This window comes from Pseudomonas sp. LY-1 (assembly GCF_053502595.1).
In genome coordinates, this window is record NZ_CP094353.1 from 2,677,420 (window position 1) to 2,735,090 (window position 57,671).

At 56.2% G+C, this 57,671-nt stretch carries 47 protein-coding genes and 8 pseudogenes (1 of these 55 running past the window's edge); 30 read left to right on the forward strand and 25 right to left on the reverse strand.

The window, feature by feature from the left end; genetic code table 11:
* The 7 genes from MOQ67_RS12425 to MOQ67_RS12455 all read left to right on the forward strand — a co-directional run.
* Window positions 1-698: the 3' portion of a crotonase/enoyl-CoA hydratase family protein gene (locus MOQ67_RS12425; RefSeq protein WP_014338834.1), read on the forward strand. Its footprint begins 103 nt before the window's first position; the window shows 698 of its 801 coding nt (coding positions 104-801); its start codon lies off the left edge, out of view; it ends in the stop codon at window positions 696-698.
* Window positions 699-740: 42 nt separating this feature from the next.
* Window positions 741-1,865, forward strand: a complete 1,125-nt coding sequence (locus tag MOQ67_RS12430; protein ID WP_014338835.1) for an acyl-CoA dehydrogenase family protein — start codon at window positions 741-743, stop codon at window positions 1,863-1,865.
* Window positions 1,866-1,889: 24 nt separating this feature from the next.
* The gene (locus tag MOQ67_RS12435; RefSeq protein WP_014338836.1) at window positions 1,890-2,441 is read left to right on the forward strand and encodes a glutathione peroxidase; all 552 of its coding nucleotides are present in this window, start codon (window positions 1,890-1,892) and stop codon (window positions 2,439-2,441) included.
* A gap of 2 nt (window positions 2,442-2,443) precedes the next feature.
* Window positions 2,444-3,304 carry a pantoate--beta-alanine ligase gene (gene panC, locus MOQ67_RS12440; RefSeq protein ID WP_198718282.1) on the forward strand — a complete coding sequence of 287 codons (861 nt, stop codon included), beginning with the start codon at window positions 2,444-2,446 and terminating at the stop codon, window positions 3,302-3,304.
* Between the two features lie 88 nt (window positions 3,305-3,392).
* On the forward strand, window positions 3,393-4,250 hold the full coding sequence (locus tag MOQ67_RS12445) for a cache domain-containing protein (RefSeq protein WP_198718296.1): 858 nt from the start codon (window positions 3,393-3,395) through the stop codon (window positions 4,248-4,250).
* Window positions 4,251-4,256: 6 nt separating this feature from the next.
* Window positions 4,257-5,462: an MFS transporter gene (locus MOQ67_RS12450; protein WP_198718281.1), complete on the forward strand. Its 1,206-nt coding sequence runs from the start codon at window positions 4,257-4,259 to the stop codon at window positions 5,460-5,462.
* Between the two features lie 250 nt (window positions 5,463-5,712).
* On the forward strand, window positions 5,713-6,279 hold the full coding sequence (locus tag MOQ67_RS12455; protein WP_232925609.1) for a TetR/AcrR family transcriptional regulator: 567 nt from the start codon (window positions 5,713-5,715) through the stop codon (window positions 6,277-6,279).
* Between the two features lie 68 nt (window positions 6,280-6,347).
* Here MOQ67_RS12455 and MOQ67_RS12460 read toward each other — a convergent pair whose 3' ends face one another.
* The 4 genes from MOQ67_RS12460 to MOQ67_RS12475 are packed head-to-tail and all read right to left on the reverse strand — an operon-like array spanning window position 6,348 to window position 10,422.
* Window positions 6,348-6,860: an integrating conjugative element protein gene (locus MOQ67_RS12460; protein ID WP_041475991.1), complete on the reverse strand. Its 513-nt coding sequence runs from the start codon at window positions 6,858-6,860 to the stop codon at window positions 6,348-6,350.
* A gap of 46 nt (window positions 6,861-6,906) precedes the next feature.
* A complete protein-coding gene (locus MOQ67_RS12465) occupies window positions 6,907-8,295 on the reverse strand; it encodes an efflux transporter outer membrane subunit (RefSeq protein ID WP_198718280.1) in 1,389 nt (462 codons plus the stop codon).
* Window positions 8,292-9,461, reverse strand: a complete 1,170-nt coding sequence (locus MOQ67_RS12470; protein ID WP_052311121.1) for an HlyD family secretion protein — start codon at window positions 9,459-9,461, stop codon at window positions 8,292-8,294. Before MOQ67_RS12470 ends, MOQ67_RS12465 begins: the two co-directional genes overlap by 4 nt.
* Before the next feature lie 7 nt (window positions 9,462-9,468).
* Entirely contained in the window at window positions 9,469-10,422 is a 954-nt protein-coding gene (locus MOQ67_RS12475) for a hypothetical protein (RefSeq protein WP_177429286.1), read from the reverse strand.
* A 332-nt stretch (window positions 10,423-10,754) separates the two neighbouring features.
* On the opposite strand from MOQ67_RS12475, the gene MOQ67_RS12480 reads away from it, so the two are divergent.
* A complete protein-coding gene (locus tag MOQ67_RS12480; protein ID WP_013692858.1) occupies window positions 10,755-11,039 on the forward strand; it encodes a hypothetical protein in 285 nt (94 codons plus the stop codon).
* Between the two features lie 149 nt (window positions 11,040-11,188).
* Here MOQ67_RS12480 and MOQ67_RS12485 read toward each other — a convergent pair whose 3' ends face one another.
* Window positions 11,189-11,383, reverse strand: coding sequence for a hypothetical protein (locus MOQ67_RS12485; RefSeq protein ID WP_013692859.1), 195 nt, complete (start codon window positions 11,381-11,383; stop codon window positions 11,189-11,191).
* A gap of 521 nt (window positions 11,384-11,904) precedes the next feature.
* On the opposite strand from MOQ67_RS12485, the pseudogene MOQ67_RS12490 reads away from it, so the two are divergent.
* The 7 genes and pseudogenes from MOQ67_RS12490 to MOQ67_RS12520 form a co-directional block, all read left to right on the forward strand.
* Window positions 11,905-12,111 (forward strand): annotated as a pseudogene (locus MOQ67_RS12490) (IS3 family transposase); the annotation flags it as partial.
* Window positions 12,112-12,770: 659 nt separating this feature from the next.
* On the forward strand, window positions 12,771-14,897 hold the full coding sequence (gene nosR / locus MOQ67_RS12495; protein WP_371918414.1) for a transcriptional regulator NosR: 2,127 nt from the start codon (window positions 12,771-12,773) through the stop codon (window positions 14,895-14,897).
* Between the two features lie 65 nt (window positions 14,898-14,962).
* On the forward strand, window positions 14,963-16,900 hold the full coding sequence (gene nosZ, locus MOQ67_RS12500; RefSeq protein WP_013692874.1) for a TAT-dependent nitrous-oxide reductase: 1,938 nt from the start codon (window positions 14,963-14,965) through the stop codon (window positions 16,898-16,900).
* An 86-nt stretch (window positions 16,901-16,986) separates the two neighbouring features.
* Complete coding sequence (locus MOQ67_RS12505; protein WP_085982599.1) at window positions 16,987-18,228, forward strand: nitrous oxide reductase family maturation protein NosD; 1,242 nt, start codon at window positions 16,987-16,989, stop codon at window positions 18,226-18,228.
* Window positions 18,225-19,148, forward strand: a complete 924-nt coding sequence (locus MOQ67_RS12510) for an ABC transporter ATP-binding protein (protein ID WP_014338849.1) — start codon at window positions 18,225-18,227, stop codon at window positions 19,146-19,148. Before MOQ67_RS12505 ends, MOQ67_RS12510 begins: the two co-directional genes overlap by 4 nt.
* A complete protein-coding gene (locus tag MOQ67_RS12515) occupies window positions 19,145-19,975 on the forward strand; it encodes an ABC transporter permease (protein WP_014338850.1) in 831 nt (276 codons plus the stop codon). The genes MOQ67_RS12510 and MOQ67_RS12515 overlap by 4 nt, the downstream gene beginning before the upstream one ends.
* Window positions 19,976-19,999: 24 nt before the next feature.
* Complete coding sequence (locus MOQ67_RS12520; RefSeq protein WP_014338851.1) at window positions 20,000-20,509, forward strand: nitrous oxide reductase accessory protein NosL; 510 nt, start codon at window positions 20,000-20,002, stop codon at window positions 20,507-20,509.
* A gap of 122 nt (window positions 20,510-20,631) precedes the next feature.
* Here MOQ67_RS12520 and MOQ67_RS12525 read toward each other — a convergent pair whose 3' ends face one another.
* A complete protein-coding gene (locus MOQ67_RS12525; RefSeq protein WP_041475993.1) occupies window positions 20,632-20,946 on the reverse strand; it encodes a c-type cytochrome in 315 nt (104 codons plus the stop codon).
* A 741-nt stretch (window positions 20,947-21,687) separates the two neighbouring features.
* Between MOQ67_RS12525 and MOQ67_RS12530 the strand changes: the two are divergent.
* Both MOQ67_RS12530 and MOQ67_RS12535 read left to right on the forward strand, forming a co-directional pair.
* Window positions 21,688-21,999, forward strand: a pseudogene (locus tag MOQ67_RS12530) (nitric oxide reductase activation protein NorD); the annotation flags it as partial.
* Window positions 22,000-22,036: 37 nt separating this feature from the next.
* Window positions 22,037-22,393: a hypothetical protein gene (locus MOQ67_RS12535; protein ID WP_047296634.1), complete on the forward strand. Its 357-nt coding sequence runs from the start codon at window positions 22,037-22,039 to the stop codon at window positions 22,391-22,393.
* Between the two features lie 187 nt (window positions 22,394-22,580).
* Here MOQ67_RS12535 and MOQ67_RS12540 read toward each other — a convergent pair whose 3' ends face one another.
* From MOQ67_RS12540 to MOQ67_RS12555, 4 genes are read right to left on the reverse strand one after another with little or no spacing between them, the layout of a single operon-like run.
* Window positions 22,581-24,599, reverse strand: coding sequence for a nitric oxide reductase activation protein NorD (locus tag MOQ67_RS12540; RefSeq protein WP_094990000.1), 2,019 nt, complete (start codon window positions 24,597-24,599; stop codon window positions 22,581-22,583).
* Entirely contained in the window at window positions 24,600-25,415 is an 816-nt protein-coding gene (locus MOQ67_RS12545) for a CbbQ/NirQ/NorQ/GpvN family protein (RefSeq protein ID WP_094989999.1), read from the reverse strand.
* A 14-nt stretch (window positions 25,416-25,429) separates the two neighbouring features.
* On the reverse strand, window positions 25,430-26,797 hold the full coding sequence (locus MOQ67_RS12550) for a cbb3-type cytochrome c oxidase subunit I (RefSeq protein WP_013692871.1): 1,368 nt from the start codon (window positions 26,795-26,797) through the stop codon (window positions 25,430-25,432).
* A gap of 15 nt (window positions 26,798-26,812) precedes the next feature.
* Complete coding sequence (locus MOQ67_RS12555; protein WP_198718447.1) at window positions 26,813-27,670, reverse strand: c-type cytochrome; 858 nt, start codon at window positions 27,668-27,670, stop codon at window positions 26,813-26,815.
* On the opposite strand from MOQ67_RS12555, the gene MOQ67_RS12560 reads away from it, so the two are divergent.
* On the forward strand, window positions 27,663-28,073 hold the full coding sequence (locus MOQ67_RS12560) for a hypothetical protein (RefSeq protein ID WP_169836702.1): 411 nt from the start codon (window positions 27,663-27,665) through the stop codon (window positions 28,071-28,073). The genes MOQ67_RS12555 and MOQ67_RS12560 overlap by 8 nt on opposite strands.
* A gap of 266 nt (window positions 28,074-28,339) precedes the next feature.
* Here the strand turns inward: MOQ67_RS12560 and MOQ67_RS12565 are convergent, their stop codons facing one another.
* Both MOQ67_RS12565 and MOQ67_RS12570 read right to left on the reverse strand, forming a co-directional pair.
* Window positions 28,340-28,690 (reverse strand): hypothetical protein, encoded by a 351-nt coding sequence (locus MOQ67_RS12565; protein WP_034114485.1) that lies wholly within the window; start codon window positions 28,688-28,690, stop codon window positions 28,340-28,342.
* Window positions 28,691-29,054: 364 nt separating this feature from the next.
* Window positions 29,055-29,204, reverse strand: a pseudogene (locus tag MOQ67_RS12570) (DUF488 family protein); the annotation flags it as partial.
* A 495-nt stretch (window positions 29,205-29,699) separates the two neighbouring features.
* On the opposite strand from MOQ67_RS12570, the pseudogene MOQ67_RS12575 reads away from it, so the two are divergent.
* A pseudogene (locus MOQ67_RS12575) lies at window positions 29,700-30,127 on the forward strand (regulatory protein NosR); the annotation flags it as partial.
* A 377-nt stretch (window positions 30,128-30,504) separates the two neighbouring features.
* Here MOQ67_RS12575 and MOQ67_RS12580 read toward each other — a convergent pair.
* A complete protein-coding gene (locus MOQ67_RS12580) occupies window positions 30,505-30,852 on the reverse strand; it encodes a hypothetical protein (RefSeq protein ID WP_034114482.1) in 348 nt (115 codons plus the stop codon).
* A gap of 198 nt (window positions 30,853-31,050) precedes the next feature.
* On the opposite strand from MOQ67_RS12580, the gene MOQ67_RS12585 reads away from it, so the two are divergent.
* Window positions 31,051-32,253 (forward strand): cytochrome P450, encoded by a 1,203-nt coding sequence (locus MOQ67_RS12585; RefSeq protein WP_014338858.1) that lies wholly within the window; start codon window positions 31,051-31,053, stop codon window positions 32,251-32,253.
* A gap of 123 nt (window positions 32,254-32,376) precedes the next feature.
* Here the strand turns inward: MOQ67_RS12585 and norR are convergent, their stop codons facing one another.
* Window positions 32,377-33,900, reverse strand: a complete 1,524-nt coding sequence (gene norR, locus MOQ67_RS12590; protein WP_102617426.1) for a nitric oxide reductase transcriptional regulator NorR — start codon at window positions 33,898-33,900, stop codon at window positions 32,377-32,379.
* Between the two features lie 156 nt (window positions 33,901-34,056).
* On the opposite strand from norR, the gene norV reads away from it, so the two are divergent.
* From norV to MOQ67_RS12605, 3 genes and pseudogenes are all read left to right on the forward strand, one after another.
* Window positions 34,057-35,499, forward strand: coding sequence for an anaerobic nitric oxide reductase flavorubredoxin (gene norV, locus MOQ67_RS12595; RefSeq protein WP_198718612.1), 1,443 nt, complete (start codon window positions 34,057-34,059; stop codon window positions 35,497-35,499).
* Window positions 35,496-36,629, forward strand: a complete 1,134-nt coding sequence (gene norW / locus MOQ67_RS12600) for an NADH:flavorubredoxin reductase NorW (RefSeq protein ID WP_025214355.1) — start codon at window positions 35,496-35,498, stop codon at window positions 36,627-36,629. The genes norV and norW overlap by 4 nt, the downstream gene beginning before the upstream one ends.
* A gap of 1,138 nt (window positions 36,630-37,767) precedes the next feature.
* Window positions 37,768-38,037, forward strand: a pseudogene (locus MOQ67_RS12605) (C4-dicarboxylate transporter DctA); the annotation flags it as partial.
* A gap of 390 nt (window positions 38,038-38,427) precedes the next feature.
* On the opposite strand, the pseudogene MOQ67_RS12610 reads toward MOQ67_RS12605, so the two are convergent.
* Window positions 38,428-41,277 (reverse strand): annotated as a pseudogene (locus tag MOQ67_RS12610) (AAA domain-containing protein); the annotation flags it as partial.
* Window positions 41,278-41,347: 70 nt separating this feature from the next.
* Here MOQ67_RS12610 and MOQ67_RS12615 point away from each other — a divergent pair.
* Window positions 41,348-42,415 carry an IS630 family transposase gene (locus MOQ67_RS12615; RefSeq protein WP_448675798.1) on the forward strand — a complete coding sequence of 356 codons (1,068 nt, stop codon included), beginning with the start codon at window positions 41,348-41,350 and terminating at the stop codon, window positions 42,413-42,415.
* 6 nt (window positions 42,416-42,421) lie between these two features.
* On the opposite strand, the gene MOQ67_RS12620 is transcribed toward MOQ67_RS12615, so the two are convergent.
* Window positions 42,422-42,805 (reverse strand): hypothetical protein, encoded by a 384-nt coding sequence (locus tag MOQ67_RS12620; protein WP_232925576.1) that lies wholly within the window; start codon window positions 42,803-42,805, stop codon window positions 42,422-42,424.
* 612 nt (window positions 42,806-43,417) lie between these two features.
* Between MOQ67_RS12620 and MOQ67_RS12625 the strand changes: the two are divergent.
* A pseudogene (locus MOQ67_RS12625) lies at window positions 43,418-43,688 on the forward strand (transposase); the annotation flags it as partial.
* 21 nt (window positions 43,689-43,709) lie between these two features.
* On the opposite strand, the gene MOQ67_RS12630 reads toward MOQ67_RS12625, so the two are convergent.
* Window positions 43,710-44,504: an AraC family transcriptional regulator gene (locus tag MOQ67_RS12630; RefSeq protein ID WP_104903517.1), complete on the reverse strand. Its 795-nt coding sequence runs from the start codon at window positions 44,502-44,504 to the stop codon at window positions 43,710-43,712.
* Window positions 44,505-44,621: 117 nt separating this feature from the next.
* On the opposite strand from MOQ67_RS12630, the gene MOQ67_RS12635 reads away from it, so the two are divergent.
* Genes MOQ67_RS12635 through MOQ67_RS12650 form a run of 4 tightly spaced genes read left to right on the forward strand, consistent with a single transcriptional unit; the run spans window position 44,622 to window position 47,890 of the window.
* Complete coding sequence (locus tag MOQ67_RS12635) at window positions 44,622-44,810, forward strand: DUF1656 domain-containing protein (RefSeq protein ID WP_046488569.1); 189 nt, start codon at window positions 44,622-44,624, stop codon at window positions 44,808-44,810.
* A 10-nt stretch (window positions 44,811-44,820) separates the two neighbouring features.
* Window positions 44,821-45,729 (forward strand): efflux RND transporter periplasmic adaptor subunit, encoded by a 909-nt coding sequence (locus MOQ67_RS12640; protein ID WP_169884039.1) that lies wholly within the window; start codon window positions 44,821-44,823, stop codon window positions 45,727-45,729.
* The gene (locus tag MOQ67_RS12645) at window positions 45,729-47,696 is read left to right on the forward strand and encodes an FUSC family protein (RefSeq protein ID WP_198718775.1); all 1,968 of its coding nucleotides are present in this window, start codon (window positions 45,729-45,731) and stop codon (window positions 47,694-47,696) included. The genes MOQ67_RS12640 and MOQ67_RS12645 overlap by 1 nt, the downstream gene beginning before the upstream one ends.
* A complete protein-coding gene (locus MOQ67_RS12650) occupies window positions 47,693-47,890 on the forward strand; it encodes a hypothetical protein (RefSeq protein ID WP_104903513.1) in 198 nt (65 codons plus the stop codon). The genes MOQ67_RS12645 and MOQ67_RS12650 overlap by 4 nt, the downstream gene beginning before the upstream one ends.
* Before the next feature lie 233 nt (window positions 47,891-48,123).
* On the opposite strand, the gene alaE is transcribed toward MOQ67_RS12650, so the two are convergent.
* The 3 genes from alaE to MOQ67_RS12665 form a co-directional block, all read right to left on the reverse strand.
* Window positions 48,124-48,585 carry an L-alanine exporter AlaE gene (alaE, locus tag MOQ67_RS12655; protein WP_046488563.1) on the reverse strand — a complete coding sequence of 154 codons (462 nt, stop codon included), beginning with the start codon at window positions 48,583-48,585 and terminating at the stop codon, window positions 48,124-48,126.
* Window positions 48,586-48,670: 85 nt separating this feature from the next.
* On the reverse strand, window positions 48,671-49,105 hold the full coding sequence (locus tag MOQ67_RS12660; protein WP_126587296.1) for a VOC family protein: 435 nt from the start codon (window positions 49,103-49,105) through the stop codon (window positions 48,671-48,673).
* A gap of 20 nt (window positions 49,106-49,125) precedes the next feature.
* The gene (locus tag MOQ67_RS12665) at window positions 49,126-50,049 is read right to left on the reverse strand and encodes a LysR family transcriptional regulator (protein ID WP_104903512.1); all 924 of its coding nucleotides are present in this window, start codon (window positions 50,047-50,049) and stop codon (window positions 49,126-49,128) included.
* Window positions 50,050-50,227: 178 nt separating this feature from the next.
* Between MOQ67_RS12665 and MOQ67_RS12670 the strand changes: the two genes are divergently transcribed.
* A complete protein-coding gene (locus MOQ67_RS12670; protein WP_104903511.1) occupies window positions 50,228-50,875 on the forward strand; it encodes a hydrolase in 648 nt (215 codons plus the stop codon).
* Between the two features lie 569 nt (window positions 50,876-51,444).
* On the opposite strand, the pseudogene MOQ67_RS12675 reads toward MOQ67_RS12670, so the two are convergent.
* The 5 genes and pseudogenes from MOQ67_RS12675 to MOQ67_RS12695 all read right to left on the reverse strand — a co-directional run.
* Window positions 51,445-51,783: pseudogene (locus MOQ67_RS12675) on the reverse strand (contractile injection system protein, VgrG/Pvc8 family); the annotation flags it as partial.
* A 118-nt stretch (window positions 51,784-51,901) separates the two neighbouring features.
* Window positions 51,902-52,705, reverse strand: a complete 804-nt coding sequence (locus tag MOQ67_RS12680) for a DUF6708 domain-containing protein (protein ID WP_306345989.1) — start codon at window positions 52,703-52,705, stop codon at window positions 51,902-51,904.
* 85 nt (window positions 52,706-52,790) lie between these two features.
* Complete coding sequence (locus MOQ67_RS12685; RefSeq protein ID WP_232591543.1) at window positions 52,791-53,396, reverse strand: DUF6708 domain-containing protein; 606 nt, start codon at window positions 53,394-53,396, stop codon at window positions 52,791-52,793.
* A 359-nt stretch (window positions 53,397-53,755) separates the two neighbouring features.
* Window positions 53,756-57,082 (reverse strand): T6SS effector BTH_I2691 family protein, encoded by a 3,327-nt coding sequence (locus MOQ67_RS12690; RefSeq protein WP_448675931.1) that lies wholly within the window; start codon window positions 57,080-57,082, stop codon window positions 53,756-53,758.
* Window positions 57,079-57,660: a hypothetical protein gene (locus MOQ67_RS12695; protein WP_126587393.1), complete on the reverse strand. Its 582-nt coding sequence runs from the start codon at window positions 57,658-57,660 to the stop codon at window positions 57,079-57,081. Before MOQ67_RS12695 ends, MOQ67_RS12690 begins: the two co-directional genes overlap by 4 nt.
* Window positions 57,661-57,671 lie beyond the last annotated feature (11 nt).

Below are 57,671 nucleotides of genomic sequence, written 5' to 3' on the forward strand. Positions count from 1 at the left end.
AGTTTGTCGACCTGTGTGCGGAACTGCGGCGCGACAAGTCGGCGCGGGTGATGGTGCTCACGGGCAATGGCAGCGCGTTCTGTGCCGGCGGTAACGTCAAGGATATGCACGAGCGTGGCGGTATCTTCGCCGGTTCGCCCTATGAGTTGCGCAATACCTACCGCGATGGCATTCAACGCATTCCCCTGGCGATTTACGAGCTGGATATTCCAGTCATCGCGGCGGTAAACGGCCCGGCGATTGGCGCGGGTCTCGATCTGGCGTGCATGTGCGACATCCGCCTGGCGGCGCCCAAGGCGATCTTCGCCGAGAGTTTCGTGCGCCTGGGCATTGTTCCCGGGGACGGCGGTGCCTGGCTGTTGCCGCGCATCATCGGCATTCCCAAAGCCAGTCTCATGGCGTTTACCGGCGATGCCATCGATGCCGCAAAGGCGCTGGAATGGGGCCTGGTGGAGCAAGTCTGCACGCACGAAACGCTCCAGACGGAAGCTCAGGCGCTGGCGCGACGAATCGCCAGTAATCCGGGGCATGCGTTGCGCCTGTGCAAGCGCCTGCTGCGTGAAGGCCAACATATGCGCCTGGATTCGCTGCTGGAATTGTCCGCGGCGTATCAGGCGCTGGCGCATCACACCGAAGACCATCAAGAGGCGGTGGCGGCTTTTGTCGACAAGCGCGATCCCGATTATCAGGACCGCTGATCACCCATTGCCCACAACAAGAATCGATCTGGAGTAAGCAAAATGCGTGGCGTATTTCGAGAAGACCACAACATGTTCCGTGATCAGGCCCGCCGCTTCGTCGACCGCGAAATCGTGCCTTACCTGCATGAGTGGGAAAAGAACGGCATCGTTCCCAAGGAGGTTTGGCTCAAGGCCGGCGAGAACGGATTGCTGTGCTCCACGGTGCCAGAAGAATATGGCGGCCCCGGAGGTGACTTCGGTCATTCGGCGGTGATGATCGAAGAGCTGGCGCGAGCCAACGCCACTGCCGTGGGTTTCACCACCCACTCGGAAATCGTAACGCCTTACATCGTGGCCTACGGCAGCGAAGAGCAGAAGCAGCAATGGCTGCCGCGTATGGTCAGTGGTGAATTGATTGGCGTGATCGCCATGAGCGAACCGGGGATCGGCAGTGACCTGAGGGCCATGCGCACCTCGGCGCGGCGCGACGGTGACGACTACATTGTCAGTGGCCAGAAGACCTTTATCACCAACGGTGGGAATGCTGGCCTGGTGGTCACTGCCACCAAGATTGACCCCGCGGCCAAAGAGTTGACCTTGATCTGCGTCGAAGAAGACCGTGCCGGCTTCGCCAAGGGACGCCTGCTGGAAAAGATCGGCCTGAAAGGGCAAGACACCGCCGAACTGTTTTTTGATGAAGTCCGGGTGCCTGTCGGCAATCGTTTGGGCGAGGAGGGCATGGGGTTCAAATACCTGACCCATCAACTGGCCTGGGAGCGCCTGATTATCGCGATCCGTGCCGCGCAATCGATCGACACGCTGCTGGAGGAAACCATTGGTTATACCCGTGAGCGCAAGGTCTTCGGCAAACCGGTGCTCGACTTCCAGAACACCCGTTTCAAACTCGCTGAAGCCAAGGCCCAGGCCACCATGTTGCGGGTGTTCGTTGACGACTGCCTGACCAAGGTGATGCGCGGTGAGTTGACGCCTGAAATCGCCGCGATGGCCAAGCTACTGGGGTCGGAAATGCAGGGCAAGCTGCTCGACGAGTTCCTGCAATTGCACGGTGGTTATGGCTTCATGAGCGAATACAAGATCAGCCGTGCCTGGGTAGATGCTCGCGTTGCTCGGATCTACGGCGGCACCTCGGAAATCATGAAAGAAATTATCGGCCGTACCCTTTGAAGTACTGCCGCAGGAGGCAATCAGATGAATAACTCCCTTTATGACATTCCTTTGAAAAAAAACGATGGCAGTGCCAGCCGCCTGGGCGACTACCAGGGCAAAGTTCTGCTGGTGGTCAACGTCGCTTCAAAATGCGGCCTGACCCCGCAATACGAGGGGTTGGAAAAGCTGTACCAAAGTAAAAAAGACCAGGGGTTTGAGGTGTTGGGTTTCCCGGCCAATAACTTCAGGGAACAGGAGCCGGGGAGCGACGCGGAAATCGTCGAGTTCTGTTCGGTCAACTATGACGTCCACTTTCCGTTGTTCTCGAAAATCTCGGTGGTCGGCGCGGATCAGCACCCTCTCTACACTCAACTGACTGGCTCGCAACCTGAAGCCATCGGTGACGGTCCGTTCCGTGAGCGGTTGAAGGGATATGGCATCGAGTCGGCCAACACCACGGACGTGCTGTGGAATTTCGAGAAATTTTTGATCGACCGCCACGGCGCGGTGGTTGCGCGTTTCGCTCCGGACGTTACGGCGGATGACCCTCGGTTGCTTGACGCGATAAATACACAGTTGGCCAAAGAGGCTTAGGCGTGCAGACGGTCGACACAGTGAGTGCACTTCGCGCGTTGGTAACCCGCGCGCGCAGTGAAAACAAGAAAGTCGCTCTGGTGGCAACCATGGGCAATTTACATGAGGGTCATATAGCCCTGGTTCATTGGGCCAGGCAGCGGGCTGATTATGTGGTCGCGAGTATCTTCGTCAATCCACTCCAGTTCGGGGCGAGTGAGGATCTGGCCGACTATCCTCGGACGCCGGAGGCGGATCGAGAGAAACTGGTCGACGCTGGCTGTGATGCGCTATTTGTCCCGGCTGTCGAACAGATCTATCCCGAAGGAATGCTTAACCAGGCCATTGTTAGTGTGCCGAACGTCTCCGAAGGTTTGTGCGGTGCAGCGCGCCCAGGACACTTCGATGGCATGGCTACGGTCGTTGTCAAATTGCTGAATATCGTTCAGCCGAACGTCGCGGTTTTCGGGGAGAAGGACTATCAGCAGTTGGCGGTCATTCGTTCAATGGCCAGGGATCTCAATATGACAGTCGACATTGTCGCTGCTCCGACCATTCGAGCCCCGGATGGGTTGGCGTTATCTTCCCGCAACGGTTATCTGACCGATAGAGAGCGTGCCATTGCTCCAGTGCTTTATGCATGCCTGCAACAAATGGCGGCGTCTATCCAGGTTGAGGGTCGGGTGGCTGAGGGCCAGTTGATGGAATGTCGTCGACGTATAAGCGACGCCGGTTTTCAGCTGGAGTACTTTGAGGTCAGGAATGCCCAGAATTTAAATCCTGTGACAAGCACTGATACTCATTTTGTGATCCTGGTGGCGGCGCGCATCGGTAAAACGCGACTCATCGATAATTTGACGGTGGATCTTCGCCTGGGTGACTGAATTAACCATCACGGAATGCATCACCACACAGTCTAAAGGGGGGCCTCAGTCCATCGTGAAAACAGAAAGATCACCAAAGGAAACGACAGTGGGTCTTTATCGAGCATTCGCTGCGCTTTGCCTGTGTTTTGTCTCTCTAGTCGGCGTTGCTCAGCAAGCCCCAGCGGATGCCTATGGTGCCGACACCCAGCGTGCCAAAGCCTTGCTGGCAAAAGCTGTCGCCGAGTACAAAGCCAAGGGCGACACAGCGTTAGCCGAGTTCAGCCGGCAGGGGGTCTATGTCGATGGTGAGCTGTACATCTACGTGGTAGATACCTCCGGTGTAATGCTTGCGAGCGGCGGGCCTTCAGTTTCACTGGTCGGCAAACCGGTGGTCAGCTTCCTGGACGACGACCTCAAAGCTGTATTCCAGCAAGCCATTTCACAGCCAGATGACGGCGTTGTGCATAGCGCCGAATACCGCTGGTGGAACTGGCAACACGCCAAGGTCGAGCGCAAACGGGTGTTCTATCAGCGTGTGCAGGATCGGGTGATCTCCGTGGGTTACTACATGCCACGGTCGAGCCCGGAACAGGCACAACAACTGCTGCGCCAAATCTCGGGGCAAGTTGCCAACGACGCTAAAACCACCTTCGGCCTCATTAATCAGCACGATAAGCAGCTCACCCGGGATGATCTTTATGCCTTTGTGGTGGACCTGAAAACCCAGCGGTTTGTCGCTCACGGTTTTTCGCCCCGGTTGATCGGCACCGACTTCAAGTCATTGCGCTCAACCGACGGCAAGCCTATTGGCGAGGATATTCTCAAGCAGATGAGCGCCCATGAAACAGGGGAGATCGCCTATCTGTGGCGCAACCCTATGACCGGGCAGAACGAATACAAGAGGACTTTTCTGCAGCGGGTGAACGGGTACATCGTCGCCGTGGGCTGCTATGCAATCAAGTGATCAATGATGGGTGATATCGGTGTTTTGAGCCATGGCAGCGACAAGGCGACCCGTAGCCATTGGATGATTCTGTCCATTATCAGCTTCAACTTTATCTCGTACGTATGCAGTGGCTTGCCGCTTGCTGTGTTGCCGGGCTACGTCCTCAATGACCTGGGCCTGCCCTCGGTTTTCGCTGGTGTGGTGATCAGCTCGCAGTACCTGGCGACGCTCCTGACCCGCCCCTTGGCTGGTGGCGTGGCCGATCGCCTGGGTGCCAAATACGCAGTGGTGTGTGGGTTCAGTGGCTTGATGTTGAGCGGCACCCTGACTGCGCTCGCCATTATCCTGCACACCCAACCCTGGTTGACCCTGACACTATTACTGCTGGGGAGGTTGGTGTTGGGGGCGTCCACAGCCATGATTTCCACGCCCTGCTGCACCTGGGCCATCGGGTTATGCGGTGCCCCTCGGGCAGCACAGGTCATGTCGTGGAACGGAATAGCGGCTTACGGCGGCACGGCTGTTGGCGCGCCACTGGGTGTGCTGCTGCACAATTCGTTGGGTATCGCCAGTGTGGGGTTGAGCACCGTGTTGCTTGGCCTGATGTTCCTGCTTTTGGCTCTGGGCAAGCGGTCAGCTCCATTAGTGACAGGCGCCCGTCTGGCATTTTATCGAGTCCTGTTCGCCGTCATGCCAAATGGCCTGGTCCTGGTTTGCAGTTCGGTGGGGTTTGGCGGGCTGACGGCGTTCGTCGCACTGTTCTTCGACAGTCTGGGCTGGGATCACGCCGCCTACTGTCTAAGTGGCTTCGGGGCAGGTTTTATCGTTGCCCGATTGTCGTCGCCGGGAATACTGCAGCGATTCAGAGGGTACAAGGTGGTGGGTGGGTGCCTGCTTGTACAGACCTTGGGCATGCTGCTGATATGGCTCGCGCCGTCTCCTGCGCTGGCCATTGCCGGCGGGGCGTTGACCGGGATAGGGGTGTCATGGGTCTATCCGGGGCTAGGCGTGGAGACATTGGCGAGCACTCCGGCCGCGAACCGTAACTCGGCGCTCAGTGCCCTTTCAATATTTTTTGATATTGCAGTGGGGATCGCCGGCCCGGTGATGGGCCTGGTTGCCTCAGGTTTTGGCTATGCTGCGATATTTCTCTGTGCTGCACTGATGTCAGCAGGCGGGTTTCTAGTGGCGCTCTGCCTATGTTGGCGGAAGGGCCGCATACGCGATTGATACGGCTTGCTTAATGGCGTCCCTCTGTTTGACATGACTGATGCGCAAGTAAGCCCTTCGACGCTCTGAGAGCGCAGCGATCCACAGGCTTCCTGTTCGCGGCCTGCCTGGCCGACGATGTGATCGACTGGACGCCATGCCATAATGGAAAGCCCTCTCGATTTTGAAGATCATGACAGACTCACAGGCACCCGCCTCCCCGAGATACAAACGTCGTCCACAACAGATGCGTGGCCATGAGCGTGTCGAGATGATTCTGGATGCTTGTGCACGCCTCATGGTGGGGAAAGGTGTGCTCAGTCTGACCATGCATGGTATTGCCAAGGAAGCGGGTACTTCCATTGGGTCGCTTTATCATTTTTTTAGGGATAAGGAGGAGGTCCTGAGCGCATTGGGCCGTCGCCATATTGATGCGCTAGGCAAAATTGCCAGTGAGCTTCTTCTTATTGAACCCGCCACCTGGATTGGATTTAGTACGGCGGATACAGTTAAACATTTAGTGCTTCCATTGCTGGAGTATGTTGAGAAAAATCCTGATTTTCTGCATATGATCAGCCCGAATTTCTCTGCTGGCCAGCTTCAGGCTTCTGATTTACAGGTACAGCTCAAAGAAATTTATAGTCATGTTGTTATGTTACGCATTCCTAATGTCAGTACCGAAATGTGTGAAGTGTATGCGGTTGCAATGTTGGCGTTACCTGCTGGTCTTTGTCGCGCAGCATTTGAAAATGATAATTTTAAAAGTTTGCTTATTCTAAACGAGGCGCCACGCGCCTTGGTTGCATACCTTGAGGCAATAGAAAAGCAGGGCGCTTGATGAGATAGTCACCCCTGTAAAATCTAAACTTTCGCAGGGTGTTCTGTTTCGAAGGCCATTTCCTCGATTCACTGTTCCAGCGAGGTGGCAGTGACCAGGACTGGGTAATGCTTGATCTGCAAGCGTGTTGCGATGCTGTTGCCATTGAGCGGGAGAATGGTGATCCCGGGAGCGGCTGCGCGAATCCGAGCCAGAGCTTTTAAATCAGCCACTTCGACAGCCAGGCCAACTGTACCCAGCTCGCGCAGGACTGTGCCCCGCTCCTGAAGCCAAGCCAGTGACTTGGGATCGTCCCCCACCAGAAAGAAGGGCGGCAGGCCAGGCATGTCCAGGGTTCGAGGTGTGATCTTGCCTGGGCTCAACCGAGAACTGCTGATGGGTAGCATCCAGGCCTCATCAGATAGCAGGGAGACCTCGGCACGGAAAAGTCCGTTAGGTGTCCCTCCATTCATCTGAGCATCGAATACTCGAAGATCGGTTTGAGCGAAGTCGCCGGGCAGACCCTCAACAACTGTCAGTTCTGCTAGGGCGAAGGGTGTCAGTATCAGAATGAGACAAGAGGTGAGGGGGATTTGCTTCATGGTGATGGGACCTGTTCGACCGCGGGGTTCATTGCTGGGACCCTGTTCATTTTTCCGGCACCCATCCCCCTCCAAGCGCCTGATACAGAGAAATCACGTTCTTAAGCTGGTTCTCCCGAATCTGAATGGCTGACAATTCGGTGTTAAACAGATTGCGCTGAGCGTCCAGTACTTCAAGGTACGAAGAGTAGCCCCCTTGGTAACGATCCCTGGCGATTTCCAGTGAGCGAGCCAAGGTAACCCGGCGAGCATGCACTCGCGTTATCTGCTCCTCGAGGCGTTTGACGCCAGATAATGAATTTTCAACTTCACCAAAAGCTTTGAGCGCAGTGGCCCTGTACGAATAAGCCGCTTGATTGCGTTGGGCGGTGGCGACCCCGACTTGGGCTTCGAGTCGACCAGCGCTATAGATCGGTGCCAAGACGCTCGCCCCCAGATCCCAAACTTTGACTGGATCGAAATCCAAGGCATTTACATAAAGCCGTCCTATGCCACTCGACAGTTGCACTTGGGGGAGGAATTCGTCACGCCGTGCATCCAGCTTCAGGTCAGCAGCGGCGACCAACTGTTCGGCCTGCTGTATATCAGGGCGCCTGCGCAGCAATTGCGCGGGCAAGAGTCCTGGCACCGTGGGCGGTGTAAGGGTTTGAAGCTCTCGTCCCCGGTGTAGATCGCCCGGCAGCGTGCCGGTTAATAAACGAATGGCGTTCTCTTGCTGACGGATAGCCTGCTCAAGTTCGGGGATCATCTGTGCGGCAGATTCGTACTCAGACTGCGCCTGGGTAAGTTCCAGTTGCGAGGTGTAGCCTTCGTTTGCTCGATCCTCAGCGACACGCAATGCGTCACGGCGTGATTGTGCGGTATCTCGGGTAACCTTTAACTGGGTGTCCAGGGACACCAGTAAAATGTAGGCCCGCACGGTGGTACTGGCCACAGACAGGCGAATGTTATCCCTGTCAGACTGGCTTGCCTGATAACTCATCTGCGCCGCGTTTTCCAAGGTGCGCAGGCGGCCCCAGAGGTCCAGTTCATAAGACGCCTGCAGCTCCGGTTGTATGGACCGCGTATGGGTGATGCCGGTAGTCCCCAAACTGCGATTGGTTTGTCCGCCGACCGAACCGTCCAGAGTCGGCAACAGCGCTGAGTGGGACAGCCTGATCTGCTGTCGGGCTTCTTCAACTCTGGATATGGCCTCTAGAATGTCAGTGTTATGGGCCAGAGCAGCCTCAACCAGGTCATTAATCGCTGGTTCATCGAACGTTTGCCACCACGTGCCGGATATCGGTGCGGGGACTCCGATGGGTGCGCGCCAGGCCGCCGGGGCAAATACTTTGGCCTCCTGGGGTGAGGCTGTTTTGACCGGGGCGCAAGCAATCAAGCCGAATGCGGCGCCTAACGACATCCACTGCAGGGCACCATACGCTTTGATATTCATGGCGCCGAACTCCGCTTCGAGGTGTCGCTGGTATCGACATGGGTGATCACCGACATGCCTGGACGCAGCCGGTGCAACAAGGGTTGCTCTGGATCCAGGACTATTCGAACGGGAATACGTTGTGCGACTTTAGTAAAGTTGCCTGTTGCGTTGTCCGGACGCAGGACGCTGAATTCCGAGCCGGTGGCTGGGGCCAAACGTTCGAGTCGCCCCGTCAGACGTGCGCCGTCCAGTGCGTCCACATCAAGGCTGACAGGTTGGCCCACTAGCATATGGTGAATCTGGGTTTCCTTATAATTGGCGATCACCCACAGTTGTTCCGGCACCAGGTAGAGCAGTTGCGAGCCCGCCGATACATATTGGCCAAGACGCACCGATACCTCGCTGAGAACGCCGTCGCGCGGCGCCCTGATCTGTGTATTGTCCAAATCGATCTCAGCCAGATGAAGAGCCGCTTGTGCGGTTCTGACCTGCGCCTGGAGCACCCCTCGTGAAACACGGGTGGACTTGACGGTCTCTTCTGCAATGTTGATGGCGGCTCGCGCTTTTTTGACGTTCGCACTGGCGGCCCGAGCGGTCGCGCGAATCTGGTCGCGTTCACGTACAGAGACCGACCCACGAGAGGCCAACTCGTTGACCCGCAGTTCGTCGGCCTGCGCACGGGCATATTCTGCTTGCGCCGAATAGAGTTCCGCCCCTCGAGAGGTGAGTGTCGCCTGGTCTGACGCCTGGGTTTGCACAGAGTTGTCCAGTTCTGCCTTCCGGGCGTCAAGGTCGGCCTGTGCTTGCTCGACTCGCTGGCGATAAATCCGATCATCGATTTGCAACAGGGTCTGGCCTCGACGCACAGCCTCGAAGTCGCGCACCAATACCTTTGCGACATAACCGTTGACCTGAGGTGCCATGACCGTTATCTGTCCCCGGACATAGGCGTTTTCAGTGGTGGTGATGGCGCTGTTGAAAGGCCAGAATTGCCAAGCGTAAAGAATCGCCAGAATACCCGCCAAAGCCACACCAATCATTATGAAAACCGTACCCCGTCGGGGCTTTATGATTTTTGGCGGGTCCTGGGCCGCACTGCCAGTATCTGCCACCGAGATGGAGTCTTGCGTCGCTGGATTCTGCGGGTTGGGCTGTCCGTTTCCGGCTTTGTCATTTCGGGTCATAAGAGGGTCACACAGTCACAGGATGGGTAATGTCGGGCTTGGGCTGTTCGGCCTTCTTTGCCGCCCGTGCGGCACGCACGGTGTGGAATAGCGACCAACTCAAGAAGCTGATGGTCAGCAAGCCGATAACACGAAAGACGTCATTGAATGCCAGCACATTGGCTTCACGGCTGGCTGCCTGGCTCAGTTGCGAGATGCCCTGGGCCTGACGTAGAACAGGGTCGGTCTGGGTCGCGCTGTAGATCTGGTTCTGGATCTGCAACCGCTGAGCCACCACAGGATTGGTCGGGTCGAGATGGCCATTGATCTGGCTCGAATGGAATTTTTCGCGCATCACCTGGAAAGAGCCGAAAGCAGCGGGGCCCGCCAACCCACCTATGCTTTGGGTGAGAGAGAACAGCACGGCAAAACTGACCATGTACTGCGGCCCGTTTTTCAAGGCGCTCATTACGCCAATCAGCATCAGCGGCCCCATGAACATCCCGGCTGCAAACGAGAGCAGTCCCTGGCTGAGGAACATATCGTGTGGACGCGTCAGATTGGTTGCGTCGGCGTCCATGAAGCTACCCAGGCCTATCAGGACGATGGACGTCAGGATCTGCGGAATCACCGCCTTCTGACTGAACGTCAGAGCGCTGGTGCACATACCTCCCAGCAAACCTGCAAGCATGACTGCATACAACGAATGCAGTTGGTCTGCGCCCATACCAAGTGTCTGTAGTAGTCCGACGGCGCCGAAGTTCTGTTCTGAGAGGATGAAGCGCAACATCATTGCGCCCATGGCGAAACGCAAAGTCTCCAATGATCCCAGCCAGCGAGTTTGCAGCAATGGGTTCTTGCGGTTGTACTCGATGATGAAGGCAGCGGTCAGCAAAATGACCGATGCGAGCAGCGCATACCCCATCCATAGCTGGCTGTTCCACCATTGCACGCGGCCCTGGGCCAGCACCGCAGCTATCAATGCCAGCCCCGGAGCAAGTAGCGCGAAGGTTACGAAGTCCAGCGATTCAAAGATTTTGATCCGCTCTCCCGGAGGCAGTTTGAGAACGACGACGGCGGCGAGACTGCACAGCGCCAGGCCTGCTTCAAAGACGTACAGTCGATGCCAGAACAGTGGTCCCTGGAATCCGCTCTCTATGGCTTAAATCGCCATTCATTAGGACTTGCTGAGGAGGGCGGGCTTCTGTGGGGTGTCGGTGGTTCCGTAGAAGGTTTATGCGGCGTCGACGGCCAAACGCCTTGCGTGCATCCCAAGGAAGGGCGGCACTTGTCCCGGAACGCAGAAATGACACGATGGCTGGCTCCTTGCTGGCCTTGGATGTGGTTCTCATTATAAATGACAACCAACCGTTGTGTGATGAACTGGTGAGCCGGCTGGAGGAGAAAATTCCAGCGATGGCGAAAGGCACGATTAATGCGGCCTATATCAATACGCTGGCGGCCGGACTCAGTGTGATGGAAGTCATGAATGGCGTGCTCGTTGATACAACGGCCGATGGTCAGCACAAGGTTATTCGAGTGGCCAAGCCCAAGCATAAGATAGCTTCGGGCAGGATTATCAAGGTGCGCCGCTTTTGATAACGAAAGATTGAGAGGGCCCGTATCTTCACGATGTCGCCGTGCAACACGCGGGAAGTCTGACACTTCGGCAAGTCCAGCCTTCCTGCTGAGCAGGATAACCGCCAAGCTCGCCGGTGCGTTGGGTCCGCTAATCAGTGCCTGGGCTCTCAGCTTAGCCAAGCCTGTTTGATGTGTCCGGCGTTCTCGCCGATCGTGTGAAGTGCCCCTCGGACGTTGGCGCCAATATCTGTTGTACTTTGGTTTTCTACCTTCAAGGTCAGTTCCATCACCGCAGCCTCCAGGGCTAGCTTATTTTGATATAGCCGCTCAAGAACATCAGAAAGTGAATATTCGCTGGGCATCGTTTTGGCTCCAATCGAGGACTCAAGAGCGTAGCAGCGGAAGGGGTGGAAACAAAGTGCGGTTGAATAAGCGAGCGGTAGGCGATGCTCGCGCTCTGCGTGATATAGCAAGGGCGCTGGTCGCGAAGGGTATCGATCCCCGCGATCAGCGGTGCCTTGAGCGCAATGCCAAGCTGTTGAACCGCAAAACACCTCCTGAGCGTCGTAATAGCGTTGATGTGCTGCAGATCCTCGGCCCTTGGGAGAGGGGCGCGGCACCACCCGAAGATGTTGCCGTCGTGCGCTGGGGTTCAAGCAATGCTGAATCGGGTTATGCCAACACCGTCGGTCTACCGTCGCCGGGCTTGAGAACGATCGCCCGTAACACATCTGAATGCTAACTTTGTGCCCATAGACTCACACCTCTACGCCATTGCACTGACCGATGGCACCGCGTGCTCCCTTAACCCTATCTATGCATCGGGATGAGTGGAGGGCCGGAGAGGTGCATTCTGCCGTCCAGGTTAGCCAGCCACAACCGCCGGCTTAGCCGAATCCGATTCGTGACCCCGGCCGAACGCCACCAAGGGTTGGACCGAAAGATCCTGGCGCGGCGTCATGTAGTGTACAAGCAGGCGAGGGAGAAAAATCCGGAGCGCTGGCCTGGCCAGACACGCAACTGGGAGCCGATAGGCACGGTGCTGCTGAACCCAGACCGGGAGCAGCCAGCTGAGAAAAGAGCTGCATAATTAGACGGTGACGCGACAACTACCTTGAAAAACGCCGGGAATGTGAGCGTGTCGTTAGCTTCCATGCCACAAAATGCTTAGCGTGCATGGGGCAGGTTTGGTTTCGCCACGAACATCATCGGTTTTGATCCGTCAGCTTTGACTGGCAATGAGTTATTTCCTAATCGTCTGAATATCGGTCTGATTCGCTATTTTCGGCATAGTGTCCATCTACGAATTTCTTGCGCACTGCAATTGAGCGGCTAATAGCTTGTAGGAACGAACCGCAAGAAGGGTTTATTTACCGCCTTAGTCAAAAATGCGATAAAAAATGTTCGAATTAGTGCTTTTGAGTACTCGCGTGTTGTCGTACGAAAGTGACTGTCGCGGGGGCTATAGGTGCTTCTTTGACGGATGACGCATCTTGCGTGGGTAACCTATTGTTTTGTAAATATTTTTTTTATATTTTTAGGGGAGCGCTGATAATGCGTCGTTTATTAAGCAACGAACTTGAAATGTTCATGTCTCTAGTCTAAGGTCAAGAAAAACTAGAGTAGAATAGTGCGGTGGAAAAGCGTGTTTTATACTTAATGCAAATTGGATGGCGCCGTTGTCGCATGGATAATTATAAAAAATTCGTCTCCAAATTCGTCTTGCTTTTCAGTCGTTTTGCCGTGCTTATGTGCATATTGCTATGCATTAGTTTTGTTACCTTGCAAGCTAAGGATTACGGTGGGATGGAGCAGCAGCGCATCAGCGAAGTGTTTGCAGGTAATGTAGATATTTCCGCGCCGGTGGATGAGTTTAAGGTGCGCGTCGTAAAGTCTGAAGGAAAAATCAAAGGTTACGTATTCCAAAGCCAAGATGTCGTAGATATACCCGCATATTCGGGTAAACCCATTAATATGCAGGTCATTCTTGACACTCAAGGCGTAATACTGGATGCATATGTATTGGAGCACCATGAACCAATTCTGTTAATCGGAATTCCAGTGGCGAAGCTCCACGCATTTGACGATAAATACAAGGGCATCAAAGCTGATCGACGGGTAGTCGTGGGTCGTTCCAGCGATCCAGAGACGGTGACAGTTGACGGGATCGCCGGAGCCACAGTAACCGCCATGGTGGTGAATGAAATCATCATGCGTGCGGCACATAAAGTGGCGGTGTCGTTGCAACTGATCGAGGACAACAGCGGCGTTAAGCAGAAACCTGCTGCCGTGCGTGAAGATTTTTTTAAGCCTGCCACCTGGGAGCAACTGACCGGCAACGGCGCAATCCGCCGGTTAAGCCTAACCCGCGGTCAAGTCGACGCTGCATTCAAGGGTACTGAGGCCGAGGGGGTTGACAATGCTCCGCCCGGACAGGAAGACGATACTTTCATAGAACTATACACCGCCGATCTGAACCCACCCGCCATTGGTCGAAACCTGCTGGGCGATAATCAATATCGCTTCTTGATGCAAGACCTCAAGCCAGGTGAGCACGCCATCGTAGTGCTAGGTCGTGGCCTCTATTCCTACAAGGGCTCCGGTTATGTGCGAGGAGGAATTTTCGATAGGGTGCAATTGCGTCAGTTCGGCAACATCATCAGCTTTCGCGACATGGACCATCAACGTTTGTCCGACGTGTTCGCAACGGGCATGCCCGAGTTCAATGAAATGTCCATTTTCATTGTTCGTGAGCCCGTCCGGTTCGATCCAGGATCGCCCTGGACCTTGGAATTGCTGGTGCGTCGCCAGACCGGCGCTGTCGGTGGTACCTTCAGCAGCTTCGAACTGCCTTACCAATTGCCAGAACAATACCTTTTGCGTCCGCCACCCACCGCTCAAGAGCTGGAGGCTATCGAGGTTGCCAATAGACCGACATGGGTCAATATCTGGTATCAGAAAGCCTTTCAGATCGGGGTTCTTTGCACGGCTCTGGCTGTATTGATGATTATCTTGTTCCTGCAAGATACCTTCACCAAGTACCCGCGTTTTCTCCACTGGTTGCGTCGGGCTTACCTGATGTTCACCGTCGTGTTCATCGGCTGGTATGCACTGGGGCAGATTTCTGTGGTTAATGTACTGACCTTCGCCCATGCTCTGTTCGATAACTTCCGTTGGGAATTGTTTCTTACCGACCCGATTGTGTTCATTCTTTGGACGTTCACCGCCGCCAGTATTCTGCTGTGGGGAAGAGGAGTTTTCTGTGGTTGGTTGTGTCCCTTCGGCGCGTTGCAAGAGTTGATCAACGAAGCCTCCCGCAAGCTGAAGATTCCCCAATATGAGCTGCCTTTTGCATTACATGAGCGCCTATGGGCGGTGAAGTACATCGTTTTGTTAGTGCTGTTCGGCATCTCGCTTGAGTCGATGACTACCGCCGAGCAATTTGCTGAGGTGGAGCCGTTCAAGACCGCCATCACCCTAAAGTTCGACCGCCAATGGTGGTTTGTGGCTTACGCAGGGGGGCTGCTGATCATCAACATTTTTACCCGCAAGATCTATTGCCGCTACGTCTGCCCGTTGGGCGCTGCATTGGCCATTCCTAGCAAGCTGCGTCTGTTCGACTGGCTTAAACGACGCAAGGAATGCGGCTCGCCCTGCCAACTATGCGCCAAGGAATGTGAAATCCAGGCGATTCACCCGGACGGTCATATCAACGTCAACGAGTGTCATTACTGTCTGGATTGCCAGATGACTTACCACAACGAAAACAAATGCCCGCCGTTGGTGCTCAAGAATAAGCGCAAGACGCGGGACAAACCGGCGCCGGTGCCAGAACACACTGAGTTGATTCCGGTGGTGCAGGTATTCAAGCCATGAATATCTAAGCTGGACGAAACATTGCGATTCTTGTTTTTTCACCCGCATCCAATGGAGCAGCAACCATGACTGACAACAAAACGAATGCTGATCATGAACCTAAGGAGGCAACGCAGGAATTTAAATCGCCCGGCCTTAGCCGTCGCGGTTTTCTCGGTACCAGTGCGCTTGCCAGCGCTTCGCTAGCCGGTGCATCGGCACTTGGCAGCGTGGTCTTCACCCGCGAATCCTGGGCGGCTGCGGCTAAGGATGCGCAGTCGAAAATTCACGTGGCGCCGGGTGAACTGGACCAGTATTACGGTTTCTGGAGCGGCGGCCATCAGGGCGAAGTGCGGATCATGGGGGTTCCATCGATGCGCGAGTTGTTACGCATACCGGTATTCAACGTCGACTCTGCCACCGGTTGGGGGCTGACCAACGAAAGCAAGCGGATACTGGGTGATAGCGCAAGATTCATGAATGGCGATTGCCACCATCCACACTTGTCCATGACTGACGGTAAGTACGACGGCAAGTACCTGTTCATCAATGACAAGGCCAACTCCCGGATCGCGCGCATTCGCCTAGACATTATGAAGTGCGACAAGATGCTTACTGTGCCCAACGTACAGGCGATCCATGGCCTACGGCTGCAAAAGGTGCCCCATACTCAGTATGTGTTCGCCAACGCTGAGTTCGTTATTCCGCATCCCAACGACGGTAGCACCTTCGACTTGCAGGATAAGAACAGCTTCACAATGTTCAACGCTGTCGATGCCGAGAAAATGGAGATGGCCTTCCAGGTGATCGTCGACGGCAACCTGGACAACACCGACGCTGACTACACCGGCAAATACGCCGCCAGCACCTGCTACAACTCCGAGAAGGCCTACGACCTGGGCGGTATGATGCGCAACGAGCGCGACTGGGTGGTGGTGTTCAACATCCCTCGCATCGAAGCGGCGATCAAGGCCGGCAAGTTCATCACCCTGGACGGTTCTAAGGTCCCTGTGGTGGATGGGCGCAAAAGCGACGGCAAGGATTCTGAATTTACCCGCTATATCCCTGTGCCGAAAAATCCTCATGGGCTCAATACCTCGCCTGACGGCAAATATTTCATCGCCAACGGCAAGCTCTCGCCTACATGCACAATCATTGCAACTGCCAAGCTCGACGATTTATTTGATGACAAGCTCAAAGACCCACGGGACGTGGTAGTCGGTGAGCCTGAACTGGGACTGGGGCCGTTGCACACCACCTTCGACGGCCGCGGTAACGCCTATACCACCTTGTTTATCGATAGCCAGGTAGTGAAATGGAACATGGAAGAGGCGATCCGCGCCTACAAGGGAGAGAAGGTCAACTACATTAAGCAAAAACTCGACGTGCAGTACCAACCCGGACATAACCACGCGTCGCTGACCGAAACCCGTGAGGCCGACGGCCAGTGGCTGGTGGTACTCAGCAAGTTTTCCAAGGATCGCTTTCTGTCGACCGGTCCGCTGCACCCGGAAAACGACCAGTTGATCGATATTTCCGGTGACGAGATGAAGCTGGTGCACGACGGCCCGGCCTTCGCTGAACCACATGACTGCGTCATGGCCCGTCGAGATCAGATCAAGACTAAAAAGATCTGGGACCGCAACGATCCGTTTTTTGCAGAAACCGTGGCTATCGCTGCGAAGGACGGAATTAAACTGGAGACTGATAACAAGGTTGTCCGAGAGGGCACGAAAGTTCGTGTCTATATGACTTCTATGGCCCCTGCCTATGGAATGCAAGAATTTACCGTAAAACAAGGCGATGAGGTTACTGTGACGATAACTAATATCGATAAGATTGAGGATGTCTCTCACGGCTTTGTCATGACTAATCATGGTGTAAGTATGGAGATTAGCCCGCAACAAACATCGTCGATAACTTTCATTGCTGACAAGCCCGGTCTGCATTGGTACTACTGCAGTTGGTTCTGTCATGCACTGCACATGGAAATGGTTGGGCGTATGAAAGTCGAGCGAGTTTAACGGCCCCCCGCGCTGCCAAGAAGGAAAATGCAGTGTCTAGGCATCTCTTGTTCAAGAAGCGATGGGCGTTAACTCTATTTTCATTGATGTTAACGTCCCTCGCATATTCGTCGCCTCGGCCCATCACTGAATTGTTAATGCATGCAGAGGGCGCCAACCGCTGGAGACTTCCTTTAGGAGAATACAAAGGCCAATTTACTATTGAGCAATCTATGCAGATAGTTTGTGATAAAGGTGCGGTCTTTGACGCTGAAGGTGCTGGGAACGCGCTTTTTATCAGTGCGCCCGATGTGCGCGTCGAAGGCTGTACTTTGCTTAACTGGGGGCGCGATATGACAGCGATGAACGCTGCGATTTTCATCGGCCCTCAAGCGACAGGCGCGATGATACGCAACAATACAATGAACGGGCCGGGATTTGGTATATGGGTGGATAGGGCGCATGACGTTAGCCTGATTGACAACGATATTGAAGGCGACCCGAGCATTCGCTCCCAAGACCGCGGCAATGGGATTCATCTGTATGCCGTGCACGGCGCCAAGGTTATCGGTAATCACGTGCGACAGACCCGGGACGGGATCTACATCGATACCTCGAATGGCAACCTGCTGCAGGGCAATACTTTGGAAGACCTGCGCTATGGCGTGCACTACATGTACGCCAACGACAACCAGTTGCTGGGCAATACCACCCGCCGCACACGCACCGGTTATGCCTTGATGCAGAGCCGCAAGCTGACGGTGATTGGCAATCGCTCCGAGCAGGACGAAGGCTATGGCATCCTCATGAACTACATCACCTATTCCGAGCTGCGCGACAACTTCGTCAGCGACGTGCGCAGTGGTTCCGCCGATGGCGGTATGGTCAGCGGTGCCGAAGGCAAGGCGCTGTTCATCTACAACTCGCTGTTCAATGTCATCGAACACAACCACTTCGAGCGCAGTGCCGTGGGCATTCACCTCACCGCAGGCTCCGAAGACAACCGTATCGCCGACAACGCCTTCGTCGACAACCAGCAGCAGGTCAAATACGTTGCCACCCGCTTGCAGGAGTGGTCGGCCGACGGTCACGGCAATTACTGGAGTGATTACCTGGGCTGGGATCGCAATAACGATGCGATTGGCGACGTGATCTATGAGCCCAATGACAATGTGGACCGCCTGCTCTGGTTGTACCCGCAGGTCCGTCTGCTGATGAATAGCCCGAGCATTCAACTGCTGCGCTGGGTGCAGCAAAGTTTCCCGGTGACCAAGTCGCCAGGGGTCAAGGACAGCTATCCGTTGATGAATCTTCCGACCATGCCCCAGACACAGCAGCCGAACTTATGAACGCAGTCGACATTGAAGGGGTTAGCCAGCGCTACGGCAGCATGACCGTGCTGCACGATCTGACCCTGAGTCTGGGCGAAGGCGAGGTGCTGGGCTTGTTTGGCCACAACGGTGCGGGCAAGACCACGGTGATGAAATTGATCCTTGGCCTGCTCAAGGCCAGCGCCGGCCAGGTGCACGTACTGGGCTGCCGACCCGCACAAGCCGACGTGCGTCGCCAACTCGGTTACCTGCCGGAAAACGTGACGTTCTACCCACAACTCAGTGGTCGCGAGACCCTGCGCTATTTCGCCCGCCTCAAGGGCGCCGCGTTGACACAAGTGGACGAGCTACTGGAGCAGGTCGGTCTTGCCGGCGCCGCAGACCGTCGGGTGAAAACCTACTCCAAAGGCATGCGCCAGCGTCTAGGGCTGGCCCAGGCGGTTCTCGGTGAACCTCGCCTGTTGCTGTTGGACGAACCCACGGTGGGTCTTGACCCTATCGCCACCCAAGAACTTTACCTGTTGATCGACCGTCTGCGCCAACAGGGCGCGAGCATCATCCTCTGTTCCCATGTGTTGGCAGGTGTCGAAGTGCATATCAACCGTGCGGCCATCCTGGCCAATGGCTGCTTACAGGCGATCGGGAGTCTGTCCAGACTGCGAGAAGACGCCGACTTGCCGGCGCGAATCCGGGCCAGTGGTCTTTGCCGACGCGAGCAATGGTTGCAGCGCTGGAATGCCGCCGGGCACACCGCCACAGCGGTGGGCGGCAACGGGATCGAGGTGATGGCCGTCAATGGCTACAAAGTTGATCTACTGCGCCAGTTGTTCCACGAGGATCAACCGCAGGACATCGAGATACTGCAACCGTCCCTTGAGGACCTTTACGGCTATTACATGAGCCATGCAAGCGCCGCCACTGAAGGCACTCATTCATGACGCAGATTTGGAATATCGCCGCCAAGGAGTTCAGCGACGGCCTGCGTAACCGCTGGCTGCTGGCAATCAGTCTGTTGTTCGCCGTTCTGGCGGTGGGGATCGCCTGGCTTGGCGCGGCGGCCTCCGGGCAAGTGGGCTTTACCTCGATTCCGGCAACCATTGCCAGCCTCGCCAGCCTGGCGACGTTCCTGATGCCATTGATTGCGCTGCTGCTGGCCTACGATGCCATTGTCGGGGAGGAGGAGGGTGGCACGCTGATGCTGCTGCTGACCTACCCGCTGGGTCGTGGCCAGATCCTGTTGGGCAAGTTTGTCGGTCATGGCCTGATTCTGGCCTTGGCCACCCTGATTGGATTTGGTTGCGCCGCAGTGGCCATCGCCTTGCTGGTCGATGACGTCGAGTTGGGGCTGCTGCTCTGGGCGTTCGGTCGCTTCATGGTGTCTTCCACGCTACTGGGTTGGGTCTTCGTGGCGCTGGCTTATGTCTTGAGCAGCAAGGCCAGCGAGAAATCCAGCGCCGCCGGGATGGCATTGGGCGTGTGGTTTCTCTTCGTATTGGTATTCGACCTGGCACTGTTGGCGTTGCTCGTGCTCAGCAAGGGCCGGTTCAACCCGGACCTCTTACCGTGGCTTCTGCTGCTCAACCCCACCGATATCTATCGCCTGATCAATCTCTCTGGTTTCGAGGGCAGCGGTAATGCCATCGGTCTCATGGCATTGAGCAGTGATTTACCGGTGTCGATTTCGGTGCTCTGGCTCTGCTTGTTGCTCTGGGTCGGCGCTTTGCTGTTGCTGGCTTATTGGATGTTTCGCCGTCGGCTGACTTGATTCATTACGCTCGAGGCTATTGCGATGAACACTCTGTACCTGATCGGAACCCGTGCCCTGGTCATCATTATCTGTTTGGGGTTGGCGGCTTGTAATGATCGCGCAGAAGAAAAGCAAACCCTTGCGCCGGTGGCTTTCCATCAGAGCGACGAGTGTCATGTCTGCGGCATGGTGATCGCCGACTTCCCGGGCCCCAAGGGTGAAGTCGTGGCAAAAGGTTCAGTCAAGAAGTTCTGTTCCACCGCAGAAATGCTTGGATGGTGGCTTCAGCCAGAGAATCACCTCACTGAGGCGAAACTGTATGTGCACGACATGGGTAAAAGTGCCTGGGAGAAACCCGACGACCATTACTTGATTGATGCCACCCAAGCCTACTACGTCGTCGGGACCCGGCTCAAAGGTTCCATGGGCGTGGTCCTTGCGTCATTTTCCGAGGAGGCCGCCGCGCGCAAGCTGGCCAGCGAGCAGGGCGGCAGAGTATTGCGATTTGAAGACATCGATTTAACGCTTTTACAGCAAACGCCTGCGCTGTAACTGAGCCGCTTCCCTGAGTAGGGCTGTCTGAGGAACTTACCGAACCGACTCGCAGAAGAGAGCTGGACCCACTTCTGCGATTTTATTGGCGGTCGGATTGCGGTACCTTGCTTTAGCAAAAATTATTTGAGCGTCAAGATCCAGTCCGCCAACGTTTTCGCTTCTTCGTCGGTTACTTGGTTGGCCGGCATTGGCGCGGCGCCCCATTTTCCGGAGCTACCTTCCTTGATGCTTTTTACCAGGGTGGCCGAGGCATCAGCTTGTCCGGCATATTTAGCTGCGATCTCCTTATAACTAGGCCCGACTAGTCTCGCTTCGATCATGTGGCAGCCTACGCAGGGTTTGCTCTTGAACAGTGCTTCACCATCAACGGCTTGGGCTGGTTGAAGGTTCAGCAAAGTGCCGAAGATAAAAAGATGCATAAGTTTTTTCTTCATTTTTTATTTCCTCATCTGGGTGTGCTTTGCTAGTACCGCTTGTCAGTAATCTGTTCCGTTTTTTATCAATCAATACAGCATTCGCGCCGGTAAGCTTCGGATGCAGTGGAAAGTGTAGTTGAGGTTCCGAGATTTTCAAAAACTTCTGTCGGGATTTTCTGAGATATCGACTGCGGCATTCACTGAAGTATTTATGGTGTGATCGCTGCAATTGGTCGTTCAGATATGTGACATTTTAGCGAAACTCGATGTTCGGTACGATTTGTTAGTATTGTAAATGCCGCCCAAATTCACCATCCAGGATCTGGGCTTTTTCAGAAAAATATGCTTATAATTCAGTGGCTTGGATGCTAGCGTAACTCGAATTTCGCTTCGGATTTTGCGCTGAAAGTTCGGAGTTGTTCAAAAGGTTGTAATCAATGGCGTATGGTATAAATTCCAATTTTGCAGCTGTTTTTTATTTAAGGAGCTAAAATCCAGGCGAGCGCAGGGTGTTGAATTCAATGGCTGGTGTAATGACAGGAGTGATCAATTGCTGATAGGAGTTCTCCCATTGAACCCAACTGTTTTTTTTTTTTTTCACGCCATCTGAATTAACTGAAGGAGAAATGCATGGCGGTGGTATACGCTAGGCTCAATTAGCCGAGATGATCTATTGTTATTTTTCGAAGCCGATCTGGTGATTGCCACGCTGGTTTTCCTGGGTGCTGGATGGCGGACCGACTATCATGGTCGAAGACGGCAGGGGCCGCCATACGCCACGCCAGCACCTTACTGATGCGCGAAGCCAGCAGGAATAGTCTGCTATTGTTGATTTCCGATGGCAAACCTATGATATCGATCGATATGAGGGTCGTTATGGTGTAGAAGACATGCGCCAGGCAGTCACCGAAGCTGATTTGCAAGGCATCTATTCCTTCTGTTTGACTATCGACAGGCAAGCAGCAAACTATCCGCCTGCGGTATTTGGCGCGTCAATACGCCTTATTGCCCAGACCCGAGTTGTTGCCCGGCGTGTTGCTGAAGTGGATCAAAAGGCTGGTGATGGCTTGAGCTTCCACAATTCGCCTTCTCTTTGGAGAATCCTTTTATGCCTAGAGACAAGACCCCATCGTCGGTTGTTGCACAACAACTTCAGATGACGCTTTCGAGATGGGACGCTGAAGACACATCAAAAGCTTTTCCCACCCAAGGCACTCATGAGCTTCCCGAATTATCAAATACCGAGTTGGTTCACCTTCGTGTTCGTGTGATTGCTCTGGAAAATCTGGTTATCGCGTTGCTCGCCCAAGGGACGGATCAACAGCTTACGGTCGCCCGGGAAATGGCTGGCTACATTAGGCCTAGACCGGGTTTTACCCAGCACCCTTTGACGATTCATGCCGCATCCCAAATGGTCAACAGCGTCGACCGTGCAGTGAGATTTCGAAAGCTGTCGGAAATATGAGCACTGAGCGGCCTGGCCTGCGCGACAAAGCTTGCCCTGCATTCAAAGATTAGGTTTAGAAGTTATTGTGTGCGTCACCAATGGAATCAGGAAAGGCGCAGTCATGAAGTCATCTCCCCACTGACGGGAAACTCAGTCATGAGCCGAAAACCGCCTGCCATGAAAAACCTTGGCGGGCGTCTCTCGTTCACGCTGATACCAGTCGTTTGATCCAGTCCAGCAGCACCCTGGGTAGCAACTCGGGTCTGTGCAACAAGGCATATTGCCGCGAGCCGAATACCGCTGGCAGGTAGTTCGCCGCCTGGCGATCGATAGTCAAACAGAAGGGATAGATGCCTTGGAGCTTGGCTTCGGTTACGGCCTGACGCATGTCTTCGACGCCGTAGCGGCCTTCATACTGGTCAACATCGTTGGGCTTGCCATCGGAGATCAGCAATAAGAGACGGTGCGTGGCAGCTTCGCGCATCAGCAACGTGCTGGCGTGGCGCAGGGCGGCGCCGGCCCGGGTGTAGCGTTCCGGTTCGAGAGCCGCGATGCGCCGACCGACTTCAAGGCTGTAACGCTCATCGAAGGTTTTCAGAGTTCGGATCGTGACCCGCTGCGGCCCTTCGCCGGAAAACGCCATCACACTATAGGGCTCGCCCAGGCTCTCTAGCGCCAGGCAGACCAGCAGCAACGCTTCGCGCTCGACATCAATGACCCGACGATGGCAGGACAGCCAGCTGTCGGTGGAGCCGCTGACATCGATCAGTAACATGATCGCCATGTTGCGACGACCACGACGCTGGGTCAGATACACCGCTTGCGGCATGCTCAGGCCAGCGCGGGCCTCGGCGCAAGCGTCGATATACGCTTCCAGATCGATTTCGTCGCCGTCCCATTGTTTGCGTAGCCTGACGCGTTGGGCCCGCAGACTTTCGAATTGCCGACGGATGGCATCCAGCACCGGACGATGAGCATCAAGGGTTCGCTCAACCCATTGCTGCGGGCCTTCCCGAACAGGACTCAGTTGCAGGGTCGCCCCCGGATCACGGTACACCTGGTGGTGATAATCCCACTCGGGATAGCTGATCGCGTGGGTTGCGAGGTCCTGTGCACGGTGCTGAAATCGGGTCCGTGGCGGGTCGAGGGACAGCAGCACTTCTTTCGGGCGACCTGCCGTCACCACCAGCCGGGCTTCGTTGAGTTCGGACAAAGACTCAGCGAAATCAGCCGCAGGGGTATCGGTATCCCGGTCGGTCGGGCGCTGCATGCCCATGGGGTCTTCGGCTTTTTCCAGCGGTTCGGCGGGTTGCACCATCCATAGGCCTTGTTCCTGATCGTCCTCATCGGCACAGGCCTCGCGCGCAGTGGGCTGACGTGTGAGGCGGGCACTGCGTGGCAGGGCATCGTCGGTGCCGATTTCACCGGGCGAGGGCGACACTTCCTGACCCGCCGACGGTTCGCGCAGGTCGCCGGTCCAGGCATCAAGGAGAAGCCTGTCTGCGCCGAGCCCGTGAGATTCTTCGCAGAGGAGGAGACGTTGCGCGAGTGCTTCCGACAGTTGCAGCGAATCGGCGGTGTGGGTGGGGGTCGCCAACTCTTCCAGAGGCGCGCCGCATTCATTGTTCAGCAGTAAACGCAGGAAGTTTTCCAGGGGTTGTCGCTGGCTGGGAAAGGTGTGAAGCGGCGGGCGGGTCGCCAGGGCATGCTGGCGCAAGTCATGGATCGAGGGCGCCAATCCCGGCAACAGGCGTATCAAATCCGCATCAGCCGCCCAAGCTTCGAGAAGTAGATAGACGCTGCGCTGCATCGGGTTGTCGAGGGCTGACAGGGCGTTTGCACTGCCTCGTTGGGCGCGCATCGCTTGTTGCAAGGCCAGGGCTCTATAACGCTTCAGGGTGGGCGGATTCTCGCTGCTTCCCAAATCCTGCGGTAGCCATATAGTCACGCCATCGGTCGCTGGGACGGCGCTTTGCTGACACGGCTTTTCGTGACGCACAAAAAGTTTCTTCAACAGCGTAGGGGGCGAGGGCGGTTGCGCGACGCGCAGCGAATAGTGGGTGTTGAACACTGCCTTGATCAGCAAGTCGAGGTGTTGTGCGACATCCCCAAGGGTGACGATTTTTTCAGTTTCCGAGGGGGGGCGGTGACGACGCCACAATGCCTGTGCATACACCGTCGCGTGACGTGCAACATCGGTAATGAGGTCCTCGGCTTCGGCCATTTAGATAAATGTCAGGTCGACAAGGTCGCGCATGGCAGCGACCAGTACCGCGTCGTCGGACAGCGGCGAGATCAACGCGACCCGACAGGCGATGGGCGCAGCAATGCCGCTGGTAATCAGTCGCGCAGTGGCAATCAACAGACGGGTACTGGGGACTTCCGCCAGGCCCCGGTCCTGCAGGGCGCGTAGTCGCTGGGCGAGGGTGACCAGCGCGTGGGCGATGGCGTAGTCGGTTCCACCTTCATGGATGACAATGGCGATTTCGCGCTCGGCCGGCGGGAAATCGAAATCCAGCGCCACAAAGCGCTGTCGAGTGCTCGGCTTCAAATCCTTGAGTATTCGTTGGTAGCCGGGGTTGTAGGACACCACCAATTGAAAGTGTGGCGAGGCTTCAACGATTTCGCCAATTTTGTCCAGGGGCAGAATGCGTCGGTGGTCGGTCAGCGGGTGCAGGACGACAATGGTGTCTTGCCGCGCTTCGACCACCTCATCCAAGTAACAGATAGCGCCTTCGCGCACCGCCCGGGTCAGCGGGCCTTCCGTCCAATGGGTACCTTGGTGACCGATCAGGAAACGCCCGACCAGGTCGCTGGCACTCAAGTCGTCATGGCAGGAAATAGTGATCAGCGGGCGCTTGAGACGCCAGGCCATGTGTTCGACAAAACGGGTCTTGCCACACCCGGTGGGTCCTTTGAGCATGACAGCCAGCTGCTGTGCATGGCATTGATCGAAGATCGCCACCTCGTCGCCGCTGGGCTGGTAATAGGGTTCAGCTTGCGGCGATGCGGGTTCTGCGGCCGACAGGTTCTGCTGCATTCGTGAACGATCAATCACAACGCTGCGCCCGACGCACGAGGCACCAGAACCGGATCGGCTTCATCGACATTGAATTGCGGCGCATGGCGGAAAAAATCGAAGATAAACAGCCCGACACCCAGGCTGAACATCGACGCCGTCGCCACCAGCATCAGGAAATGCACCTGAATCTTCAACTGCACATCCAGATAGCCCATGCCAAGAATGCGTTCCAGGTACACCTGAGCAATGCCCGCAGTGGCAAATGACAGGGTCATGCCGAACATCCCTCCCAACTGCAGCCAAAATGCCCAATAACCGATACTGCTTTCTTCCACGGGACGACGGGTCATGCCTGGAAGTGCGTAGGTGATCATCGCCAGGACTATCATGGCATAGGCCCCATAGAAGGCCGCATGGCCGTGCATTGCGGTAATCAGGGTGCCATGGGTCCATTTGTTGACGTCGGGGAAGGTATGAGCCAGACCGAGGAGGCCAGCGCCAAACATGGTGAACAGGGCGCTGCCCATGGTCCAGTGCAAGGCCAGTTTATTGGGATGAGAGAGGCCGGAGCGGCGCATTGCGTTGTAAGCGTAGATCGCCATACCGACCAGCGCCATAGGCTCAAGTGCACTGAAGAAACCGCCCAATGGAAGCCAGTAATGGGGGACGCCGATCCAGTAATAATGGTGGGCGGTGCCAAGGATACCGGCAATGAACACCAGGCCGACAATCACGTACAGCCACTTCTCCATGACCTCGCGATCAGCACCGGACAGTCTGATCAGCAGATAGGCCAGAAAGCCGCCCTGGATCATTTCCCAGACACCTTCGACCCACAGGTGAATCGTCCACCAGCGGTAGTAGATCGATACCACGTAGTTTTCATAGTGCAGCAGCGCCGGCAGATAAAGCACGGCGGCACTGGCCAGCCCCAACAAAAGAACGCCTTCGGTGGCAGTGAAGCGCCCGGCTTTCTTGATGGTCATGCCGATGTTGTAGAGAAACATCAGCATGCAGATCACGATCACGATCTTGTGCGGCAGCGGTTGTTCGAGCAATTTGTTCCCGGTGCCATAACCGAACAGATAGCCCAGCACGGCGGTGACGCCCATGGCCGTCCACAACCCGAGCTGGATATACGCCAGTTTGGTGCTGTGCAACTCGCCACGGGACTCGTCCGGCACCATCCAGTAGGTTGCCCCCATGAACCCGGTCAGCACCCAGACGATCAACAGATTGGTGTGTATCGCCTTGGTGACATCAAAGGGCAACACGTCCAGCAGGGGATCCGGTCCGAGGTATTTAGCCGCCGAGAGCAAGCCGAATACCAGTTGCAGACCGAATAGCGCCATGGCGACGGCGAAGTACCAGTAAGCGACGGATTGAGATCTGTAACGCATGGTCATCCCCTTTGATTACTGGAACGACGCCAGATAGGCGACCAGTTGATCGATCTGTTCGGGTGTTAGCGATTTGGCGAAGGTGTCCGGCATGAAAGACATGCCATTGGCGGAATACATGTCGCCCGGATGCAGGTACGCGCTTGGCGTGACGATGGATTCGCGGATGAAGCCTTCGACCTCCTTGGCCTTGCCCTTGTAGTCAGGCGAGGCAATGACCTGTTTGGCCCGAGCAGCCAACCCGGCCAGTGTCGGTCCGGCGAGATTGACCCCCGGTGCAATCGAATGACAAGCGCTGCACACCGGTGTGGCAGTGGTTCGAAACAGCGCCTCGCCCAAGGCGATAGGGTCTTCCTTGCCGGACACCGGGCGTGCGGCTGGTGGCTGGTTGCCACTGGCGACGTTCTGTTGCGCAACGGTGAGGTCCATGCCGGGAATCGACGTGCCGGTCACCAGGATCGGCCGCGGTGGCCAGCCTTGATTGTCGACCTTGCTCACCCAATCCATAAAGGCGATCAACGCCGCGATTTCTTCGTCGTTGAGTTTTAGGTTCGGCATCAACCGGCGATGACGTTGCTCGTCATAAAACTTTGAGGGGTCTTTGAGGAACGCGGTGAGATAGGGGGTGCCGCGCTGCTGGGTGATTTTCGTGAGGTCCGGAGCGTAATACGCGCCTTCACCAAACAACGTATGGCAATTGATGCAATTGTATTCATGCCATACATCCTTGCCGCGAGTGACTTCTGGCGTGATCTGTTGAGCGTTGGTCAATTTTGGAAACTGCCGGTGACTATCAACCGTCATGCCGAGAAACACAACGGCGGCGATGGCCGTCGATATCAGCGCGAACGAGCGTGTCTGGCGTTTGTTCATTGCGAACTCCCTAGACGCCGATACCCGTCCAATAGGTGATGCCGATAACGCTGGCATAAACGACCGCGCTGGCCATCAGCACGAGCGCGGCATAACTGACTATCTTCAAAGTTTTTTGCACGGCTGCATCCGAGTAGAAAGTGCAGTTGGAAAGTTCCTGGAAAAGCGCTCTGCCGGTTGGGTATTATTAACGATACCAAGCGCTGCATATTTGAGTGTAGTGGTTCAAGTTGTGAGAATGAATGATCTTGAGGGTAGTAGGCTTTGCATGGCTGTCAAGAAATTCTATAAAATTTTAACCAGTCGTAGTGACGGATACATAGAAGAAATTGAAATAATCGAGGTGAAGCAAATGATCAGCATATCTCTATTGAGCGCGGAGGCGCATGGCATTCAGCCATGATCAACCGTAAGCTCGATGGCGTCATGATATTTTGAGATCGGTATTTCGTCTCTTTTCATGATCCTGGATTCAAATTTCCGATCTAGATAGAGTCGATCGAGTAATCAAGGGCGGCGCAGCTCGAAACAGTCCGAACGGTGGGAATCCATTTAGGAATAGGATCATACATGGAATCGTTAATGATAAATATCAAAAACGACTTAAAAAGGCCCGCAAGCGGGCCTAAAAAGGGGGGGCTATTAGTCGGATGAAACTGTTCCGGCTTCTTACTCCTCAACTGCCACCAGTCGCGCACCTTTACGCGTGACTTGCTGCCCGACTTCAAACCTGGCATTGGGTGAGCGCACTGTACTAGTCTCACCTTGTGTGTTTTTTACTTGATAAGCGGTTTCAGATTTACCAATCCCTGTTTGCACCGCACTGCCTGCGAAAAAACCGCCAGCTGCGCCGACTAATGCACCAATCGGCCCCCCTACCGCGCCAACCATCATTCCGGTCAAGGCGCCGAAACCCTTGCCGGCAGTTGTGTCGGGGACTTCACGGATTATCTGGTCTGCCAGGCATAGCGGAGACAGTAGAGTACACAGGGTAAAACTGAGCGCGATTGAACGAGTCATGACATTGTCCCTTTGGGGTTTGCGTTAAGTTCAATACTCAATACACAAAACGGGCCAAGAATTTTATTCAACTATATCAATCAGTTAAGTAATTGAATGGTCATTACGACCTAGTCCGGAAAGGGTCATAATGACAAAACGATAGTCAATATGACTTCTCGACTGGTGGCTTGTTCGGCGGCAGCTTACGGGACAGACGGTGAAGCGCCGCTAATAGACAATCCACCGCCTGAGAATGTGTGACGCATCGGCGCGGGCAACAAGAGCAGCAGTAGATCTGCAATCATGGCGGCTACCGAGATTCCAGAGTTGTCGGGTGCCGAATCAGTCTGCCTTCAAAGCCGAGCTCTTGCCTTGGAAAAAGCTAGTAATCAAAGAGAGGGTAGTCCGCTACGATTCTGCGATGACAACGCCACCAGACGGCCTCCCACATAGGATCGCATCGCTGGTCCTGACTGAGTTCTTGCAAACGCAAAAAAGCCTGTTCAAATTCTTCGGACGATGCATGGTCGCCATAGTTATGAAAACGTTATCTGATCCAGAGTCCATTAGTGTGGGCGCGGTTCGGATATGTAAGTTGCTGCAACTTGAATATTGCCTCGGTCCAACAATACCAAAAGTGCTAACTATGACAATGAACATCGGGGGGTTGGCGCGGAAATTTCGGTCATGGTCAATAAATAATTTATTCAAATCTGTATTTTAGACGAAAGGCGATAAAATCAGGCATGAATACCTGTCAGGAGAGGTTTTCGTGCAATGACGAAAAATATATCGACCTGTTGGAAGATGACTATTTATCTACTGGATAATCTCTTAAATAAATATTGAACCACGGGTGCTGATAATTGGCTTGACCCGTTTATAGAATATGATTGCTATTTTCGTGAGTAAGGGGGAGTGTTGATCACATAATTCAGTTAAGAGCGATTGAGCATAACCGTTACTCGACGGGTGTTTTTTCAGAGGTCGATCGCTCAGCGAACCCATGCGTGCTTCCAAACTCCCAATGCCCGGTGTCCGGCGGCCATTTCACTATGGGCTGATTATTTTGTTGTGCTTGGTGTTCGATGGTTTTTTCGGATTACAGGCGAAGGACTATGGCGGGTTCGAGCAGCAGCGTGTAGAAACCATATTTCCCGGTAGCGATGGACTTTCCGAGCCTGACGGCGAGTTTAAGGTTCGCACCATGCGCACCGGCAAAGAGGTGCTCGGTTACGTGTTTCAGAGTCAGAACGTGGTAGATATTCCGGCTTACTCGGGCAACCGATCAACATGCAGGTCATCCTCGATACCCACGGCGTCATCCAGGATGCCTACGTGCTGGAGCACCATGAGCCGATTTTGCTGATCGGCATTCCCGTGGAAAAGCTTCATGCCTTCGATGCCAAATACAAAGGGGTCAAGGCCGACCGAAGGGTGGTCGTTGGCCGGTCCCGTGTGGTTAATTGCCGCCCGTGGATAATTAACTGATGCTTGCTAAGTGTGTCGTGTTCGCAACTCCCGGGGTTGAGCGCTGATTATTTATCTTCATGGCTCTTCCTATAAGTTGTGTTGTGTAAGTCGCTAAAATATATTGAATTAAAATAGGGCGTGGAGGGTATGCTGGACGTCAGCAAAGCCCTGTGTACGCTCGGCACTATATCCGCGGTGATTGAATTAAAATAGCTTCTCGAAAGAAAGAAAACATCATTGAGGTATGGCTTTGCTGAAATGATTGATGTTCTGACGATGAGGAGCTCGGAGTCAATCGTATCACCACCCACCTGCCACCCTATTCCTCCCGTAGGATTGAGGGCCCTGGTCATTTGGGGTTAAAAAGGGAGCAGCAGGGGGTAGGCAATGGCATTAAGATGACCTAGGAAGAGAAAACCCGAAACCAATACCGCGTTGATCGACCACGCCACTGTGAGGAAACGAGCGATCTGACCCCAGATGGGGTCACGGACATTATCCGCATTGCGCCATACAGCATTGAGCATGCAAGCGGCGTAGGCCACGAAACCCAGCAGCATCAGACCAAACAGGGAGGGGGCAACCTTGTTGAAGGCGACCAGGATCAGGCCAAATAGTACATTGCTGAGCACTACGCCGTAGAGCCAGAACACCACCCACAACGCAGTGCTACCCTGCGAGTTTAACCTGTGCTGAAGCTTACTCATCACGTCTCCCTGGCCAGCTAGTGACCCGATTTTCCCTACAAGCCCGTGCAGACTTCACCCGGATGATGCCGACGTAATGGACGTCGTGCATGGTTTCAGTCTAGCGGGCTTTTCGGACATGTCCCGACCGAGTGCGGCTAGCTCGACTAACCTTGCTACCTTTTCCAGATTCACTTGGACGGGTTTATGGAGTAAACGATGGACGAGAAATCACTACCTGATTGGGATCCGAGGTCAGAAGCTGTGTTAAAGGATCAGACGACAGCCTACGACGACATGCGCCGCCGTTGCCCGGTCGCATACAGTCAATATGGCTATACGTCCTTGTTCAGGCATGAGGATGTGCTGCGCGTACTTAAGGATCATGAATCCTTCAGTAATGCGGTCTCGCGTTTTCCCTCTGTTCCCAATGGCATGGATCCGCCCGAGCATACGGTGTACCGGAACCTCATCGAGCCTTATTTCAGCCCGGAGCATATGGATGCTTTTGCCCCGGTGTGCCGGGATATAGCTGTTCGTTTGGTGCGGGCGTTACCGGATGAAGGCCCTTCGGAACTGATAGGGGAATTTGCTCAAATCTTTGCGTTGCGGATCCAGTGTGCCTGGCTGGGCTGGCCGGCTGATCTTCATGAACCGCTGCGCCTGTGGACACTGAAGAATCACGCGGCCACGCTGGCCAGAGACGACGCTGACCTGGCCGCCGTGGCCCTCGAGTTTGACGGTTATATCAAGGATTTGCTGGAGGTGCGCCGTACGGCCGGCGCTGCTGCGCCGAATGACATCACGACCATCTTGCTACGCGATCAGTCCTTGGGAAGGACTCTGACAGACGATGAAATCGTCAGCATTTTACGCAACTGGACGGTCGGCGAACTCGGAACCATTTCCGCTTCAGTCGGCATTCTCGCGCATTATTTGGCCATCAACTCCGAATGGCAGCAGCAATTACGCGAACAACCCGCTCTGCTACCTGCCGCCATCGATGAAATACTGCGTATTCATGCACCGCTGATTATGAACCGTCGGGTGACTACGAAACAGGTCATGCTGGGCGGGCGCACGCAGGCAAAGGGGGCGCGTATCGCCCTCAACTGGGCGTCGGCCAATCGGGACGAAGCGGTTTTTGGAGATCCCGATGAAATGCGCCTCGATCGCGATCCCGAGCTGAACCTGCTCTATGGTGCCGGCATTCATGTCTGCCCCGGTGCACCGCTTGCAAGACTGGAACTACGGATCGTGATGGAAGAGCTGCTGGGCCGCACCAGTCGGATTGCACTAGCGATGGATAAGGAACCAGTGAACGCGTTTTTCCCTGCTAGCGGGTTTTCTTCTCTACCCCTGCGGATTCAAAAACCGTCTTCCCAAGCTTTGGGAGCCTGCCTGCCCCCCGAGATCCCATGATCTCCAGACAGTCCTTTAATGCTGGATGGCTTGGCGGCGGGACCGACGGCCTTGACTGACTGCAATCGGCCAGTCGATCAATGCTTGGTTCTGGTTGAATTGAGCCCTGATCGGCCGTGAGTGTTATTTCAAACCAAGCCGCTTCGCCAGTCGGTGCAGGTTAGCTACGTCCATATCCAGCATTCGAGCACAGGCAGACCATTTCCTTGCGCAATTATTCAGCGTGTTATCAATCAGCTGACGCTGGAAGTCATCCGTCGCATCCCGCAGGCCCTGTTCAACGCCGAGGAAAGATACATCCAGAGCAACAGGCGGCGCTACCATCTGCTCGGGTACTTGATTGAAATGCTGTGCTTCAAGCAGCAGCTCGTCACTTTGCTGGGTCGCGCGAGCAATGATCGTCGCCCGATAAACAGCGTGCTCCAGTTCGCGAACGTTTCCTGGCCACGTGTACTGCTTGAGCAACGACAGACAGTTGGCAGCCAAAGCCACCCGTTTCAATCCCATGCGTTCCCGGCTCTGCTCGCAGAAAAAACCCGCTAGCAACGTGATGTCCTGATCACGCTCACGCAGTGGTGGTACATGCACAGGGAATACGCTTAAACGGTGGAACAGGTCTGCACGGAACCGATTGTTCAACACCTCCTGCTTCAGATCACGATTGGTCGCGGCAAGCACCCGTACGTTGACCCGCAAGACGTTATCGTCACCAACCCGTTGCAGGTCGCCGTATTGCAGTACCCGCAACAGTTTTGCTTGCAGATTCAATGACAGTTCACCGATTTCGTCGAGAAACAGTGTGCCGTTATCAGCCATTTCGAACTTGCCGGTGCGATGATGGATTGCACCGGTAAAAGCCCCTTTGACATGGCCGAACAACTCACTTTCAGCCACTGATTCCGGTAGCGCAGCGCAGTTCAGATAAACCACAGACTGACCGGCGCGCGATGAACCTTCATGTATGGCCTTGGCGACCAGTTCTTTGCCGACTCCGGTTTCTCCAGTGATCAAGACGTTCAGGTCGGAACCTGCCACCATTTCGATCTCTCTCTTCAACTGTCGCATGACTTCGCTGAGCCCGACCATTTCGGTGCCGGGTTTGCCCGCCGGGATATTGCTGATGGAGAGAGGCGTAATTGTCTGACTTTCCAGTTGCTCCACCAGCAATGCATTGGCCAAGGCAGCAGAAGCGAGGGCTCCCACAAGTCGCAGCTCTTCGTCGCTGAAGTGATCAAACTGTGCCGGGTCCATGCCATCGATCGTCAACGCACCAATCAGTGTCTGGTCCGCGAACAACGGCAATCCGATGCAGGCATGCACTTTGAGGTCCTGCCGGTTCGGTATCAGTCCGTCATAGGGATCAGGCAAATGACTCTCTGCCGGAAAGCGCACCACGTCACCGGCGCGAGCGATGGCTTCCAGTCGCGGATGTGCATCAAGGCTGAAGCGACGCCCCAGAACATCCGGTGCCAGGCCGTCAATCGCCAGCGGACGGAACTGTCGCTGTTCATAACGCAACAAGGCAGAAGCGTCGCAACCCAGCAATTGGCGCAAGGTATTGATTAGACGTTGAAAGCGATCCTGATGGGAAATGCCGCTTTGCAACTGAATAGCGATGCGCGCCAAGGATTCAACGGACAGACTCATGTTTTGTCACTTTGACAATGATTAGTCATAAAGACAGTAAACGGGTAATGTCATATTGACAATATTTTTTTATTTGTCGTTTAAAATCAATGTCTTATTATCTGGCACGAACATTGCCATCTTCGGTGTAGAAATCATTTTTTACCGAGGTAGGTTATGTCAATTCTCGTCAAGAACAACATCCATTGGGTCGGTCAGCGCGATTGGGAAGTGCGGGACTTTCATGGCACAGAATACAAATGCCACAAAGGTAGCAGTTACAACAGCTATCTGATCCGTGAAGAAAAGACCGTGCTGATTGATACGGTTGATCACAGGTTCAGCCGGGAGTTCATACAGAACCTGGCGATGGAAATCGACCTGAACACGCTGGACTATATCGTCATCAATCATGCCGAAGAGGACCATGCAGGGGCGCTGACAGAACTGATGTCGCTGATCCCGAATACGCCGATCTATTGCACCGCCAATGGCGTGGACTCGATCAACGGTCATCACCATCATCCAGAGTGGGATTTCCACGTCGTACATACCAGCGATACCCTAAATGTCGGCAATGGCAAACAGCTGGTTTTCGTGGAAACTCCGATGCTGCATTGGCCAGACAGCATGATGACGTACATAACCGGCGATGCCGTACTGTTCAGTAACGACGCCTTTGGCCAACATTACTGCGACGAACACCTGTTTAATGATGAAGTGGATCAAAACGAACTGTTCGATCAGTGCCAACGTTACTACGCCAATATCCTCACGCCATTCAGTCGTCTGGTCATTCCTAAGATTACCGAGATCCTCGGTTTCAATCTGCCGGTCGATATGATTGCCACCGCTCATGGCGTGGTGTGGCGTGATAATCCGACGCAGATTGTGCACCGCTATCTGGAATGGGCGGCGGACTATCAGGAGGACCGCATCACATTGTTCTACGACACCATGTCGAATAACACCCGCATGATGGCCGATGCCATCGCACAAGGCATTCACGAAGTTGATCCGGGTGTGGCGGTGAAGATTTTCAACGTCTCGCGCCACGACAAGAATGAGATTCTGACCAACGTGTTCCGCTCAAAAGGTGTTCTGGTGGGCTCGTCCACCATGAACAACGTCATGATGCCGAAAGTCGCCGCCCTGCTGGAGGAAATAACCGGGCTGCGTTTTCGTAACAAAAAGGCTTCGGCGTTTGGCAGTTACGGCTGGAATGGTGGGGCGGTAGACCGCATTCAGACACGCTTGATGGACGCTGGTTTTGAAACCACATTGACGCTCAAAGCCAAGTGGCGGCCAGACGGTGACTCGCTTGAGGTTTGCCGAGCTCATGGCCGCGAAATTGCTCGGCAATGGGCGCTGCAACCATCGACGCAAGCACAAGTCGCACGATCTGCCGCAGCCACAACTGCCCAGGCAGAACCAATCGCGGACAACGGCCCGCGCATGCAGTGCAGTGTCTGCCAATGGATTTACGACCCGGCGATCGGGGAACCAATGCAGGATGTGCAGGCCGATACGGCCTGGTGTGATGTGCCTGATTACTTCCTGTGCCCGGAATGTTCACTGGGTAAATCGGTATTCGATGAGCTTGCTTCGGAGGCGAAATGAACAAGGAAATCGTCATTGTGGGCTCCGGCTTCGCTGCTCGTCAGGTGGTCAAGAACTTGCGCAGGCTCGATGCAGCGGTGCCCATTCGGCTGATTGCTGCAGACAGTTGCGATGAGTACAACAAGCCCGACCTGAGTCACGTCATCAGTCTCAATCAGACAGCGGACGACATGACTCGTCAGTCTGCGGCGGAGTTTGCCGAGATGTATCGGTTAACCCTGAATGCTGGTTGCCAGCTGACTGCAATTGATCGTGAAAACAAGCGTGTCAGCGCCGGCAGTGAGGCGTTCAGCTACGACAAACTGATTCTTGCCACGGGTGCGCAAGCCATCGTTCCGCCAATTCCCGGACGGGAGTGGATGGTGACTTTGAATAGTCAGCAAGAATACCGTCATGCACAACACGCTCTGAGAGCGGCAGAGCGCGTACTGATTCTGGGAGCCGGCTTGATTGGCAGTGAACTGGCAATGGATGTCAATCGTGCCGGAAAGCAAGTGGTACTGATGGATAAGTCCTGCAGCCTGCTGGCATCGTTGCTGCCTGTTGAGGTGAGTAGCCGCTTGCAGCATCGGTTATGCCAGATGGGGGTGGAAATGGTGTTCAACCAGGCTTTGGAATCCATTGAAAAGAGAGACGATAGCCTGTTGGCGACTTTGTCCAATGGCCGGCAAATCACCACCGATGTGATCATTGCCTCAATCGGATTGAAACCTGATACGACGTTAGCGGCGCAGGCTGGCCTACGGGTTGATCGTGGCATTGAAGTTGATGAACGCATGTGCACCTCTGACCCACACATATTTGCCGTTGGCGATTGCGCGCAAATCCAGGGCAAGCTGCTGCCGTTTCTACAACCCATTCAGTTAAGCGCCATGACCCTGGCGAGTAATGTGCTGGGTGGCGATGAGCAAGTGAAGTTCCCGGCGATGCTGGTGAAGATCAAGACCCCGGAAATGCCGCTGCACCTGGCCGGAGAAACCAACCGGAAGGACTTGCAATGGCAGATCAACCTTGAGGCACAGGGGCTGGTAGCCAAAGGGCTGGACATGGCAGGGCAGCTGCGGGCGTTTGTCGTCAGTGAAGACCAAATGAAGCAGGCCTTTACATTACTACGGCAACTCTCGTTGTAAATAAAATTGGCAGGGCTCACCCGGATCGACCAATCGCGCTGAGTGTTTTGTTCTTCCTAGACTTATTATCGACGTCAAGTCTGCAATCGCCAGATCGGCTTTGAGTAATTGACGTTAGACCGTCTTGCCGAACAAAAGCCGGACTTGTGTGATCGCAACTTGTATATCATGCAACCGGCCTTGACCTGCGTTGGCATGGTTTACTATCAAGAGTTCCCGAGCAAAATGCAGCTGTACCGCTTGATGTGGGCCTCGTCAGCCTTCGAAAACAGGAGAGCACAGTTCTAGGCCTAGGCTAGGCCGAACGGGTTGCGTTTCGTGCCGGGGGTGGCAGAAGGCGCGGATGGAGCAGCAGGTTCTTGTTTGGTTCGGTGGGTTCCGAGTTTCATCATCACCCTAGCCGCTCAATTCCTCAATCGTTGAGCCCAGCGCAGCGCCATAAAGTTCTGTGTACTCATCGAACACGAGCCGCGGCCACTGGTTTTGGGAATGTATTGAGGTTGGGCGCGGTCAGGCGTTGCATCATGTTATTTACCGTTCTGGTAGGCTCATCGTTCGTAACGGCGGCGCGGGTTCGTCCAATTGGCTACGGATGTAATCCAGTAGCGCAGCTTGGAATAAACCCCTTTTTGACCGTTGAAGTACTTTAAAAACAAGTCCAAAATTAAGTCTTTTCCTGCCCTGGTAAGAAAAGAAACCCTTTAGATTTCAATGGGTCGGACACCAGATACGAGTCTCGTTTCCCGCTCCAAACATAGCGCTACAGAGTTCCACTGAATTCTGTCAGCGATCGAAACAAGGACCTTCGGGTCCTTTTTTCGTTCCGGCGGGAATCACTGACATCCAGCACCATCCAGTGCGTTTAAGTCCCGATTTATGTCCCGAATGAGGATCTTGGATTTGGATATGCACTGAATCGGTTTTTTGCTGGAGCAGCTTGGATAGCGAGACGAGCATCCGCTCCTGACTCTGTTCAGGAGCTCGCTATGGCACTCTCGGATACGACCGTTCGGCCAGCCCGAATCACCGGCAATGACTACACGCTAGGCGACACGGATGGGCTTGCGCTCAACGTGACGGCCCGCGGCGGGAAAATCTGGCGTTTCAATACTGCTGGGCGGGCGTGCAGAAGCGTATGTCTCTGGGTCGCTATCCGCAAATGCTGTTGGGCGTTGATCGGTTCATGTCGGAGGCTCGGGCGATCACTAACACCATCGGCAACGGTGTGGGCACCATGGCCATTGCCAAGTGGGTCGGAGCACTGGATGTGGTGAAAATGCACAAGGCTTTGAATGGTGAGGTCGAAGCGCAAAAGTCCGATGCAGTGCAGGTGGCGGTGGCGTATGAAACTCCATCCGCGCCAGGCAGTTCTTTGCTACCTCCGTTAAACAAAGTATCCAAGGCGTGAGGAATATGGCGCTGAGCGTTACGCAATGAGCTTGCAAAGTGTCTAGAGAGTCCGTGGCGATTCAGCGAACCGCTCTACGAGGCGAACGTGCCTCTGTCCGCAGATGCTCAAAAAATCATCATCGATTAGGGAGCTTGCTCGCTCGTAGCGAGATGAGCCCAGCAGTCCTTCACCGGCCACACGACGCGTACTCATCACCTCTTAGATTACGTCTACCGGTCGACAACTCCGCTCTCGTTACGCTACAGGCGCATCAGAGTGCGATGCTACAAGCCGTGTGTAAGAACGGTTATCTGCAAAATGCCACTGATCGGAAGACGTTGCGGGGTGGAGTCGTCAGGCCGCCTCGAATACTGGAGGCGGTCTTCTGTCATGCGGGTGTATCGGCAGTCATCTGGGGATGGCGGGTAGCAGGTCCATGACGTTGCAGAAGAGATTACGCTGCCTCCAGTCATTGCGATCACCGATCACATACAGCCGGCGCTTGGCCCGGGTGGCGGCGACGTTGAGGAGGTTGGGTTGAGACACTGCCCAATTACGAGCGCCGGCGTTTTCGCTGTTTCCGCCCAGGACGAGGATGATGACAGCGGCTTCCTTGCCCTGCATGGTGTGGATGGTGCCATGTACGATCTTTCCGAGGAGGCGGTCCTTGAGCTGGTTGCGTACGTCCTGAAAGGGTGTGATTACGGCGATACTGTCGGGCGGCACGCCGTCGGCATCAAGCAACGCCAGCAGGCGTTCGAGGGCGTGCCCTTCGTTGTCGACCCAGTTGCCGGAAGAGCGACCGTTTACGTGAACCCAACCGGTGGATAGGCGGGCAGGGGTTTCCTTGGCTGGGGTCGGGGCAATGGTGCCATAAACCATTGCGCCGTCGTAGGCGATGCGGTTGGCCAGGTCGAACATCGGTTTGTCGCAGCGCCGGTGCACCACCAACGGCAAGCCTACCCAGCATTTTTGGCCTTGTGGGCCGGCCATGCGACCCCAGGGGGTGGCGTGGTCGGCAAGCGTCTGGGCGGACTGGCGGTTGGGCAGCCAGTGGGCGTCGACCTGGTAGCGGGTGCGCATGTGTTCAAGCACCGCGTTGGAGACGGTGACGATGGGCTCCAATTGCAGCGGGTCACCGACCAGTACGGCACGGCGCGCGCGCCATAGCGCGCCCACCGCAGCCTGTGGGGTGGCCTGGCCGGCTTCGTCCACCAGCAGCCAGCCGATCTCGCCGCAACCGAGGCTGCCGAATGAGCGGGCGAATGAGGCAAAGGTGCTACTGAGCACTGGCACCACCATAAACAGCGACGCCCAGGCCGAGCGCATCACGGCTTGGGACACACCACGATAGCGGCTTCCGGTCAGCAGGCTGGTGATGAAGGCCAAGTTATTGCCCAGGCGCGAGGCTTCGATCTGGAAGAAGGTGCGATGTAGCTTGAGCGCTTCAATGAACACTTTTGACCTGGCCTGGCGCCAGCCTTCGAGGATCCAGGGTTCGAGCAATTCGAGCTCGCTGCCTCTGCCAAGCTGGCCTTGCGCGAGCCAAATCAGCAGGTGTTCGGCCTGGCCGGCCTGGGCAATGCCGCGAGCCTTGTCGATTTGCAGGGTGGCGTGGCGTATGGCTTCGTTGATCTCCTGTTCGTCCGTGGCCAATTGTCGATTGAGTTGGCTGAGCTGGGCGCTGAGTCGCTGCAGTTGGCGTTGGACGCTGTCGAAGGCCTCACGGGCCAGGGCATGGGCGCCGTCGAGCAGGCGTTGCCGGGCGGACCAAGTGCGATGAGCACCCCATAGGCTGAAAAGGTTTGCGAGCAGGCCGGGCTTTTGTACAAGGTGCGCTTCGAGGGCTTGGAGTTCACGCTGCAGTTGCTCACGGGCGGGCGTTAGCTGCCGGATTTCAAGCGTGGTTTGTTCCTCGTCGAGGCTGCGGCGCTGCGTCAGGCGGATTTGACGCTCCTGTTCCTTCTGTCTGATCCGCGCCTTGGCACTGATTACGGCCTGGATCCGTTCCAGGATGTCGCTGACCTGAGCACGCAGCGCCTGTTCGGCGCCCTTGGCGTCTTCGTACTGCTTGACGGCGGCACGCCAGAGGGTGGCTTTTTCGGCGGGCGTGAGCAGCTTTATCTGCTGCGACTGCGCGTTCAGCCACTCACGCATGCCCTTGGGCGCCGGCTCGTTGTTCGCTTCCGGGTTGTCGAGCATGGGCTCACCGGTGTACAAGTCTTCGTCCGGGGCTTGGTTGTCGAGAGGTTCCAGGTTTAGAGGCGTAGGCTCGTTTTCTGACTTCGTCGCTTTAGAAGGACGTTTGCCATAGAAGAAGCGTTCGACGAACTGGGTGCGCTTGGATTTGCTGCCCAACGCTGCAGAGATCAGGCCCCAGGCAGGTCTGCCGCTGGTAAGCTCGGCGAGCTCACTGAAATATTCGGCATCGGGCAACCAGGACGGGTCGATTTTGTCGCGCTGGGGCAACTCGAGGGTTACGTTCTCGACGGCACCGTTGTTGGACGAGGCCACCACTATCTCGAAGCCGAACAGGCGCGGATCAAGTTGGTACGCATAGCGCTCGCGTCCGCCATCGTTGGCAGACTCGCGGCCATTCTGGACGAAGGCCTCCGAGGCCTTGCTCAGCGAAGCCAACACATCGGCTCGCTGCGTCACCACGGCGGCGATCAGGTCGCGCAGCAGGGTTGTCTTCCCGGTGCCTGGCGGACCGTTGACGCCCATCACGCCGGTGTCGTTGCCCAAAGTCTGCAGCAGACTGTTGACCGCCAATTGCTGGGAGTGCACCAGGCCCAGGTGCCGTTCGGCAGGCCAGCAGCCGACGGCGTAGCGCGAGGGGGCGAGGCGATCGATTAGCGCAAGGTCCGCGCGGGGTTGGTCGAGATGCAGCCGCTGGCTGGAGTCGTGCAGGCTCAGATAGCGGGCTAGCGGTTCACTGGTCTTGCCGTGGGCCAGGGCATCGGCCACGTCGGCCAGATCGCTGAGCAGGAAACTGTTGAGTGGATCGTCTTCTTGTTCGGGCTTGTCCGGGTTGATCGGCGCCGAGCGGAAGCGATGCATGCGCGGCTTGTCGCCGAACAACGCATCGAGCCCAAGGGTCTGGCGGATAAGCTCGGTCATGCTTGCCAGGTCGGCAGCCATGACCACACCTCCAAGCAGGCTGTTGGCCTGCTCGCGAAGGAACTCCTGGGTTTCGTCGAAGCCACGAGTCCAATCCTTATGGTTGATGGCGCAGCCGACAAACCACGCCTCGCTAGTGTGCCGTCTCTTAAATAAATTTCTAACCTGAGCTATGCTTCTGTGGTCAGTCAGTGCTTGGAGTGATCACATGAACTCTCAGGACATCGTGCTCAGTGAAGACGAACAAACTGAACTGAGTCGGCGCATAAGATCAGCCACGATCAGTCAGCGTGACGGTCGTCGGGCGCGGGTGATTTTGCTAGCCGCTCGAGGTTGTTCTCGTAACGAGATCGCCCAGTTGACCGGTCTCTCCGTTGTTTCAGTCACCCGCTGGTGCAAGCGTTTTCAAGAGCTGCGTCTACAAGGCCTGGTGGATCTGCCCGGGCGAGGTCGTAAGCCGTCCCTACCGGCCGAAGCGTTGAAACGGACCCTTGAGCAAGTCACTCAGCCGCGTATTGGCCAGCCTCGCTGGAGCTGTCGAAGCATGGCGCGAGTGGCCGGTATCTCACCGGCCAGCGTCCAGCGTATATGGGCCGCCAACGACATAAAACCGCACCTGACACGCACCTTCAAACTGTCCAACGATCCAAACTTCGAAGAGAAATTTTGGGACGTCATTGGGCTGTATCTGGATCCGCCGGATAAGGCACTGGTGCTCTGTTGCGATGAAAAAAGCCAGGTTCAGGCCCTCGAACGCACTCAGCCTGGACTGCCTTTGGGAATCGGGCATATCCGCACGCAATCGCACGATTATGTCCGCCACGGCACCGTTACCTTGTTCACCGCGCTGGATTATCTTCAGGGGCATTTGATCAGCAGCATTGAGCGCCAACATCGGCATCAGGAGTGGCTGGAGTTTCTCAAAAAGATCAATCGAGAAACGCCCAAGCATCTTCAGCTGCATTTGATCGTCGACAACTATGCCACGCACAAGCATCCAAAAGTGAAGGCGTGGCTGGAAAAGCATAAACGCTTCCACATGCATTTCACTCCGACTGCCAGTTCATGGATGAACATGGTTGAACGCTTCTTTCGCGACATCACGGTGTACCTGCGTAACGGCAGTTTCAGTTCGGTTCGCGAACTGGAGAGCTCAATCACCATGTTCCTGGCACTGCGAAATGCGCAGCCGACTCGCTACGTCTGGAACGCCAAGGGGGAAGACATTTTGAACAAGGTACAGCGAGCCCGTGAGGCAATGGTCTCACAGGTATGAGGAGCTTTATTTGTGAGACAGCACACTAGACAGCACCAGGCTGTCGATCACCATCATGCCCTGGCCGTTGAATTTCAATGCGAACAGGGCCGACTGCCGACGTTGCGGCTCCTTGTAGCCTTGGTCTGCACCGTAGAGCGCTTCCAACTGTCGGGCTACATCAAGATTGTCGTAGAGGTGCGCGTAGAGCGTGTGGCTCCATGCACGTTTGTTGGGTAAGGGCTGCCTGCTCAGGGGGTTGGCTGGCATCCACGGCAGAATCTGGGCTGAGACGGGGATGTCCTGGAAATAGGGCTGATAGTCGCTATCGCGCTTCTTCAGCTTGGGGACCGCCTGAGGTTGCAGTAGCTCGACAGCGTGCCAATAGCGCACTATGTTTTGCGGATTCATTTACGTCCTTGAAGCGCTTGGGTTGGATTCCTGATGGGAAGGATATCAGGCATGGGGGGCATCGCTTCCTCGTGCGGCGCGCGGAAGCGATGCTGACCGTGGGCCAGGTCAGTGATCAGTCGTTGGGCAGATGCAGTTGCACTTCTATGGCGTCCTGAAGGAGCCGGACGACCTCTATCCCGTCGTCGCTGGTTGCACACCGTTCGCTTCCACTTAGGAGGCATCGATCTGCGTCTCCGTCATCGGCACCAGACGTACGGTAGTCTCCGACGGGACTAGGTTTGAAGCGGGTTTGGAATTCGATGGAAAATTTAGCGTACCCCCACTAGTAGCTATAAATAAATCAGCTAGTTATGGCGTTTGGTGGAATCGAACTCGGGATTTTTTACATGTCAGCACGTTGTCGGTCTGCAAGAAATTCAGAGCCGCATGCGGAATGGTAAACCTCCTGAATTCGAACGTTGTCGATCATCCCCTCCGTCGAGAATAGGCAGGAGTTCGCCAAAAGCTGCCGTGGCGATAGGCAGCGGACGGCCGATTCTGTTGAAAAAGTAGCTACCCTGTTTGGCCAGCGGCAAAATTGCTTCATTGGTCGGCTGGGGATCACACAGCATGATGGGACAGCTATCGATTGGGCAGGAGCGGCATTCGTTCACCTTGAAGATCACATCCCCGCCAATCACCTTCTGCGCAGCATTGATCAGTCTCTCGATCTGAGCGACTTGCGCCATCACCTCGCCGATTTCTATACCCTGATTGAGCGTCCGTCGATTGATCCCGAAATGATGATTCGCATGCTGATCGTGTGGGCTATTGCTACGGCATTCGCTCAGAGCGGCGGTTGTGCGAAGAGGTCCATTTGAACCTGGCGTATCGCTGGTTCTGAGCCATCGCAACCCCCCGGCTAACGAGTAGCCGTACTGCGGATGTATCGAGCCGGCGATGAACCCAGCGTTTTGCGAAACATACTGATGAACGAACTGACCGACTCGTACCCGAGTGCTTCGGCGGTTCGTTGCACGGATTCGCCCTCGGCCAGGCTCTGCAATGCCACGATGATTTGCCATTGCTTGCGCCATTGACCAAATGTCAGCCCGGTTTCGCTTTTGACCAGGCGCGCCAGGGACCGCTCGCTCATGGCGACCCGGCGTGCCCACTGGGCCATGGTGCAACGATTTGACGGGTCTTGGGCCAAGCCTCGTGCGATGAAACGCAACTGCGGTGTGGCGGGAAGCGGCAGGTACAACTGTTCCGAGGGGGCCAGTTCCAATTGTTCGAGGAGCACACTCGCCAAGCGTGCATTGGCAGACGCCGGCGGGTAGTCCTGGGCTTGGGTGCTCAAGTGCAGGATCAACTCCAGGACCAGCGGTGAAAGCACCAGCGTGCAGCATTTGTGCGGTAATGCGGCCGCACCGGGTTCTACAAACAGATAGCCGATCTTGCCGTTGGCGGTAACCCGGTTGCTATGGGCAATACCGCCCGGAATCCACACGCCGAATCCCGACGGCACCATCCACACGCCATCCTCTACGGTGCAGACGATGCCGCCGTGATAAGCCACTACCAGTTGACCTTTGCGGTGCGTGTGAACAGGGAATTCGGTGTCGTTTCGCTGGCTCCCCAGCATCAACGCCACCGCGGGTTGGTCGAAACTGTCCAGTTCGAATTGATCAACCGCATAGAGATTTGTCCCGTCCACGCCGCCCTCCTCAATTGTCCGAATTTGATTATATCTTGGCAGCCTACTCAATATCGGCAAGACCTTGCAGCCCCTACCATCGTCATCAAGGCCATTGCCGACTGCGAGACTCAACCGATGCTGAGCGAAATCACGATTGCCCACCTCTACATGCCGCCCTTTTTGCTCTACCTGGGTATTACAGCGCTGGTTTACGCGCTGCTGGAGCGGATCATGCGGCGCTGGCTGGACTGGACTTGGCACCCGAGCATGGCGCGTTTCTTTGTGTCGTTGATCGTACTCTCGATCCTCGTCCTGAAGTTTTAAGGAGGGCGCGATGACGATCAAACACATCCTCAAGTCCCTCGTAACCCTTGTGCTCGGCTTGACCGCGCTGCTGCTCTGTACGCAGTTGTGGCGCGCCTATGAGCTGGCGCCCTGGACGCGGGACGGGCGTGTCAGCGCGCAAGTCATCCGTATTGCACCTGAAGTGTCCGGCCAGGTTGAACAACTGCTCGTTGGGGACAACCAGTGGGTCGCCAAGGGCGCGTTGCTGTATCAGATCGACCGGAGCGCCTATCTGCTGGCGCAGCAACAGCGAACGGCCGAGCTTGCCGAGGCGCGCAGTGTCTTCGAGCAGCGCAGCTCACAGCTCAACCGCCGCAAGCAACTCGGCGATGCCATTGCGCGGGAGGAAACCGACAATGCGGCCCGGGACCTGGTGGTGGCCAGGGCGCGTCTGGATGCGGCCCAGAGCCAGTTGGCCCATGCGCAGTTGGATCTGGACCGCACGACTATTCGTTCGCCGGTCGACGGGTATGTGACCCAGCTGCGGCTTCAGCCGGGTGACTACGCTGCGGCGGGCGATACCAATATCTTTGTGGTCGATAGCCATAGCTTCTGGGTCACCGGTTACTTCGAAGAGACCAAGCTGCCCGGTGTTCGAGTGGGGGCTACGGCGTCAATCAAGCTCATGGGCTTTTCACCGCTGCTCGAAGGGCATGTGGCGAGTATTGGCAGAGGTATTGCTGACGGCAATGAGCTGCGCAGTAACAGTGGTTTGCCTCAAGTGGCTCCAACGTTCAGCTGGATACGCCTTGCCCAGCGTGTGCCTGTCCGGATTGAACTGGACAAGGTGCCGGCAGGCGTTGAACTGGCGGCGGGGATGACCGCGAGTATCGAGGTCGTCGAGGCAGGGGCTGCAACCCGCTGGAGGCTTACGCAGTGGCTCCAGGAGTTCATGTGATGGCCCTTGCGCTGCGAATGCTGGGCGCGCTGCCTGGGGCTTGGTCGCCCGACGTATCAGGTTATGTATTGCGCAGTCTTGCAGCGGCCTCATTGGCCCTGTGGCTGGGGTTCCAATTGCACTTGGAGGCGCCGTTCTCGGGAGCTTCGACGGTGTTGTTGCTGATCCATCCGCTACAGGGTGCGGTGGTCGGCAAGGGGTTCAATCGGGTACTGGGAACCATGGTGGGTTTGGTCGCAGCCTTGGTCCTGACCGGCCTGTTCGCGCAAAAAATGCTGCTGTTCATCCTCGGGGTCGGGGTGTGGCTAGGTCTCTGTGTCGGTGCCATGACCGTGCTTCGGCACTACCAGGCTACGGCGGCAGTTGTCGCAGGCTACACCGTTTGCCTTGCCCTGGGCCCCGCCATTGTCGCCCCACAGCAAGCTTTCGATCATATCGTGGCGCGGGGCACGGCGGTGGTACTTGGGGTGCTGAGCCTGAGCCTTGTGGCGACGTTGTTCAGCCGCAAAACCGTCGAGGACAAACTGAACAAGGCGCTTAAGGACGTCTCTGCCCGCACCATGCGGTTGCTGGCCTTGCGATTTGAGGGGGAACACAGCGCGCAATCGGCTATAGCGCAGGGCCCGCTCGCCATTGATGTAAGTAAGGTGGACGAGCTGCTCGGGATCGGCCGAGGTGAGTCCCACCTGGTCCGCTCCAGGCTTGCGCCCCTGCAGGCAGGGCTTGCGTATTTGCATGCCGTGATCCTGGACGAGTCACCGGTCAATCGCTGTGGCTTGCCTGCCCTTGATCGAATTGGCGAGCAGTTGCAGCAGTTGGCCGACGCACAGCCGGGTTTTTCTGCGGCGGCTGATCGTGTCCGGGAGATGCAGCACAGCTTCGCCCACAATCATGAAAACAGTAAAAGCCAGCAGCGCTTGAGTGAACAATTGGCAGACCTGTCCAGCGCCTTGCTGTGCTTTGCCTGCTTTGAGCGCGCGCCCCAAACAGCGACCCGCGCCGTCGGTTTTCACCGCCATTACGGCGACGCGCTGCGTAACGGTTTGCGTGCCCTGGTGACCACGCTTGCAACCGCCGCTGTCTGGTACCTGACCGCCTGGGACCAAGGGCCAACGTTGTTGGCGGTGTTAGGCCCCTGCTGCACTTTGCTGGCCACTAGCGCGGCGCCCGCTCAAGGCATTGCCCGCTTCTTCAAGGGAACGCTCTACGGAATACTGGCGGCAGCGGCGTGCAAGTTTCTGGTGTTGCCACACATCAGCGGGTTCGCGTTGCTTACATTCGTGCTGATCGCATTTTGGGGCGTCGGGATTCATGCCACCACCCGGCCACGTCACGCCATGCAAGGCATTGCCTACCTGATCGCCTTTAACACGCTCGTCAGCACCGGCGGCACAGCCCAATACGATTTCACCGACTTCGCCAATCAAGCGTTCGCCTGGCTGGTAGCGCTTGCCATCTGCCTGTTGGCCTTCCAGCTACTGCCGGGAAAATCCGGCAGCCACGTACACGTCCTGACCAAGGCGCTGCACAGGGATACGCGACGATTACTCCGTCACGGGCGACGCATGGATCTGCTCAAGTGGCAGGCCAGGCAACAGCACCGATTAGTCGCTTTGCAGGCACTTTTGGGTGCTGATCACCAACAGGCTGACCAGGCCGGCTCTGTGTCCCTTCAATTGAGTCGCCGGTTGCTGGCTCTACAACGCAAAACACACGAGTTGGAACCCGACTCAGCGATCGCCAAGTGCGCGCAACGGGGAGATCGGCGAATTTCAAGGTATGCCTTCAATTCAGCGATCAGCGCGGCTCAGGCACGCCGAACGTCGAGATCGTTGATGCGGCTAGGTGCTCACGATCTGGCAGCTTGCTACCAGGATTTAGCGGGGCTGCTCGACACGTACTCAAGCATTACAAACGCGGATATCCGCACCCGTTTCAATTCAAACAGTCAGGGTGAGATGAAATGAAGCAACTTCTTATTTGGACGCTTTTCGGCATGATCGTGTCGACTCCACTGGCAGTGCAGGCCTCGGACGGGGCTGACGCGCTGGTGCGCTGGCATCAGCAATTCAAGCAAGAGCAAAAAAAACTCACTGAACGCCAAGCGGGTGGCCATGGCGCAGGTTCCAAGGCGGCTGTAAGCGGGAATGGAAGAACATGATCGGTTAGCTGATCACAACCGGCAGTGTCCATATATGGGGCACCGCTCACGGGATAGGTATGCCTGCATTCAGCAAAAAAAACCAAATTAACCCACTAACTGAGCAACAGCGGTCAACGAAGGATCGAGAAACCACTCAATGTGGTGAGTCGGTTCTCCAGTGGTGGTCGTGCCTGAGGTCAGGCAAGCTAAAAATTCGACTGTTTTCAACAGAATCGGCCAGTAGCGATCACTTAACTGTTCAGCGACATCGGCTTGTCGCCACCCGGAGGCAACCCAAACACCTTCCGTACCCCATTAAGAAACACCCCATAAGGTCGTCCCAAAGCCAGCATCATCAACGCCGCACCGAGCGTGCCGCGCACCAGCCCACCTCCCGATGCACCACTGAAGGCAATGATCGCTGCATAGATGGGCACCTGGAAACTGACGAGGGCGAGACTGTCCCACAGCATCCTGGAAACCCGGCGCTGACTGGCCCGCTTCATCACCCAATCCCGCCATAGGCCGTAAGGTCTCGCGACTGGCACCATCAGCGCTGCACCCAGAAGGCGCGCATGAAGGACCTGATCCCACGTCATGCCGGCAATGAAACGTTCATTGATGATGCCGGTGGTTGTGAAAAACAGGATTAGCGCCGTGGTGTCTGCAAAAAACGCAGTCCGACGCATTGACTGTTGCGAGCGTTGAAGCAAATTACATCTCCTGTCTTGGCTTGAACAAACAAAGCACTGGACCTTGATTCACGCACGAGGCCAGCTCAGTCAAAAGTGCCAACCCTCAGCCCAGTTGCTCAGCCAACCCTACGATGATGCCCTCAGGCCCGCGAAGATAGGCCAGTCGATAAGACTGCTCGTACTGCATCTGACCAATCACGGCTGCGCCGTGGGCCTGCATCCGCGTTATGACAGCCTCGATGTCGTCAACGGCGAACATGATGCGCCGCAGCCCCAAAGCATTCACCGGGGTGTCCACGGGCCCGAACCTGACGGCGTTGGGTGTGTGGAATTTGTCCAGTTCAATGCCTTGTCCATCGGGTGTGCGCAGCATCGCCAGGGTGGCGCGCATGTTGCCAAGCCCGATGAGGTTGCCGATTTCAGGCCCTTCGACCGTGGTCTGACCCTCAAGCGTGAGGCCTAACGCGATGAAGAAGGCCTTCATCGTCTCGAGATCGTCGACAACGATCAGCACGTTGTCCATTCGTTTGAGGGTCATGTCTGTCGCTCCTGCTTTGCTCAGCTATATGTCAACGCATCTTCCTGATGTGACAGCGGCTGCGCCGCCAGGTGCGGAGATTCGCCGAAGAACTCGATCAGCAGTTCGGTGAGCACGCGTATTTTCCGGGCGGGATGCGGACCAGGCGGGCGGATGATGTAGGCACCGGCCGTGGGGGGCGGATGGTTTGTCATAATCGGCACCAGTGCGCCCGATGCCACGTGTTCATGGGTGAGGCAGTCGGGCAGGTAGGCGACGCCGAGGCCTGCGGTCGCGGCGGCGACGAGGGCGATGCCGTTGTCGGCCTTGAAGCGTCCTTGCGGACGAACCGTGATGATCTTGTCGCCGTCCATGAATTGCCAGGCTTCGGTGCCCTGCAGGAGCGCCTGATGATCGACCAGGTCGTCCGGCGTCTCGGGCGCACCGTGCGCCTTGATGTAGTCCGTGCTCGCGACAAGCTTGGTGTAGACCGGGCCAATGCGCCTTGCGATCAGATTGGAGTCCTTCAGATAACCCACCCGAATGGCGCAATCGTAGCCCTCGGTGATGAGGTCAACGAAGCGATCACTGTAGCAAGTCTGCATATGCAACTGAGGATGACGGCGTGCCATTTCCGCCAGCACCGGTGCGAAATGAGTCGGGCCGAACGACAGCGGAACGGCCACGCGCAGGCGGCCGCGAAGGGTGCCGGCAGGCAGGATCGTTTCCTTGGCGATGTCTATCTCGGTACAGACTCTGGCGGCGTAGTCCCGGAATGTCGCGCCGGACTCAGTGAGTGCCGACCCGCGAGTGGAGCGTGCCAGCAGTTGCACACCCAGTTCGCTTTCAAGCCGGGACAGGCGGCGACTGACGATCGACTTCGATACGCCAAGACGCAGTGCAGCCTGCGAAATGCCGCCGGCATCGGCCACTTCCACGAAGGTCTGCAGTTCTTCGATATCCATGCTTGCGTTCCTCTTTTCGCGACACAGCATATCGCGCAATGCTACTACTGCCTCGAGCATGGGAACAGCACAATGGATTTCCCAGGCGCAGCATCCTTCGCACGTGTCCTGGAATCCATTACCCGCATGGGCTTCGGCCCTTTCACAAACGTGCGTCACCCATAAAAAGGATTTGCCAATGGCAAGCGAGACTCTCCGCAACCCCCACACCGACCAACTACTGACCCCGGAAAACTCGGCGTTGATTATCATCGATTATCAGCCTGTTCAGGTGTCCTCGATCCGCTCGATGCCGCGTGAGGAACTCGTCTTCAACATCACCAGCGTCGCCAAGGCGGCGGTCAACTACAACGTTCCGATCATCCACTCGACCGTTAATGTGGCAACCGGTCGCAATAAGCCGCCGATTCAGGCGTTGCAAGAGGTGCTTGGCCACCTGCCGACCTATGACCGCACCTCTATCAATAGCTGGGAGGACACTGAATTCAAACAGGCGGTCAAGGCGCTTGGGCGTAAGAAACTCATTATGACTGCGCTCTGGACCGAAGCTTGTCTGACATTCCCGGTGCTCGACGCTATCCAGGAAGGCTATGAGGTGTATGTGCCGGTCGATGCGGTTGGCGGCACATCGCTCGCCGCCCATGAGGCAGCGTTGCGCAGAATGGAACAGGCGGGCGCGAAGCTCATAAGCCGCGTGCAGATGTATTGCGAACTGCAGCGCGACTGGGCGCGAGAAGTGACCGTGCCGGGCTTTATGGGCGTGTTCGAGAACTTCGACGGGTTCAACGCTGAAAAGGCTCTGGAGGAGGCGGGCAAGAAGGCCTGATTAGCTGGCAGATGATGACGGTGGCGCTTGCAAAAGCGGGCGCTGCCTTTATTTTTGCAGTGAATAAGCCGGAGATTTTGGCACTCCCGGGCATCGTAAAACCCTTCTAGTGATGCAAGTTCACACTGATGAACTTGCTGCTGCGACTCTACGACGTCGACAGCGGGGAGATTCGTGTCGACGGCACAAAACATTGTGCACGTGCTGCACGACAGTCGGCGCAGCGCTATCGGCAGGGTTGACCACTACATAAATGCCGAACCAGAGCGCAGTAATGAATAGCAATAGACTGCCGAGAGTGAACACGAAGAATAGGGAAAACTGTGTTTAAGGTGGAAAGCTAAACCAATTCATGAGTGGGAACGGGGATATGGTAATAATGGCAATTGCTAACCATAATCCAATCCCTCGCGTTCTAACGGTAGAGCGCGGCAAATCCAAGTAAACGGAGTTTAGGTGGTTGGGTTGGGCAGCACCGGTGAATAAGGATCGGTGCTGGGAGGCTGATCCGGCATCGGCAAATCGCGCTTCCATCCGGGGGCCGGTGGGTCGAGCAAAGGTTCGGTGAAGAACGCGAGCCCCGGTTGCAGGCGTTCATCGTCACCTTCCACATGGGCCAATTTGGCGTCATTGCGCAGTGCGGCCAGCCGCGTCTTGGTGAAAGGCTTGCCGGCGATGTCGCGCTTGTAGCGGCCGGGGTAGTCGTAGCGTTCGTAGTCCTTGTGCTGGTTGTTCAGGTCCTGGTCGCCGGTGGCGGTGTGCTGCTGGTTGTAGCGCGGGTGGGTGAAGGTGTAGTCGCGTTGCACCTGGCGTGCGGTGCGCACTTGTTCGGTGTAGTGGAAGCGGGTCAGTGCCGGCTCCGTAGCATCGTCGCCGCCCATGGGCTGGTAGATCACCGGGCAGTGCTCTTTGCCGTGGATGCTGATATACGCGATTTGGCCGACCGCGCTGCTGTCGACGATTTCCAGCGAGTAGGGCGGCGCCAGGTCATGAGGGATATAGGCTGCTTCAGTTGATGGCTTGTATTCAGGGCGCGCTGCGTGACTCGAGGTCTATTTCGGCTGGCCATCGCACTTTGGGGGCCAAGCGACGCGCGAGATTGAAGGTCACGTCTTCATTGTTCCAGTCACGAGGTGGGCGGGGGAGAGTGGGCAGGGCTTGCGGGCCTTGTTGCATGAACAGTTGGGCCATGGCCCAGTACATTTCGCCTTGTTGAATTTCGTGGGCGAAATGAAAACGTTCTATTACCTGATGGGTGCCAGGTTTCACCACGGCAAGGGTGACGGTTTCGATGAGGCCGCCACTGCCCATGGGGCCGTACACGCTGCAGGCTTCGGCACGCAGGTTATCCCAGTCATAGACTTCGGCCCGAACGCCCCAAGCGGTGCGGCTGAAGGGTCTGAGGCCGTCGCGGTAAAAGCGGTATATATAGACTTTGCGTCGGAAACGGTTGAAGCGGATGGGTTCGTCACGGGGAGGGGCAACGTCCATTCGCCAGAAGTAAATCCCTAGCCACAAAGCTGTGATGAGTCCAAAAAATGCTACTAAAACGAGAGAGGTAGGGGGGGCACTATGCTCTTTAACTGCAAAAGCAACCAGCGTAGCCGGAAATCCTAGAGACAATAGAAAGATGAAAGGAACCATCCAAACACCAACTCCACGAACTCTCATCGTGGCGCGCGCCAGTTCGAGATACACATCGTCAACATGATTGGGCGGATTCGATAGTACGGGAGGATACGGTTCATTGGAGGGCGAGTCGTTTGGTCCTGGCAGATCGTGCTTCCAGCCAGGAGCAGGTTTGTCGAGTAAAGGTGTTTTAAATACCATGATGAGCAGTTCCAGTTCGGGGTGATCGCCGCTTGTATCTTTAGCCGGTCGTCGTATTAAGGCTGCTTTGGTTGATGACTTTTATTCAGGGCGCGCTGCGTGACTCCAGGTCTATTTCGGCTGGCCATCGCACTTTGGGGGCCAAGCGACGCGCGAGATTGAAAGTCACGTCTTCGTTGTTCCAGTCCCGGGGCTGGTGGGGGAAGGTGGGCAGGGCTTGCGGGCCCTGTTGCATGAACAGTTGAGCCATGGCCCAGTACATTTCGCCTTGCTGGATTTCGTGGGCGAAATGAAAGCGGTCAATGACTTGGTTTGTACCGGTTTTTACAACGGCCAAGGTCACAGTTTCGATGAGGCCGCCGCTGCCCATGGGGCCATATACGCTGCAAGCTTCGGCGCGCAGATTGTCCCAGTCATAGACTTCGGTTCTTACGCCCCAGGCGGTGCGGCTGAAGGGCCTGAGTCCATCACGGTAAAAGCGGTAGACATAGACTTTGCGTCGAAAGCGGTTGAAGCGGATGGGTTCGTCCAGGGGAGGGGTAACGTCCATTCGCCAGATATAAATGCCTAGCCATATGCCAGTAGTACATAAGATGAGGCTGAGAAAACTCAGCACAAAGGGAGGGAGATATTGCTCCGCGACAACATAGCTAATCAAACCGACAGGTATAGCCATGGACAGCAGAAACATAAAAAGTGCTATCCAAATACCCACTCCGCGAGATCGCACTGTGGCGCGTGCTAGTTCAAGGCATACATCATCAACGTGATTGGGTGGGTTTGAGAGTACAGGAGGGTATGGTTCACTTAACGGTTGTTCGTTTGGCCCCGGCAGGTCGCGCGTCCAGCCAGGAGCAGGTTTGTCGAGTAACGGTGCTGTAAATAACATGATGGAAAGTTCCAGTTCGGGGTAAGAGCTGTGTGTGACCTTTGGCTTGTCGATCAGGCAGCAGATAACCAGCAGGCAGGCACACTGTTGATGACGAGCAGCGATGGTCGCCATGGGAAAAGTAGGCAAATGCCCATGCCAAGTTCACCCAAGGCTGTGGTTTACAAGCTATCCATCAAGATGAGCTCGGCGTAGGCATCGTGAATGTCGCAATCGGGCCAGTAGGTTACCGACAAGGTCGCCGCTTCAATGTTGTGCCGGCGGCGGTCGGGCAACAGTACAACCGCGCCTTTGATGTCGTTGACCTGCGAGGTACGGTTATCGGGCAACGAGACGGTGCGAACTTCCTGCGTGGGCAGGGTGCTGTCGGCCCGGTAATCTGGCTTGTTCGGGCGTTTGGGCACAGCCAGCGCTGCTCGGCGTTCGCTGGCGGCGGTTGCCAGGGTGGGGGGATTCAGCTCGCCTTCGGCCAGCACTTCGCCGCCGGTGTACTGGTTGGCCGAGCCATCGCCGTGACGATGAACCGTTAGCGACCAGCGATAGGCCGACCGGTTGGCGTCGAAGAGCGGCAGAATCAGGTGATATTCAAGGTGCTGTTCATGGACCTGCGCGCCTACGCTACCCATGGGGCCGCCCCAGCCATGTGAGCCGCTATCGACGATTCGTAAGCGAAAATTGATTCCTGCTTCAACACCTATGGTCGCGGCATTGAGTTCGGCGATTGCGATGTGGGCGTGTTCAGGTTTGTTCCAATGAATGGGGGGAACTTCGTTGTGCAAACCAAAAAAACAACGGCGCGCCCAGCGGTCGAGTGGTGTTGATTCTTCTCCCTCGGCCCATTTGTACAAACCGTATCCTACTAGGCCGAGAAGTATGGCTATACCCAATGGACCAAGTAGTGTGCTGGTACCTGCGGCTGCTGCCCAAATGCTGGCCCCCGCTCCCAGACCAGAGGCAATGGCAGACAGGAAATAGGCTGTTGCTGCTGGAGTATCCCCTTCGTTCCGAGTGCGATTAAAAGCAAACCCCGCCCGCGTCGCATCGTACAATCCCGCCACAGCACCAATACTCCCCCCGACCCGTACAAATACGTTGCCTACGCGTGCAGTCGCTTTTGCGGCAGTCATCGCCTGGGTAGACAAGCTGCCCGCCTTCTGCATCTGCACCGCCCCTTTTTCCAAGGCGATGCCTACGATTTCCACCCCTCCACCCAACACCCCCAAACTACTTCCATACAACGCCAACCTGGCCTCAACGGCCTTTTCGCCCATGGCTTTCTCCGCTTCCTTGAGACTTTTATTCAGCGAGTCACTAAGCAGGTACATCCCGCCCATCGCCATCAAAAACTCGCTACTGCCGACCACGCCACGCAACCCGGTAAAGCCGCTGCGAACCCATCCAGCCGCCAGGTACGAGGACACCTTGACCCCCTGCAGCACCTTGCGCGCCTGCGGGTCCAGGGTGCCAACCCCAGCAGCGATTTCGACTAGCGCAGCGTGGGCACCTTTGCCTAGCTGATCCACGCCGAGGTTGGCCTGGCGCATCAGGCTGTCCTGCAGTTGGGTGACCTGGCCTTCCACCCAAACGCTGAGGGTCACGCTGAGGTTGGCTATTTTCGGGTCCAGCACCGCCAGGCTGAGCAGGCCGCCCTGAATCAGCGGGCGCACTTGCTTGCGCGCCTTGCGGGCCTCATCGTCGGTTTTACCCAACTCGTCCTTGAGGCCTTCCCAGGTGCGGTCGATGGCATCAGCGGCTTTGCGTTGCAGGTTGCGCAGGTGCTCGCATTGCAGGGCGTAGTATTCACCGAGCTTCATCTTTATCTTGAGTTCGGTCAGATGAATGCCGTTGTAGAGCAGTTGGCTGGCACTGTTGATGCGCGAAACCGCCCGGCCCACGCCAGGGCCGAGCGACGGTTGCAAGCGGGCGGCAGCGGCGTTGAGGGCACCGAGAAGCTGCGCCATGGCATGCTGTAGACGGGGGCGGACATGCTTCTTGAAGTCGTCGTTGGCGATGAGCTTGGTAATGGTGGAGTAGAGCTTTTCGCTGTCGTTCCAGTCGCTATCACCTGTGGCATTGAAACTGGGCAACAGATCGGCCAGCAAGCCTTTGTCACGCAAGAGAAGGGCGCGGTAGATCGGGCTCTGTGGGTCGTTCAGCCATTCACTCCACAGGGAGGCGGTATGGCCGTCATCTAGAGTCGCGGGCGCTTCACTGATACCACCTTCCAGGCACAGCGCCATGGTCTGGCTGTAGGCCCGCCCTGATGGGCGGTCATTACCGTCGTAGTCATTTTGCTCGACACATGCAAACAGACTGGAGCGACACGCTGCCGCATAGGCGTGTGCGCTCTGGTCGATGTAACGCTGATAATTGGCCCATTCCTCCTCATACAGTTGGTGAAACAGGGCACGGCTCTGTTCATCGTAGCGCTCTTCCAGTTTCTGGTTGTTGGCGAGTGTGCGCTTCTGGACGATCCGCTCGCGTTGCTGCTCAGGGCTGGAAAATACCGGTGGGCCATCACCGGTCATGGGCTCGACAGACGCCGGTAGGGGCGTCTGGCCTTCTGCCTGTTCGCGATGGACTTCGCGAATGGCCAGCAGTAACTGAGAGGTCTGGTAACGATAAGCCCGGTCCGGGTCGTTTATCCAGGCCTGGCGCTGCTGGACCCAGCGGTTGCGGGTGTCGTTGAGTTCCTGCACCAGACCAATAATGTCATCCAGTACAAACGCAAGGACGCCGTGTTGGAGCTTATGCTGTGGGATGGCGCTGCGCAGGAAGCCCTTCAGCGCGCTCAGGCGATGGGTACGGCTATGGAAACCATGCACGCTGTCGAATCTTGGCGCTACCTCTTGCGGCGGATGCTCATAAAAGCGCCAGTCGGTTTCGGTAGAAAGGGGCAATGGGCTCGTCGGGTGTTGCTGATATTCGTAGACCTGCTTGTCTACCCGCAGATTTTCATCCGTCATGGCCAGGCCAACGCTGGCAGGGTTGTCGCGTGCGCTGGCGAGGTCGAGTGTTTGGAATCGCTCTGAAGCCTGACCGTCCTTGTAGGCGTCCAGCACACTGGCGGGCCACGGGTCATTGGCAAAGGCCAGCCACGCTTGGGTATGTTTGTCGGTGTCGATGTTGAGGAACGATGCGGGGCAGTCGTGGTTGGCCGCGACGCAAGCAACGGACAGCGGGGTCTCGTTGGCAGGCGGTGGTGCGTAGGGGTTGAATTGACGTAGATACCCGTCCGGGCTGACCTGATAGGCCTGCCAGATTTTGCGATCCAACAATACATACAGGTAACCCGCGCGTAACGTGCGTAAGCCCAGGCGTGTATCAATGCGCACGGTATCTGGCCGCACTGGCTCATTCGGTGAGCGCGGCACCAGGGCGTGGCGCAATGGCAGGATGGGCAGCCCTTTACGTTGACAGGCCTTGCATTGATCGTTTGAAACGGCGGTTTCGGCTATGGCGATGCTCAGTTGAGTGCCCAAGGTCATTGAAGTGCTCCGGCATGGGTCAGATCCGACACGGCCCGCTGCCAGGCGTTGTCGTTGTAGGGGGCCAGCAATTGGCTAAGCGGCGCTTGCCCTTGGACCGCTTGCTCAATCAACGCTCGAACGCCGGTGTGCTGGTGCAGGTGCGGATGCAGCATCAGGCGATGCAAGGCTAATGTAAGGATGTCGTCCTGGTGGCTAAGCCCAAGCTGGCGGGCTTGCTGGATCTGGATATAGGCCTGTGCCGCCGCTTGGGGCGGGAGTGCAGCAGGGCCGTTCCAGCGGGCGGGGGCATACGCCAGCGGCAAGCGAAGGGCGCGTCGCCAACTATTCAGTAAGGAGGACACCATGAGGGCGTCCAACTGCACGGCCGCCGTGCAGATACCCATGGCGGTGCTATGTTCGGGTTTGCCCACCAAAACGCTGCCGGTACCGCTGCTGGTGGGCACCAGCCAGTGACGGATCGGCCACCAAGGCCCCTCATTGCTACGGAAGGTGCCAGCCAGCAACTCCAGGCGAAGGGGCTCATGGACCGGAAAAAACGCTCGGCCCTGCTCCACGGGAAGTTGTCCGAGCAACACGATGTGGGCAC

Bases quoted from the DNA above. Each gene is read 5' to 3' on its own strand.
- MOQ67_RS12480 (WP_013692858.1), top strand. From the start codon at position 10,755: ATGGCTGGCTCCTTGCTGGCCTTGGATGTGGTTCTCATTATAAATGAC.
- MOQ67_RS12470 (WP_052311121.1), bottom strand. From the start codon at position 9,461: ATGACCCGAAATGACAAAGCCGGAAACGGACAGCCCAACCCGCAGAAT.
- MOQ67_RS12465 (WP_198718280.1), bottom strand. From the start codon at position 8,295: ATGAATATCAAAGCGTATGGTGCCCTGCAGTGGATGTCGTTAGGCGCC.
- MOQ67_RS12580 (WP_034114482.1), bottom strand. From the start codon at position 30,852: ATGAGTAAGCTTCAGCACAGGTTAAACTCGCAGGGTAGCACTGCGTTG.
- MOQ67_RS12460 (WP_041475991.1), bottom strand. From the start codon at position 6,860: ATGAAGCAAATCCCCCTCACCTCTTGTCTCATTCTGATACTGACACCC.
- MOQ67_RS12620 (WP_232925576.1), bottom strand. From the start codon at position 42,805: ATGAATCCGCAAAACATAGTGCGCTATTGGCACGCTGTCGAGCTACTG.
- MOQ67_RS12585 (WP_014338858.1), top strand. From the start codon at position 31,051: ATGGACGAGAAATCACTACCTGATTGGGATCCGAGGTCAGAAGCTGTG.
- nosZ (WP_013692874.1), top strand. From the start codon at position 14,963: ATGACTGACAACAAAACGAATGCTGATCATGAACCTAAGGAGGCAACG.
- MOQ67_RS12485 (WP_013692859.1), bottom strand. From the start codon at position 11,383: ATGCCCAGCGAATATTCACTTTCTGATGTTCTTGAGCGGCTATATCAA.
- MOQ67_RS12550 (WP_013692871.1), bottom strand. From the start codon at position 26,797: ATGCGTTACAGATCTCAATCCGTCGCTTACTGGTACTTCGCCGTCGCC.
- MOQ67_RS12535 (WP_047296634.1), top strand. From the start codon at position 22,037: ATGCCTAGAGACAAGACCCCATCGTCGGTTGTTGCACAACAACTTCAG.
- MOQ67_RS12510 (WP_014338849.1), top strand. From the start codon at position 18,225: ATGAACGCAGTCGACATTGAAGGGGTTAGCCAGCGCTACGGCAGCATG.
- MOQ67_RS12640 (WP_169884039.1), top strand. From the start codon at position 44,821: ATGACGATCAAACACATCCTCAAGTCCCTCGTAACCCTTGTGCTCGGC.
- MOQ67_RS12635 (WP_046488569.1), top strand. From the start codon at position 44,622: ATGCTGAGCGAAATCACGATTGCCCACCTCTACATGCCGCCCTTTTTG.
- MOQ67_RS12660 (WP_126587296.1), bottom strand. From the start codon at position 49,105: ATGACCCTCAAACGAATGGACAACGTGCTGATCGTTGTCGACGATCTC.
- MOQ67_RS12505 (WP_085982599.1), top strand. From the start codon at position 16,987: ATGTTAACGTCCCTCGCATATTCGTCGCCTCGGCCCATCACTGAATTG.
- nosR (WP_371918414.1), top strand. From the start codon at position 12,771: ATGTGCATATTGCTATGCATTAGTTTTGTTACCTTGCAAGCTAAGGAT.
- MOQ67_RS12520 (WP_014338851.1), top strand. From the start codon at position 20,000: ATGAACACTCTGTACCTGATCGGAACCCGTGCCCTGGTCATCATTATC.
- MOQ67_RS12450 (WP_198718281.1), top strand. From the start codon at position 4,257: ATGGGTGATATCGGTGTTTTGAGCCATGGCAGCGACAAGGCGACCCGT.
- MOQ67_RS12685 (WP_232591543.1), bottom strand. From the start codon at position 53,396: ATGTTTCTGCTGTCCATGGCTATACCTGTCGGTTTGATTAGCTATGTT.
- MOQ67_RS12545 (WP_094989999.1), bottom strand. From the start codon at position 25,415: ATGCAGCAGAACCTGTCGGCCGCAGAACCCGCATCGCCGCAAGCTGAA.
- MOQ67_RS12540 (WP_094990000.1), bottom strand. From the start codon at position 24,599: ATGGCCGAAGCCGAGGACCTCATTACCGATGTTGCACGTCACGCGACG.
- MOQ67_RS12430 (WP_014338835.1), top strand. From the start codon at position 741: ATGCGTGGCGTATTTCGAGAAGACCACAACATGTTCCGTGATCAGGCC.
- norR (WP_102617426.1), bottom strand. From the start codon at position 33,900: ATGAGTCTGTCCGTTGAATCCTTGGCGCGCATCGCTATTCAGTTGCAA.
- MOQ67_RS12525 (WP_041475993.1), bottom strand. From the start codon at position 20,946: ATGAAGAAAAAACTTATGCATCTTTTTATCTTCGGCACTTTGCTGAAC.
- MOQ67_RS12670 (WP_104903511.1), top strand. From the start codon at position 50,228: ATGGCAAGCGAGACTCTCCGCAACCCCCACACCGACCAACTACTGACC.
- MOQ67_RS12650 (WP_104903513.1), top strand. From the start codon at position 47,693: ATGAAGCAACTTCTTATTTGGACGCTTTTCGGCATGATCGTGTCGACT.
- norV (WP_198718612.1), top strand. From the start codon at position 34,057: ATGTCAATTCTCGTCAAGAACAACATCCATTGGGTCGGTCAGCGCGAT.
- MOQ67_RS12665 (WP_104903512.1), bottom strand. From the start codon at position 50,049: ATGGATATCGAAGAACTGCAGACCTTCGTGGAAGTGGCCGATGCCGGC.
- MOQ67_RS12435 (WP_014338836.1), top strand. From the start codon at position 1,890: ATGAATAACTCCCTTTATGACATTCCTTTGAAAAAAAACGATGGCAGT.
- MOQ67_RS12690 (WP_448675931.1), bottom strand. From the start codon at position 57,082: ATGACCTTGGGCACTCAACTGAGCATCGCCATAGCCGAAACCGCCGTT.
- MOQ67_RS12680 (WP_306345989.1), bottom strand. From the start codon at position 52,705: ATGGTATTTAAAACACCTTTACTCGACAAACCTGCTCCTGGCTGGAAG.
- MOQ67_RS12565 (WP_034114485.1), bottom strand. From the start codon at position 28,690: ATGACTCGTTCAATCGCGCTCAGTTTTACCCTGTGTACTCTACTGTCT.
- MOQ67_RS12555 (WP_198718447.1), bottom strand. From the start codon at position 27,670: ATGAACAAACGCCAGACACGCTCGTTCGCGCTGATATCGACGGCCATC.
- MOQ67_RS12455 (WP_232925609.1), top strand. From the start codon at position 5,713: ATGATTCTGGATGCTTGTGCACGCCTCATGGTGGGGAAAGGTGTGCTC.
- norW (WP_025214355.1), top strand. From the start codon at position 35,496: ATGAACAAGGAAATCGTCATTGTGGGCTCCGGCTTCGCTGCTCGTCAG.
- MOQ67_RS12645 (WP_198718775.1), top strand. From the start codon at position 45,729: ATGGCCCTTGCGCTGCGAATGCTGGGCGCGCTGCCTGGGGCTTGGTCG.
- MOQ67_RS12615 (WP_448675798.1), top strand. From the start codon at position 41,348: ATGAACTCTCAGGACATCGTGCTCAGTGAAGACGAACAAACTGAACTG.
- MOQ67_RS12515 (WP_014338850.1), top strand. From the start codon at position 19,145: ATGACGCAGATTTGGAATATCGCCGCCAAGGAGTTCAGCGACGGCCTG.